The following is a 55,763-nucleotide window of genomic DNA, read 5'->3' on the forward strand; positions in this document are numbered from 1 at the left end:
GAAGACGCGGACGTGACCGGTTCCAGAGAGCGCGTGTTCGACCGGGAGTGAGCGAGTCGTCCGAAGCGACCGCTGGCGAACCGGGAGGTGGCGAACAGACGGCACGGACGGGACGCGAGGAGACTGGCGTACTATCGCCGACTTCCCCGCGGCGAGGCTCAGGTCACGGACAGGGTTGGTCCCGTTCTGGTACTTAAGCCCTCGCGTGAACGGTGGAAGAGTGGTTCTCACCGGCCGTCGGAAACGCCAGTTTCGGCCGCGCGCTGGCGCGGCGTATGGCCGCGCCAGCGCGCGTTGCCACTTCGGAACTAAAAATACTTGCTAAGAAATGAAATTAATACGTTAAAGAAATACATATATTTCTGAGCTGGCCTCTCTCCTTCGTTGCGGACTTCCAGCCTCCGCTTCCCCCAATTTAACTACCTCCACCACCGACCTCGAACCGATGCGCGCTTTCCGAGTCGCGTACGACGGCCAGCCGTTCCACGGCTTCCAGCGTCAGCCGGACGTGCCTACCGTCGAGGACGCGATTCTCGACGCGGTGGCCGCTCTCGGGGTCACCGAGGGCACTCCCGAGGGCTACGCCGCCGCGGGGCGCACCGACGCCGGAGTGTCGGCGGTGGCCCAGACCGTGGCCTTCGAGTGCCCCGACTGGCTGATGCCCGCCGCGCTGAACAGCGAACTCCCCGCGAGCGTCCGTGCGTGGGCGAGCGCCGACGCGCCCGCTGGCTTCCACGCGACTCACCACGCCGAGTCGCGGGCGTACGTCTACCACTGCTACGCGCCCGAGGCCGACCTCTCGCGGGCCGAGGAGGCCCTCTCGCAACTCCGCGGCGAACACGACTTCCACAATCTGACGCCCGACGACGAGAACACCGTCAGGGACCTGCGCGGCGAGGTCCGACGCGAAGGCGACTACTTGATTTTCCGTCTCCGTGCGGGCGGGTTCGTCCGCGAGATGGTTCGCCGCGTGGTCTCGCTGGTCCGAGCAGTCGCAACCGGTGACGCGGAACTGGCGAAAGTCGAGCGCGTGCTTGGGCCGGAACGGGTCGAAGGCCCGGAAGGCGTCCCGCCCGCTCCGGCGTACCCCCTCGTGCTGGTGGACGCGGTGTATCCGACCTTAGAGTTCTCGGTGGACAAGGAGGCCGCCGCGAGCGCCCGCGAGGTGTTCGAGGGGTTGCGCGAGCGACGGGCGACCGGAGCGCGAGTGGCGCGAGAGGTGTCGGAGCGAGTCGAGTCGTCGTACGGAGTGGAGTCGTCGTAGCGAGCGATTTCCGAGGGGAGCCAGATATTTCGGATCGTCACTCCCACTCGTCGGGCCAGATTCCCGCCGCCTTCATCCCCTCCTCGTAGTTCCCCGAGCGCAGGTTCCCGGCTATCGTTTCCGCGGTCGGCCGGGGCACCTCGCCGGTCCTCGCCACCTCCCGAACCAACAGCGCGGTCAGCATCGCGTGTTCGCGCAGGTTTCGGTCGTCCACCTTGTCGCGAGTGTCGGCGTGGGTGTGGCCCCACCCTCGCCCGCGCTCGCGTGCCGCGGCGGTTTGCGCCGCGCGCTCGCTGTGTAACTGCAGTGCGGGTACGCCGCGCTTGAGGAAGGGCCAGTGGTCGCTGAACGGGTGGGCCTGCTCGCGCACCGCGATCGGCTGGTTCGTCTCGTCGGCGACCGACGCCACGATTTCCGCCATCGTCTCGGAGCCGTGAGTGTGGGCGCGCAGGTCGCGGAACCGACCCGCGCCGTCGACATTCACCACCGCGCGGACCGAGTCGAGGTCCAACCGCTCGGCGAGTGCGTCGGCACCGAGCAAGCCGACCTCCTCGCAGCCGACGCCCGCGACCCGGACCCTCACGTCGAGGTCCATCTCCGCGAGCAGGGTGGCCGCGGCGACGACCACGGTGATGCCGCACCCGTTGTCGAGCGCGCCCTCCGCGATGTCGTGGGCGTCGTGGTGGCCGACGACGAGGACCTCATCGTCGGTGTCGGGACCGAACTGTCCGTGGGCGTTGTGACTCGTTCCGGGCTCGGTCCCGGCGTCCACGCGGAGGGCCGCCCGCGCGCCGCGGTCGGCGTAGTCGGTCAACCAGTCGCCGGTCTCCTTGCTGACGCCGACGCCCGGAATCGCTGCCTCGCGGTCGAATCGGAGTGACCCGGTCGGCGGCAGTTGGCCGGGCTTGTGGTTCCGGAAGACGAACGCCTCCGCGCCCGCCGCCGCTGCGTGGCCGAACTTCTCCATCCGGTGGATGAATCTGGAGCCTTCGGGCGTGGTCGTGGACGCGACGACGATTTTCCCCTCTACGTCGACTTCGTCGAGCTCGTCGGGAGTGCCGTAGCCCGCGTCCACGAGTTCGCCGTGAACCTCGCCGGGCGGCGAGTACGGGAGCGCGATGGTCTCGAACGAGCGCTCGACGGGGTCGGTGACTGCGAGTTCGGCCTCCCCGCGCGACCACCTGTTCATCTCGAACGACGCTATTTCGACCTCGCGCGCGCCAGCGCGCTCGAACCCCTCGGCGACGAGTTCGGCCGCCCGGCGCTCGCCGGGGGAGCCACCCATCCGGTCGCCGATTTCGGTCAGTTTCGTGAGGAACTCCCACGGGTAGTCGTCGATCCACGCCGCTCCCAGCGCGGCCGTAGCCTCCGGGTTCATGGCCGGATTTGGGTTGCGGACCGCCAAAAATCCACGCCCGCAGGTCGGCCTCCTGCAAGTTAGCGTCGTCGTCGCGCTCGTCAGTTTTCGGAACCCCCTTCCGAATGACAAAGGCTTACAACCGGTCTTTCCTAACCAAACGATATGAGTTCAGTTCCCGAACGGTCGGAGATAGACACCGAGTACAAGTGGGACTTGGAGAGCATCTACGCGACCGACGACGAGTGGGAGCAAGCGTACGAAGAGGTCGAGCAGCGACTCGAAGAGTTGTCGGCCTACGAGGGCCAGGCCACCGAGGACGGCGATACCCTTCTAGAGGTCCTCGAACTCCGCGACGAGATACTGCGGCAGGTCTCGATGGTGGTCAACTACGCCCGGATGCGGAAAGACGAGAACACGGCGAACCAGCAGTATCAGGCGTTGGCGTCTCGCGCGATGGCGCTGGCCTCGCAGGCCAACAGCGCGAGTAGCTTCGTCGAACCCGAGATTCAGGACCTCGACCGCGACGAACTCGACGCGATGATGGAGAACACCGACGGACTGGAGACCTACGACCACTACCTCTACGACGTTCTCCGTACGGCCGACCACACCCGGTCGACCGAAGTCGAGAACGTACTGGCGGAACTCGGCGAAGTGACGAGCGCGTCGGGCGACATCTACAACATGCTGATGAACTCCGACGTGGAATTCCCGACCGTCGAGAAACCCGACGGCGACTCGGTCGAGATAACCCAGAGCAACCTCACGAAACTTCTGAAGAATCCCGACCGCGAGTTCCGCCAGACGGTCCACGAGGAGTTCTTCGACACGCTCGGTAACTTCCACAACACCATCGGCACCGCCTTCAAGAAGGGCGTGAAGGCCGACGTGCGCCTCGCCCAGATACACGACTACGACACCGCCCGCGAGGCCGCACTCGACGGACCCAACGTTCCGGTCGAGGTGTACGACAACCTCGTGGAGACGGTCCGGGACAACCTGGACAAACTCCACCGTCACGCCGAACTCAAGCGCGAGAGCCTCGGCGTCGACGAACTCCAGATGTGGGACCTCTACATGCCCATGACCCAGACCGAGACGCCAGAGGTCGAGTACGAGCAGGCCCGCGAACACGTCGTGGAGGCGCTCGGTGCGCTCGGCGAGGACTACCAGAACCGGGTGCAGGAGGGCCTCGACTCCCGGTGGGTCGACGTCTACGAGACCGAGAACAAGCGGTCGGGCGCGTACAGTAGCGGCACGTACGACACCCAACCGTTCATCCTGATGAACTACCAGGACGACATCTCCTCGATGTTCACGCTGGCCCACGAACTCGGCCACTCTCTCCACTCCCAGCTCTCCAGTAAGACCCAACCCTACGTTTACAGCGACTACGAAATCTTCGTGGCCGAAGTCGCCAGCACCGTCAACGAGGCACTGCTGACCCGCCACCTGCTCGACACCGTCGAGGACCCCGAGTTCCGACGACACGTCCTCAACGAGTATCTCGAACGCTTCCGCTCGACCCTCTACCGCCAGACCCTGTTCGCCGACTTCGAACACCAGACCCACCGACTGGTCGAGGAAGGCGAGGCGCTCACCCCCGAGGCCGCCGACGAAATCTACGGCGACCTCAAGTCGGAGTTCTACGAACCGGCGGTCGTGGACGACTACATCACCCGCGAGTGGGCTCGGATTCCGCACTTCTTCAACTACACGTACTACGTCTACCAGTACAGCACCGGCATCAGCGCGGCGGTCGCGCTGGCCGACGAGATTCTCGAATCCGACGGCACTGCCGCCGACGACTACCTCGAGTTCCTCCGGAGCGGGTCCAAGGAGTACCCGCTCGAACTCCTCCAGACCGCCGGAGTGGACATGTCCTCGCCCGAACCCATCCAGCGGGCGCTCGACGTGTACGACGACCACCTCGACGAGATGGAATCGCTCGTCTGAACCGGCGGTCCGTCGGATTTTCCCGCCTCTCGATCGGGCGCGGGCCGACTGCGGCGAAAGGCTTTTTTGCGGGAAAACGTCCGAGACCCAAAGGCACTTTTAAGCTGGTAGCCTAAGAGTGAGTAACAACGATGTCGCGTAGCCCACCTCTCCCCGACCAACCGACACTCGAACTCGACCCCGAAATGACAGACAGGGAGCGGCTTGCGGCGCTCCAGGAACACTTCGCCGAAATCGTGGACGTGAACGCCACGCTCGAAGAGCGCCTCGACGACGCCCAGGAGCGCCGTGCGAACCTGCACGAACAAGTCGACAAACTCGAACGCGAGAACGAGACGCTGAAGACCACGTCGCTGTACGTCGCCACCGCGGAGGAGTTGACCGACGACGGAATCGTCATCAAACAGCACGGCAACAATCAGGAGGTCCTGACCGAAGTCTCGCCGCAACTCCGCGAAACCATCGACTCGGGCGACCGGGTCGCGGTCAACGACTCGTTCACGGTCCAGACTGTGCTGGAGACCGAAAAGGACGCCCGCGCGCAGGCCATGGAGGTCGACGAGTCGCCCAGCGTGACCTACGACCAAATCGGTGGCCTGGAAGAACAGACCCGCGAGGTCCGCGAAGCGGTCGAGGAACCGCTCGACAACCCCGAGCAGTTCGAGACGGTCGGTATCGACCCGCCGAGCGGCGTCCTGCTCCACGGCCCGCCGGGGACCGGCAAGACGATGCTCGCCAAGGCCGTCGCCAACCAGACCGACGCCACCTTCATCAAGATGGCCGGGTCGGAACTCGTCCAGAAGTTCATCGGCGAGGGCGCGAAACTGGTTCGAGACCTCTTCGAGTTGGCGAGCCAGCGCGAGCCGGCTATCGTCTTCATCGACGAAATCGACGCGGTGGCCTCCAAGCGCACCGACTCGAAGACCTCCGGCGACGCCGAGGTCCAGCGCACGATGATGCAACTCCTCTCGGAGATGGACGGTTTCGAGGACCGCGGCGAGATTCGCATCATGGCCGCGACCAACCGCTTCGACATGCTCGACCGCGCCATCCTGCGGCCCGGCCGGTTCGACCGCCTCATCGAGGTGCCCCACCCCGACGAGGAGGCCCGGCGCAAGATTCTGGACATCCACACCCGCGACATGAAGGTCGACGACAGCGTGGACTTCGACGCGCTCGCTGAGGAGACCGAGGGCAAGAGCGGCGCGGACATCGAGAGCCTGACGACCGAGGCGGGCATGTTCGCCATCCGCGACGGCCGCACCGAGGTCCGTCAGTCCGACTTCGAGGACGCACTCGACAAACTCGAAACCGACGACGACGAACAGACCGGCATCGTCACTCCGGGGTCGCTTCCGAGCTACGCGTACTGAACTCGTTTTTCACTCCTTCTCTCTACGCTCTTCTCGATTTTCTCCAGTCTCCACGAGTCCACGTTCCGACTCTCGCTGGCGCTCGGTGCCGCAAACCACTGGGGCGCGCTTGCCCACGCGAACCACCGAAACGCGCTCGGTGCCGCATAACACGGTCTGGGTGGATGAAAGGGGCCGCCCGGTCGCGCCCGGGCGGGGGCTTTCGAGACGAACATTACCACGTCTTCGACTCTTGCAATGCATAGCGACCGGGCGGGAGCTTTCTACAACGAAAATCCGGCGTTTCTGCTGTCGCCCAAAACTACTGCTCGAAAAACCGGTGTGGTGTATCAGTCGTCGTCTACGATGACTTCGACCGGACCGTCCTCGGCGGCCATCCGCTCGCGTTCGCCCTTGCGCTCCTGCCAGAGAAGCACGCCAGCGACCGCCAGCACGATCCACGACCGCCAGTTGGCGAGGTTGAGGGTATAGCCGATGCCGAAGGGCTTGTCCACCAGCATCCCCTCGTCGGGTTTCCAGTACGCCGAGAGCATCCGCCCGATGCTCGGTCGCTCGAAGTTGTACGGAACGCCGAACAGTTCGCCAGTGCTGGGTCTGTCTGCCATGCGAGAGACGTACGTCGGAAAGGGATAAAGTGCTTTGGCTACGGACCGAAACGAACTGTTGCGGTGTTGACTGTCTCTCGGCGTCGGGATGGCACGAACGGAACGGATTCGGCGGATTGAGGTGATTATTTCGTTCTTTAGGAATTATTTCGTTGTCTTATTCGATTGTGTACATGTCTCTTTGTCGCGGCGACAGCGACCGCGTATCGTTTCCGCCCGGTCGTTTCGTGCGGTGAGACAGTAGAACGGGGAAGCCGAGGGTCGAACGGAAGCTACGTACTCCGTGAATTGTCAGGACCGCGACCGACAAGGAAGGACGACATCACGAGCGCCGCGCCTGCACGCGCCGGACCGAGGGGAGGAGTCAGCGCGCGCCGACCGAAACTCACTGATAGCGTCCGCGACCTTCGACCTCTCGAAGCCGGTCGAGAACCGCGTCGTCGCCGACGTCGGCGTATGTGGCCTCGAACTCGCGGCCGAGCGCCTCGGCGTCGTCCGAGGTTCCGGCGAGGCTCTGGCCGAAGACATGGAGGTCCATCGCGTAGTCCTCGTCGTCGTCGGTGTTGTAGCCCAGTCCGAAGTCGATGAGGTACGTCCGGTCCGAATCGACGCGGACGTTCCGCGTGGTCGGGTCGCCGTGGACGAATCCCGCGCCGTGAATCGCCGCGAGGTGCCGGGCCACGTCGCGCACCCGGTCGGCCGTCAGTCCGTCTCGCAGGTCGGCCTCGCCCACGTGCTCGAAGACCAGCACGCCCTCTCGGGGGTCCGCGTCGTAGACCACCGGCGTCGGCACGCCGTGCCTGCGGGCCTCGCTGGTCAGGCGCGCTTCAAGGACCGTCCGGTCGCGTCGGAGGCGCGCGTCGAGTTCGGGGTGACGGTAGCTCTTTGGCAGGCGTCGCTTCGTGACGCGCTCGTCGCCGATTTCGACGGTGGCCTCCGCTCCCTCGATTTCGTCGCCCTCGTCGCGCCAGACCGCCACCGACTCGTCGTCGCCGCGCCACGTCACGTCCACCTGGTCGGGTCGGAAGTTCGGGTCCACCGCCGACTCCTCGACGTCGATGGTGTCGCCCGCCCGAACCATCTCCGCGCCGAGAACCGCTATCATTCCGGCGTTGTCTCGGAGGAACCGGGGTTCGGGCGCGAAGAAGTCCGCGCCGCGCTGGTCGCACATCTCCTGCAACATTTCCCGGAGGCGGGCGTTCTGGCCGACCCCGCCGCCCAGCACCAGTTCGTCGCTCCCGGTCAGCGAGAGCGCACGCTCGGCGACTTCCGTCAGCATGGCGAAGACGTTCTCCTGTAGGGAGTAACACACGTCTTCGATCGGGGTTCCAGCGTCGTAGGCGTCCTTCGCGGCGCTCATGATGCCCGAAAACGAGAAGTCCATCCCCTTGACGACGTACGGCAGTTCGACGTACTCGCCGTCTTGGGCGGCCTCCTCGACCTTCGGTCCACCGGGGTGAGACCACCCGACGTGGCGGGTGAACTTGTCGATGGCGTTGCCGACGCCGGTGTCCATAGTCTCGCCGAGGACGCGATACCGGCCGTTACGGTAGCCAAGCACGTGGGCGTTCGCGCCCGAGGCGTTCAGACAGACCGGCGAGTCGAACCCCGACTGCTGGCGGCCGATTTCGAGGTGAGCCACCATGTGGTTGACGCCGACGAGAGGTACGTCGAGCGTCCCGGCCAGCGCGCGCGCGGCGGTGCCGACCGTCCGCAGGCAGGGACCGAGTCCCGGCCCGCGCGAGAACGCCACCGCGTCGATTGGACCGTCCGCCTCCCCGAGCGCCGTCTCGATTACTTCGGGGATGGCGTCGCTCATGTGCTCGGCAGCCTCGCGCGGGTGAATGCCGCCGCTCTCGGGTTGGTAGGCGTCGGTTTCGATAAAAACTGAGTCGGTTTCCGTGTCGTAGATCGCGGTACTCGCGGCCCACGCGGTGCCCTCGACGGCGAGGACGCGCATTCGCTACTTCCACTCGGTGTAACCACACCGACCGCAGTGGAGGCGGTCGCCGTGGTCGGCGAGGAACGCGTCGCCACACCGGGTACACTGCTCTTTGTCGGTGGTGCCGTCGTCGTTGTAGAGTTCGTTACGCGCCATTATTCGGCCTCCTCCGCCTCGGCCTCGGCCTCGCTATCGGTATCGGCGGAGATCTTGTTGCGTTCGAGCATGTAGTCCTGCTCGACGTCGCGGGCGTGTTCGGGGCTGTCGTAGACCTTCGCGTAGCCGACGGTCTTTCGCATCCCAAACTTGGTGTTCATCTCGTGGACCACGACTTCACTCGAATCCTTGTCCAACTTGGCCGCGAGACTGTCGCGGACCGAGAGTCGGGAAGGGGTCGCTTCGTCGTGAACTATCTGGAACCGCACTTCGGATCGGTGGAGCATCGGATTCTGCTCCTCGGAGAGGATTTCGACTTCCATGTGTATCGCTCAGTTACTCACTAATTGGCTGTGAACGTTGTAAAAGGATTTCGAAGTGAACACCCCCCGAGTCCACGTTCCGACTTCTCAGTACGCGGTCCCGTCGATACCGCAAATCGTTCGCCGGCTACTTCGGTCCGCCGTTCGTCCTTCTTTCGGTAGTTCCCGAGACGACTGCGGTATCAGTCGGTTTCCAGACTCTCGAACAGCGCCTCGGAATCCCCGTCCATCCGCTTCAGGAGTTCGCGCATCTCGGCCTTCGCCTCCTCGGTCACTCTCGCGTGGACCATCCCCTGGTCGGGTTGACCGTAGACCACGCTCGCGCCGAGCGGTGCGGCCACGATTGCAGGCAGGGTCACGAGGTCTTCTTCGCCCTCGACCACGAGGACGGTCGGCTCCGGGTCCGCGATGGCCGCGCGGAGCGCTTCGACCAGGCCGCGGGAGATCGCTCCCGCGGGGTTCTCGACGTGGACCTCTCGGCTCTCACCGCCGAGACGGGCGACTCCCTCGGCGACTTCGTCTGCGACTTCCTCGCGCTTTGTCAGGCCGTCCACGACGGCCACGTCGGGCACGACCCCGGCGCGTTCGAGGTGGTAGGTCACCACGTCACCGACCGCGACGAGTTGGCCGTCGACCTCGGAGAGTAGCGACTCCGCGTCGGTGAAAACCGGTCCCATCGGCTCCTTGAGTTCCCCCCGCATCTCCGCGGGGAGCGTGACGAGAACGTCGCTCACGCTGTTCCGTCCTATCGGACCTTCAGGGCGTACTTGCCCGGTTTGGTCACTTCCATCTCCTCGGCGATTTCGCTCTCGTCGGGGTGAGCGACGATGACGTAGCCGCTCCAGTCCTCGGTGAGACTGGTCGACCCGCAGATGGGACAGGTGTCCTCGTCGGGTTCGACCACGGCGTGGCATTCGCGGCAGGCGAGGCGGTCACTGGCCATCGTTATTCACTCTCGGTGGTCGCTTGTCGCTTCTCGCGCTCCTCTTTCAACCAGCCGTGCTTGCCGAGACCGACCTGCTTGGCGGTGAGACCGATCTTGCTCTCACGGGGGTTGCGCTCGTCGATGCTCTTGGTGACGATGCGCGCCCGAACCGAGTCGCCGACGCCGAGCGTGCGGTTCGACTCGCGGGACGCGAGCATCTGACCCTCTTCGTCGTAGGCGAGGTACTCGTCGGAGATCTGGGAAACGTGGAGCAGACCGTCGACCGGACCGATGCCGACGAAGGCACCGAAGTTGACGACCTCCACGATTTCGCCGTCGACGACTTCCTGCATCTGCGGGTCGAACGTGACCGCGTCGAACTCCGCTTCGTAGTATACGCCCGGTCGATTCGGTAGGACCGCGCCGTCACCGATGTCGTGAACATTCACGACGCTGACGACGCTTCCGACGTCTTCGTCCATCCGACCCTCCAACTTGTCCTGCAGGAGTTTCTTCACTAGATTCGGCGTCACGTCCGCGAGGTGTTCTGGGGGGACCTCGACTGTGTCCTTGAGTCTGACCCGTTTGTACATGCTAAGGTTTGCTGATTCCGAGTTTGTTCCGGCCCCTTATATGAATTACCGGTGTGCCCGCGTCGAGCAGGCGCTCCTTGAGGGGGCCGTCGTTCGTGACGACGTAGTCGAACTCGGGGGCGAGTTCGACCAACACGTCGTCTGCGTACGATGCTTCGTGTTCGACTGTTCGACATCTGTCGGCCGCCAAGTCCGCGCCGACGCTGGCCGCGACGGCCTCCGCGCTCCCGCCGTTCGAGAGCTTCGAGAGTTCGTCGCGGACCGCGCGCGGCACGACGCATTCGAAATCGCCTACCAGGCGCTCCAACTCCTCGAAGACCCGTACGTCGCATTCGACGGGCATCATGAGCGCGCTGGTATCCATGGCGACCGTGGCGACCATCCTACTCCTTGAGCGTGCCGACCCCGATGAGTCGCCACCGAGCGCCGATGCGGCGGTTGATGGCTATCTGGGCACCTTCGGGCGCACAGACCGGGCGCTTTAGCGTGACCTCGCACTCGCCCTCGCGGGCGCTGGTCACGGACCCGACCGTCGTCGCGGTGCCGATAGTCAGCATCAGGGGCTCGCCGGTCGAGATGTCGTCGATGTCCTGGTCGTCGACTCCGACGAGGCGTTCGAGCAGGTCCACTTCCATCGTGAACTGCTGCCACGTCGGCGGGAGCGTGCCGGGCGTTCCGGCGACCTGCCCCGCGAGCGCGTCACCCTTCGTGAGACTCGGGTCGAGACCGGTGCCGACGCCCAGCAGTCCGCCGGGCGTCACTTCGTCCACCGTGTCGCCGCCCGCCTGAAGCGAGCGCACGTCGGTCTCGACGGGTTCCCACTGGGTCTGTCCGCCTTCGTCGACTTCGCGGCCGGGTCGGAGTTCGAGTTCGTCGCCCTTCGTTAGCTTGCCTTCGACCAGACTGCCGCCGAGGACGCCGCCCATCAGACCGTCCCACGTCGTGCCGGGGCGGTTGATGTCGAAACTCCGGGCGACGTGCATCCGCGGGTCGACGTCGGGGTCGCGGTCGGGCGTCGGAATCTCCTCCTCGATTGCCTGCATCAGGAGGTCGATGTTGACCTCCTGCTGGGCCGAGATGGGGACGACCGGCGCGTCTTCGGCGACGGTCCCCTCCACGAACTCCTGAATCTCCTCGTAGTTGCGCTCGGCCTGCTCGCGGTCCACGAGGTCGATCTTGTTCTGAGCGACGACGATGTTGTCGATGCCGATGATGTCGAGCGCCATCAGGTGCTCCTCGGTCTGGGCCTGCGGGACGGGTTCGCTGGCCGAGACGACCAGCACCGCACCGTCCATGATGGCCGCGCCCGAGAGCATCGTCGCCATCAGCGTTTCGTGACCGGGAGCGTCGACGAACGACACCGTGCGAAGCGGTTCGCTCTCGCTCCCGTCCGGACACGTTTCGTCTACCGTGTACCGTTGTGGCTCGTCGAGACTGGGGCATTCCCGAAACGTGGCGTCTGCGTACCCGAGCCGGATGGAGATGCCACGCTTCATCTCCTCGGAGTGCTGGTCGGTCCATTCGCCGGAAAGCGCCTGCACGAGCGTCGTCTTTCCGTGGTCTACGTGACCGACCAGTCCGATATTCACCTCCGGTTGGGCGTGTTTTCCTGTCAAAGTTGACCTCCTGAAGTAATTCTACTGGAAGATTCGCCCTGAAAGACTGATAAACCTACTGTTCTGGTTCGGCGGTTCGCGCGAGCCCGAAAGTTCCGTCGGCGGCGGTTCGATGCTTTCGTCACCGTCGATTCGTCTGCTCGGCTTCACGTCGCCGCGCGTCGCGTTTGACGCCGGTACACGTCGTAGAGCACCCCTGTCGTTATGACGACGCCCGCGAGGACGACGAACTGGTCTTCCCGACCGCCGAGTCGGCCGGTCGTCTCGGCAAATGCGTTCTCCACAGGGCGACGCGTCCGCTCGCCGAGAGCCATTCTACTCCAGTAGCCGACGACCCGCGTCAGTAAACTAATTTTGGCCGCGTCGGCCCCGTGGTGGTCGCCTCCGTCTTCAGCCTCTCTAAAGGTAGGATTAGTTACAAAAACGAGGTTAAGGCAACGCTTTAGCCGGAGGCGGTCGTGGATCCTCGTATGAGCGAGACGAGCGGGCCGAACCCGACACTCGGCGATTGCGAGGACTGCGTGGCCCCGGCCGAGGCGTTCTCGGTCATCGCCAACGAGACGCGACTGTCGATTCTGGAGGCGCTCTGGCAGGCACCCGACCGGCCGGTGAGTTTCTCGGAGCTTCGACGCGAGGTCGGCATGCGCGACAGCGCGCAGTTCAACTACCACCTCAAGCAACTCACCGACCACTTCGTGGTCCAGACCGACGACGGCTACGACTTCCGGCAGGCCGGCAAGAAGGTCGTCCGAGCGATTCTGGCCGGATCGTTCAACGAACACCCCGAGATGGGCCCCTTCGACGTGGAGGGCACCTGCGCGACCTGCGACGGCGGCCTGCAGGCGTACTATCACGACGAGATGCTGGCCATCGAGTGCAAGGACTGCGGCAAGAACCACGGCCGGTACCCGTTCCCGCCGGGCGGCCTCAACAACCGAACGCGCGAGGAGATTATGGACGCGTTCAACCAGCGCGTGCGGCATCTCCACTGCCTCGCGGCCGACGGCGTCTGCCCCGAATGCAACGGTAAGATGACGACAACCGTCACCCGCGACACCGAGGACTACCTCGGACTCGAAGTCAGGGTGGACCACGAGTGCCAGCAGTGTCGCCACCAACTCTACTCGGCGGTGGGGCTCTCCCTGCTCGACCAGTCCGACGTGGTGACGTTCCACCGCGAACACGGCGTGGACCTGTGTACGACGCCCTACTGGGACCTCGCGTGGTGCGTCAGCGACCAGCACACGACCATCCTCTCGGAGGACCCGTGGAAACTACTGGTCGAAATCCCGCTCGACGACGAGGTGCTCTCGGTGTCGCTCGACGGCGACCTGAACGTCCTCGAACTGGAGCGGACCTGCGCGTCCGCGGCCGATGGCACGCAGGCAATCTCGGACTGAGCGGGACGGGGGCGCTCGAAAGCGGTACGACGCTGAACCTGCCGGTCGCCGTCATAGCCGCTCGGTTCGTAGCGGACGAGTTACTCCCCGACGATGGCGTCGTCGAGAACCAACTCGAAGAAACCGGCGAGCACGAGCAGTCCGACCAGAATCAGACTCTCTACCCGGTCGTACTGGAGCGGGTAGACGGTCAGCGCAAGCCAGAGAACGACACCGAATGCGAGAATTCCGACCGAGAGCCAGCGGTCCGCGTCGGAGTTCACAATCGAATCTCGACACGCATCCGACAAGTATCTTTACTTCATTTTTCGGCCAACCAGTCGGCGAACTTCGCCAGCGCCCGCCCGCGATGCGAAATCGCGTTCTTGCGCTCGGTGCTCATCTCGGCCATCGTCGTTCCTTCGTGTTCGAAGATGGGGTCGTAGCCGAACCCGCCGTCGCCGCGAGGTGCGACGATGCGGCCCGGCACCGCGCCGTCGAACGTCTCGGCCGTCTCGCCGTCGTAGTAGGCCACGATACAGCGGAAGTGCGCGCGGCGGTTCTCCTCCATCTCCACGAGGTTCCAAACGCGCTCGACGCCCACGGTGTCCTCGACGTACGAGGAGTACGGGCCGGGGAATCCGCCGAGCGCGTCCACGAACAGGCCTGCGTCGTCCACGACCACGGGGTCCTCGCCGCCGGTCTCCTCGAAGGCCTCCTTCGCTCCGGCGACCGCGATTTCCGCGAGGTCGTCGCTCTGGATTTCGGTGTAATCGTAGTCGACCTGCTCCACGTCGTCGGTGAGGTACTCGCGGGCCTCCTCGACTTTGCCCTCGTTGCTCGTCACGAATCTGATGGTCATGTGCGTGGGTCTCTCCGGTTGGTTTCCGGTCGGGTTGGCTGGCGGTTATAGGCGACGGTTTGGGAGTACGCGGTCACGGGCTACTGTGGAAGCCACTCGTGACTGTATCGCGACCGTACAGCACCGCGAAACGGAACGAGGAGACGTGACCGCCCGACGGAACGGGCCGGTCCGGAAATCGCAATCCCTTACCTCGTCCACCGACTTCCATCGAACATGAGCACGATTCGGGTCGCGTGGGGCACGGGGACGGGTCCCACCGAGATGTCCTCGTACGACGCCGCCCTCGCGGACGCCAACCTCCACAACTACAACCTCGTCGCGGTCTCGTCGGTCATCCCCGCCGACGCCGAGGTCGAGGCAGTAGGCACGGCCCCGGACCTCGGTCCCGCGGGCGAGCGCCTGACCGTCGTGGAGGCGTCTGCGACCCGCGCCGGACCCGGCCACGTCTCGGCCGCGCTCGGCTGGACGACGACTGAGGAGGGACCGGGCCTGTTCTACGAGGCCGCGGGCGAGACCGACCCCGAGGACGTGGCCGAGCGAGTCCGGTCCGGACTCGCGGCCGGGCGCGACCTGCGCGAGTGGACGTTCACCGACGAGCGCATCCATACCGCCAGCACCGACCCCGACGCCGGAATCTACGCCTCGGCGGTCGTGGTCGCGGTCTACGGCGAGAGCGAACCGATTTGCTGACGCCGATAGGAGTGCGCTCGATTACCGTGACATTCTTTCCCGAAGCCGAGAACTTTTATAACGTCCGGCACTTATCCATTGGCGTTAGATAAATGAACGGAAATACCCCCTACGCGGGCGTCCCCGGCAAGACGCAGGCAGGTCAGCGCGCGAACGCCGACGTTCCGGACCTCTCCCCCGAGCAGAAGCAGTCGCTTCGCGAGAGCATCACCGACATCGCGTCCCGGACCCGCGAGTTCCTCCCAGACGAGTACGTCGTCGGGTCGAAGGTCGCCGACGACGGCAACGGACCGCAGGCGCAGGTGTCCGTCCAACCGCCCGTCGGCCACCCGGTCAGTGCAGGATTCAGCCCCAGCATCGACGACTTCGACGGCAACGACCTCGACACTCACGAGGAAGGCGAAGTCGCTCGCGGCCTCGCGGCCAGCGCCGCCATGCAGGTCAAGCAGATGATGGGCGACAATATCACGCCGACCGCTCGGTAGCGACTCCGCCGCCGACCCGCCTACGTCGCCGACTCGCCGAATCTCCCCCGCGGACCGCGCCGCGTCGGTGGGTCACGGAAGAGGAGATGGCCGAGTGCGATCGCGGATAGCGTCGCACCTGCCGACACGCTAATCTGCGGCGAGACGCCGAACAGTTTTCCGACGAGCAGACCGAGTAGCAACGGAAGCGGCAGGACCGCGAGAGCGAGGTCGTAGTAGGTTACGTTCGGCACTCCGGCGTTACCACTGGGTAGTTGGATTTGCCCGAGCATGAAATCACCTTCCAATACGCCCATACGGTCGCGTCCGACTAAAAATTATTGTTCGGTGGTAGCCGATTCGGTGGGGGGCGGACCTGACGCTCGAGTGCCGAAAGACCGACTCGAACTGCTCAGTTCTCGATGACCGTGCCGCCAGCGCCGACCGCGACGTTCGGACTGCCGCGGACGACCGCCTTGAGGTTCTGGCCGGTGGGGGTAGCGTCCTGCTCCCACTCGCCAGCGGTCAGGTCGTAGACCTTGCCGCCGCCACCGACGGTGAAGCCGTCTCGGTCGTCGTCGGTGACCTCGACGTCGAGGAGACCCGCGTCGCCGAGGCTCTCGGGCGTCCAGTTCGCGCCGTCCCAGTGGAAGACCATGCCACCGCCGCCCGAGACCCACACGTCGTCGCAGGCGTCGCTGTCCACGCCGTAGAAGTTGACGTTGGCGTCGGCGATGCCGATGTTCTCGTAGGAGACGCCGTCGGTCGTCTCGAACACCTTCTGGTTGGTGTCCACGACGTGGCCCGACTTCGCGTCGTGGAAGTCGATGGCCGAGAGCCCGGCCCCGCTACCCGGAGTCACGTAGTCCCACGTCTGGGACGCGCCGTTCTCGAAGCTGTAGAAGATCTTGCCTGAGTCGCCCGCGACGTAGACGTTGGCCTCGTCGGCGGTACCCGTCACGGATACGTCGTTGAAGTTGTTGGTGCTTCCGGTGGGCTTCGAATGGTCGTAGAGTGTGCCCGTCTCGACGTCGTACTCACCGACAGAGCCGGACGCACCGACGAACCAGAGCCGCTTACCGTCGTCGGTCACGTCCGCCCCGTACAGCGAGTTACCGTTACCGCTGACGCCGCCGTCGAAGACCTTCTTCCAGCCTTCGCTCGTTCGCTCGATGGCGACGCCACCAGCGCCGGCGGCGTACGCGCCGTCGTTTGCGTACTCCACGTCGTAGAGGGTGTTTCCGGTGGGGGTCTCGGCGACCGTCCACCCTTCGGCGGCGGTCGCAGTCGCGGGGAGGGCGGCGGTTGCGACCGTCGCGGCCGATGCCTTCAGGAACCGTCGTCGCGTCGTATTGGGTTCGGTCATGACTCCAGTCGGTGGTGAGCGACGGTTGCCTCTTCAAAGCTGGAAGCCGTTTTCGGCCTTCGGACCGTTTAAAACCGCGTAAGAAACTCTGACACGCGGTAAATTTCCTTCTCACGGTATTGCTTCAATTCCACGTAGAAGGGAACTAAAGCGGAGGGATAAACAATGATGAATAAAGGACGATATTTATAAACTACTGCCGCAGATAGCGGTTCCCGCGTAGCTCACTTGCCCCAGAAGGGGTCGCGCTTGCGCTGTTTGTCGAGGTACATCTGGAGCGCCTCCAGTTCGTCCACCGGGATGTCGTCGGTGAGTTCCTGTTCGAGGATCTTGGCGTGCTTCTCGGGAATCTCTATCCAGAGTTCGTCGCCTTCCTCGATTTGGCGGCCGACCGTCGGGCCGTCGATGGCGACGCTCACGCGGTTCCCGCTCCGGGCCTCGTCCACGTCGTCGCCCTGCTCTTGAATCCCTTTGAGTTGGCCGACCCGCGTGGGGTCGTTGCCCTCGAACTTCACGACGTTGCTGTTCTTCTTGATGGTGCCCGAGAGGACCTCCACGCCCACCACCGCGGGGTCGTTCTGGCGGAAGGTGTGGTCCTGCAGGATTTGGAACCGGGCGGGTCGGGTGATGTTGTCGAGGACCGTCTCCTGCTGTGCGCGTTCGAGTTCCTCGACGTACTCCTCGTATTCTTCGATGAGCCGGTAGATGACGCCGCTCTCGAACAGTTTCACCTCACTGTCCTCGGCCTGTCGCTCGGCGTCGGCCAGCACGTCCACGTTGAACGCGAGGATGGTCTTGTGCTTGTCCTCGTTCGCGGTGGACGCCACGCTGATGTCGCGGGGAGCCACGTCGCCGACTTCGGCGCGCATGATTGGAATCTCGGCCTCGCCCATCGCGTTGGCGATGGCTTCCAGACTCCCGAGGGTGTCGGCTTTCACGACGACCCCCTGCTCCTGGGTCTGGACCTCGATTTCGGAGAGTTCGGCCCGGACCTCGGTGATGACTTCCTCGATGTCGCGGTCCCGGACCACCCGGACGGGCGCGCCCGCCATCGCTCTGTCGAGGTCTGGCGCGGCGATTTTGACCCCGGAGGCGGCCGCAATCTCCTCGACCTTCTCGAATCGGTCTTCGGTTCGAATCTCCGCGAGCGGTCGGGGTTTCAGGATAGCCCGCACGTCGGTCACGATGGGTTCGTCGAGGCCACCGACGACGATTGTCTCGTCCTCGCGGATAGTGCCGTCGTACAGCACCACGTCGAGAGTCGTCCCGAAGCCCTTCTCCTCTTTGACTTCGAGGACGGTGCCCGCACCCGGTCCCGTCACGTCGATGGCCATGTCCTCTTTCATGTACCGCTGGGCCAGTCCCATCAGGACGGTGAGCAGGTCGGGAACCCCTTCGCCGGTCTCGGCGCTGACGGGCACCACGCCGATGTTGCCGCGGAAGTCCTGGACGCGCCAGTACATGTCGGCCGAGAACCCCTCGTCGCTCAACTCGCCGATAATCTCGTAGAGTTGCTCGTCGAGCGCCGACTGGACGCGGTCGCTCTGGGCCTCCTTGGTCTGCTGGACCGGCGCGTCCTCGTTGGGCTTCCACCCCGGCACGGTGTCTATCTTGTTCGCGGCGACGACGAACGGGGTCTGGGACTGCTTGAGAATGTTGATGGCTTCGAGCGTCTGCGGCTGGAAGCCGTCGTTCACGTCCACGACGAGGATGGCGATGTCGGCCAGCGCGCCGCCGCGCGAGCGCAGCGTCGTGAACGAGTGGTGGCCCGGCGTGTCGATGAACAGCAGGCCCGGAAGGTCGAAGTCGCTCGGGTCGATGAGGCTCCCGGCGACTTTCGACACCACGTCGAGCGGAATCGCGGTCGCCCCGATGTGCTGGGTAATCGCGCCCGCTTCGCCCTCGATGACGGTCGAACCGCGGATTTTGTCTAAGAGACTGGTCTTGCCGTGGTCTACGTGTCCCAGTACTGCTACGATAGGGGTTCGCAGACCTTGTTCGTTGTCGCGTGCATCAGTGTCAGGCATAGGCTACCACCGGGGAAAGAAGGTTTCTTACTCAAGAGGTACTGCGCGTGGCATTTAACTCCATCGCCATGTTCTTGCGTCGATTTCGGGCGAAATTTTATGCCAGGCAAACGTATACCCGAACGCATGTCGGAGCGGTCGCCGTCGCGCTCTGGTTCGTCGCGTACGTCGGCGTCGTCTCGGTCACGGACTAGACAGATCTCGTCGCGTTAGCCGCACTCGCCACACCCAGCGGCGGTCTTCCTCGTCCTCGCCGGGGTTATCGTCGAGTCCGAGGTTCTGTTCGGTCTCAACCTCGCGGCGACCCTGTTGTTCGCGCCGCCGTGGTTCTTCCTCGTCCTCGTCGGTCTGGCGTACGTCGGGTGGCTGAACCGCCGCTAGCGCGGGGGAGACGGGCGTCTGAGGTCATCTCGTCCCGGCCGAGAGAAACGATATCATTTCCTTTGGACTGTTATACATTTCTTATACGTGGGTGTAGATATTCGTGCCGTCGGACGCCGACGGATACGAGACCGTCCGCGGTCCACCGACCGGCGTCCACTCACCGCGCTCCCCCTATCCTTTATGTAGGAGCGTTCAGTAACCCCCGGTATGTCGGAAATCCTCGCCGAAAACCTCTCGGGGAAGGCCGTCATGGGGTCAGACGGGACAGAACTCGGTATGTTATACAACATCACCATGGACCTCAAGACGGGTGAACTCGCCGACTTGCTCGTCGAACCGGACGAACAGTTGAACAGCGACACGGTGGAATTCGGCTCTGACGAACAGGGTCGGTTTCAGGTCCCCGTGCAACGAGTGCAGGCGGTAAAAGACTACATCGTCGTCCAGCGGTAAATGTACGTTCTAGACTCTTCAGCCTTCATCAACGAGTATCACACCAACGCGGATACGGCGACCATTCCGATGGTCCGCGAGGAATTAGAGGACGAGAGTGCCTACCGTTTCGACGCGATGGAAGGCTCCGGGATGCACATCCACATCCCGCAGGACGGTGCGGTCGAACGAGTTCGACGGGCCGCCGGGGAGACCGGCGACCTCGAGGAACTCTCGACGACCGACATCCGCCTCATCGCGGGCGCCTTCGAACTCGACGCGACGCTCGTCACCGACGACTACGCCATGCAGAACGTCGCCGAACACATGGATGTGAGCGTCGATATCATCGCTCAGGAAGGCATCTCCGAACAGCGCGACTGGCGGTTCCAGTGTCAGGGGTGTGGCCGGGAATTCGACGAGAACAAAGACCGATGCCCCATCTGTGGGAGCGAACTCACGCGCAAGAATCCCTCGAACGCCTGATTACCTCGAACACCTGATTTCACCGACTGCTCGACTCGCGCAGTCGCTCGGCGGACGACGTCGCCCGACGCGGGCCTACTCGTCGGACTGTATCTCTTCGAGACCGACCGCGACGAGTTGGTGGAGGACCTCTTGGGTCGTCAGGTCGTACTCGCGGGCCAGCGTCTCGATGCGCTTGGCGAGGTCCCGCTCGCACGTGAACGAATAGCGACGCTCCATGCAATTTTCGAAAGAAATTGAAGCTGTTAAATCTACGTCAGACGGAAAGCGGACGAGAGACTGACGCACAGCACACGCCCACCGACCCGCTCACGCTCGGCGACTCGAATCGCGCTGGTTCGTCTCCCTACACGCCGCCCGACATCTGGACGTACATCGCTGCGAAGATGATGGCGTCGAACGTGCCGTGAATCACCGCGGAGACCGTGACGTTGTCGGTTTTGAGATACGACGCGCCGAGGACGAGCGAGAGGAAGAAGATGACCACGAGCGTACTCAGTAGCCCGCCCAGGTCGGCCCCGCCCGCGTAGGCCGGGATGTGCGCCAGCGCGAACACGACGCTCCCGACCAGCACCGCTCCCCACTCGCCGAAGGTTCCGTACAGCGACTTCTGGATGATGTTCCGGTAGAGCAACTCCTCGCCGGGACCGATGATGAGCCACGAGGCCGGAATCAACAGCAACAGAACGTCGGCGTTGCCGCCGGATGCGGTCTGCTGGACGCTGTGTTCCGCGGTGCTTATGCCGAGTTGCGAGAAGACGACCGCGACGACCGCCTGTAACCCGAACAGCGCGACGACGCCGGCGACGATGTAGCCGACGTCGCGCGCGTCCGGCAGGCGGAAGTCGAGGTACGCCAGCGTCTTGTCGCTCATCTGGAAGTAGACGAGCGCGACGGTTCCAGTACCGAATCCGAGTGCGATCGCGCCGACGACGAGTTGCGACGCGGTGCCGGGTTCGCCGGGGAGGAACTCCGTGAGGAGACCGAGTAACACGCTCCCCCACGCCGCGATGGCGAACAGGCCCGCGAAACCGACCGTGAGGCTCCACGCTATCTCTTTGGCGGCCTGTCCGAGCGACTCCGGCAGACCCCTTCCGTCGCCGTACGCCGCGATGACGCCGCCGACACCGCCGACGAACGCGAGCGCCACGCCCCACGGCGAGTGGGTCGGTGTCTCGACGACGAGTCTGCTCCCGCCGGCGAGCGTGCCTGCGGTCGCGACGCCCACGTAGCCGACGACGCCGAAACTCGCCACGCCAGCGACGATCGACCCTGAACCGCGAGCGAGCAAATCGTGCCGTCGGAGGGCGAACGCGCCCACCGCCGCGGTGCCCAGAACCGCGAGGACGACGTTTTCGACCGGTCCGACTCCGACGGTCCCCCACGGGAACGCGGCCGCCGCGAGGGCGAACCCGGCCAACACGACGCCAACGCTCGCAGCAGAACGGTCTTCCATGCCTCGAACGAGGGGCGGCCGGGCTAAAGTCCCTGTGTTTGTGCGCGTAAAGGTCGGGGCCCGTCAGTCGGCCGACCGGTGTCAGTCCCGCCGAGCGAGCGCAAACCCGGCGACAAGTGCGAGACGGTCGGTTCCGGCGCTACTCCACCGTCAGCGTCGTCTTCTCGGCGACGGCGTCGGCCTCCTCGAAGTCGCCACCGCCGAGCAGACCGCGGGCCGCCTTCTTACCCCACTCGACCGCCGGTTGCGTGAACGTCTCCACGTCCGCGAGTTCGCCGTAGAGGACGCAGGCGGCCTCCATGCCGTAGAGGAGTTCGCCGAGGCTCCGCTCGTCCACGCGGTCGATTTCGACCCGGACGTTGGGCTGGCCCGCGGCGGCCAGACTGGCCTCGGTGGCCTCGAACTCGGCGTCCAGCAGTTCGCCGAGCGACGACCCGCCTAGGTAGGAGAGGCCGTCGAGGTCGGTCTCGGGAATCCGGCGGTCCGCTCGCTCCTCGGGGCGGACGAGCGTGACCATCTTGTCGCGCGGCCCGGCGCGGTAGAGTTGGAGTTGGGAGTGCTGGTCGGTCGCGCCGAGCGCGCGGGCGGGGGTCTGGCCCCGGCCGTCCTTCCCGAGGCTCTCGGCCCACAACTGGGCGAACCACTCCGCGAAGGTCTCGAGCGACTCGGCGTAGGGCATCATCGCGTTGACCGCCGCGCCGCGCTCTTCGAGGGCGTAGGAGACCGCGCCGTAGGCGTAGCCCGGCGAGTCGTACAGCGACCCCGCGAGGCGGTCGGCCTCGTCGCTCGCGCCCGCCAGAATCGCGTCGAGGTCGTGGCCCTGTATCGCGGCGCAGGCGAGCCCGACCGTCGAGAGGACCGAGAACCGGCCCGGAACGCCGTCTGGCACGGCGAGCGCGGGCAGATCCTCCTTCTCCGCGAGTCGCCGGAGGTTGCCTTGCTGGCCGGTCGTGACGAAGGTCCGGTCGGTCCAATCGACCCCGGCGTCTTCCATCGCCTCGCGCACGACGAGGAAGTTGGCAAGGGTCTCGGCGGTGGTTCCGGAACGCGAGACGACGTTGACTGCCGTCTCGGCGAGCGGCAGAGAGTCGAGCAGGTGCGTGACGTGTTCGGGGTCCACGTTGTCGAGGAAGTAGGCGTCGGTCTCGGAGGGCAGGCCGTTCGCGAGCGTGGCCGCCCCGAGCGCGCTCCCGCCGATACCGACGGTCAGGACCGCCTCGGCGTCGGCGAACGGTTCGACCGCGCGCCGAATCTCGTCGGGATCCGCGGTCTCGGGCAGGTTCAGCGCGGCGTAGCCGTGTTCGGCGTTCGCGCGGCCCCGCCGGATTCGCTCGTGGGCGTCGGCGACTCGCTCGTCGAGTTCGTCGAGTTCGGTGCTGGTGAGTCCGGGGTCGGCGACTTCCGAGAGTGCGTTGCCGAGGTCTACTCGCATGTGTTCGTATCGGCGACGGCGCGTAACTAAATGGTTGCTTCTCGGGCCGTAGATTTCGGCCAGTCCGATGTCAGCGGAGCGACCGAATGCTTCTTTCAGAAATATTTCTGTTTGGGAAACGTGTGGATGTGTTAGAGTAATAGATAAATTGCCACGTTGGTTCGGCTCGTATCGTGAGATGACGGGAGGGAGTTCTCATCTCTACCGCCGAGTGAGTCCGCCCTTCGCCGGACCCCGCGTACCGCACTCCTTTTCACCTCGCCTTCCCAACCTCCGGACGAGATGGGTGACGCCCAGACCGGAACCGAACCAGAGAGCCCCCAGAGCGAGCAGTCCCGGAGCGTCCTGCTCGGCGCGTTCCGCCGGGCGTTCACCGAAACCGACTCCCGACTCCTCCAGTCGTACGTCGCCGTGAGCTTCCTTCTCGGGTCTCTGCTCGCGATTCTACTCCTGCTCGCGCTCCCGGTCTGGGTGTTCAACACGGCAGGCGGGTCGGAGTTCGCAACCTTCTCGCGGGCGTTCCTCGTCGTCGGTGGGGTCCTCTTGCTGGTCGCGCTGATCGCGCCCGTAGTCTCGGCCGGGCGGCAGCACGCCCGCGGAACTGCGACCGTCCGCGCGGACGTGTCGCTCGCGCTCGCGGGCTATCTGTTCATCCTGTCGCTGTACGTCTCGCTTCTGATCTCCGCGCCGCCGGACCAGCGCGAGGCCCCGCCCGCGCTGGTCGCGCCCGTAGTGGACTTTCTCTACTCGCTCCCGCCGGTCTACGCCGTCGCACCGCCGCTACTCGCGGCCGCGCTCGTCGGTGTCGTCCATCGGTTCGTGAGATAGCGGCGCCCACGTGGGTAAACGCAACCGGGAAAAGCACGGCCTCCGTAGGTTGAGGCATGAGCGACTCCGACCCCAGCGAGAAGACGAGTACCTTCCTCGTCACGCACGCCGAGGGCAGTTCGGCAGTCCTGAAGGACGTCCACGACGGACAGGTCCACACCCTCTCGTCGAACCCCGGCGTCGAGGAGACCGACGCCGTGGAGGCGACGGTCGCGCCCGACCCGCCGATGAACCTCACCTGGTCGGTCGTGGAAGTCGACGAGCGCCGGAGCCTCACGACCGAGCGGAGCGAGGAACCCCCGACCGTGCAGGAACGCGAACTCGCAGACGAACAGGACGTGGGCGAAGTCGCCCGCGAAGAACGCGCCGGAGAGGGCGAGATTCACGTCCTCACGGTGCCACCTGAGGACACCGAGGACGCGGTGGCCGACGTGCTGGACGACGAGGCGACCCTCTCGCGGGCGGCCCGACTCGGCATCTCGCGTGTCGAGGTCCGTGCCGAGGATGGCGTCGTCAGCGTGCGATACATGCCGTAGCGAGGCCGTTTCCTCACCCGTAGCAGCGCCTTTTCCCTACACCTCGTTCGGCCCACTTTCGCTCTGGACCTGCCAACCGCCTTCGATTCCGCAGGCCTCCCGGACCGAGAACTCGACTTCGGTGTCCGGGCCGAACGTCTCCCCGCCGTCGATTCGTTCGACACGGAGGGGTACGTCCAAGGTACTGCCACAGCAACCGACGCCGACGAACTCCTCCCACACGTCGCCCTGCCGGACTCGGTCGGTCTTGGTCTTCCGGAGGTACGCCTTGAACGGGCTTCCCTCGACCTGAAACCGGCCCCAGTCGCTCAGGTCTTCGGGGTAGGAGACCACCACGCGGTCGGCGGGCGTGAGGTCTTCGTGTCGCTCACTCAGGTCCTCGTCGCTTCCGGTCGCCGTCTCGTCGGTATCTGTCCCCATATCTTCAACTACGCGCGCGAAGGGTTTGAGCCTTCTTCCCGTGGCTGTCACTCCGCTAGAATACGACTGTATAAGAACACTTATTCACGGCCGCACCCCACACCACCGCATATGGTAGCCTTCGAAGTGCCGGAGGTGGACTACACCCAGTACACCAACCGGCAGTTGGCGGCGATACCCCTCGCGGTTCTCGCCGTCGCACTGTTGGTCATCGTCGGGTGGTACGTCTTCACCGGCGCACCAGTACGACTCGGTATGGAGTTTACTGGCGGAACGGAGCTACGCGTTCAGACTTCGACACCGCCCTCCGAAATCTCTACGGCATTCGACTCGGAAGCGTCGGTCACACCAGTTCAAACGGCCGACAACACCTACATCGTGACGTTCCCGCCCGAAGCCGAAAACATCGGTCAACAGGCGAGAAACAACTTACAGCCAGTCGATGGCCAGTCGGAGTCCGACATGGTGAAGTCCGTGCAGGGCACCTCCGCGAGTTTCGGTGAATCGACCCAGCGACTCGCGCTGATGGGTATCGGACTCGCATTCGTCGGCATGAGCGTCCTCGTATTTCTGATGTTCCGGACGTTCGTCCCCTCCATTGCGGTGGTCATCTCGGCGTTCAGCGACATCGTGATTCCCGTCGCCCTGATGAACCTGCTCGGTATTCCGCTCTCGCTGGGGACGGTCGCTGCCCTGCTGATGCTCATCGGGTACTCGGTGGACTCCGACATCCTGCTGAACAACCACATCCTGCGCCGGTCGGGTGACTTCTACGAGTCGACCCACCGCGCGATGCGGACCGGCGTGACGATGACCGTCACGTCGCTGTCCGCGATGGCAGTGATGTCGGTGGTCGCCTACCTGTTCGGCATCGAACTGCTGGCGTCCATCGGAATCGTCCTCGTCCTCGGACTGGCGACCGACCTCATGAACACCTACATGCTCAATCTCAGCCTGCTTCGGTGGTACAAGTACGAGGGGGTGGCTCGATAGATGGACTTCCGCGACAACTGGCGAGTCATCCTGCTCGTCGTCTTCCTCGTGGTCAGCACGTTCGCGCTGTTCTCCCCCGGCGTCGGCGGTGACGGCGGCGGTGACGGCGCGGCGGTCGAGACGACCAGTGACGGTCCGACCAACCTCCAGTTCGGCCTCGAACTCTCGGGCGGGACTCGAATTCGCGCGCCCATCAACGGACTGACGGCCGAGGACGTGGACGTTCCGCGAGGCACTGGACCGGCGACCGTCGAGGGACGGGTCGCCGGTAATCTCTCCGGCGTGGACGCCTCCGACGTGACCGCGCGCCTCGCGTCCGCCCAGAACGAGACCACGACCGTCGAGGTGTTCGCCGACAACGTCACCGAAGACGAGTTCGAGCGCGCGCTCCAGCAGGCCGGCTACGACTACGAGACCGTCCGGTCGGGCGTCACCGAGCAGACCCGAAACACGGTCGTCCGCATCCTCCGCGACAAGATCTCGAAGGCCGGACTCTCCGGCGGCCGGGTCCAGCAGGTCGAAACCGCGGACGGCGAGAACTTCGTCGTCATCGAGATGCCCAACACCAACCGAACCGAAGTCGAGGACCTCGTGACCGAACGCGGGAAGGTCCAGGTCGTCGCCACGTTCCCGGCCCAGAACCAGAGCGGTAACGACACCAAGTACCGCCGGGAACCCCTGCTCTCGCAGGGCGACTTCAGTAGCATCGGGTCCGCGGAGGAGTCCCAGGGTATCGGTCCGAACGTCCCGGTGGTTCTGAACGACGAGGCGGCCCAGAACTTCTCGAACGCGATGCGGACGTTCGGCTTCGCCACGGAAGGCGTCGGCCAGTGTCGCTGGCGGACGAACCCCGAGGACCCCGGCTACTGCCTGTACACCGTCGTCGACGGTGAAGTCGTCTACGCGGCGAACATGGGCGAGCGACTCGCCCAGACCTTCCGCCAGGAGAAGTTCACGGAGAGCCCGAGTTTCGTCATGAGTACGACGAACATGTCCGAGGCCCGTGAACTCCAGATTCACCTGAACGCGGGTGCGCTTCCCGCCTCGCTCGACATGGAGCAGGGTACGTCTTACTTCCTCGCGCCGAGTCTGGCCGAGGAGTTCAAGCTCTACTCGCTCATCACGGGACTGGTCGCCGTGGCGGCGGTCAGTATCTCGGTCTTCCTCCGATACGGTGACCCGAGGGTCGCCGCCCCGATGCTGGTGACGGCGCTCTCCGAAGTCGTCATCCTGCTCGGGTTCGCCGCGGCCATCCAACTCCCGCTGGACCTCTCACACATCGCCGGGTTCATCGCGGTCATCGGGACCGGGGTGGACGACCTCATCATCATCGCCGACGAGGTGATGTCCGAAGGTGACGTGAACTCCTCACGGGTGTTCCAGAGTCGCTTCCGGAAGGCGTTCTGGGTCATCGGCGCGGCGGCCGCGACGACCATCATCGCCATGAGTCCGCTGGCGGTGCTCTCGCTCGGCGACCTGCAGGGCTTCGCCATCGTCACCATCCTCGGCGTCCTCATCGGCGTGCTGATTACGCGGCCCGCCTACGGTGACATCCTGCGGAGTCTGATGACCAGCAAGTAAGCGACCGACTCGTTCACTCCTCGATTTCTTCGACCGACGCTTCCCGTCTCGATACTCGCCGGGAAGGTTCCGCGGCGCGAACTCCCCGGAGAGCGATTGCCACTTCCGGAGCGACGCGACGACGAGGAGGACCGCGGCGGCGACTTCGAGAACACTCGGGACGGCGACGGCGAGCGGCGCTACCCCGACCGTGCTTCGAAGATGGTTTCCAGTTGTCAAACCCGTTCGGCCGGGGTTCGGGACTCGGCGTACCACGAAGGTAGTACCGGTCTCGACGGGCCGAACTACAGCATCTAGAACTCCCCGAGCCCCGACTGCTCGGCGTCTGCCAGCACGTCGTCGCAGGTGGACCAACTCCGGCGCGCGCAGTCGGGCAGACACCCCTGCTCGGCCACGAACGTCTCCAGAAACTCGCGGGTGTTCGGGTCGCTGGGATAGCCCGACCCGAGGTCACCGAGGTGGTGGCCGTACTCGTCGGCGTACCGCTCGGCGAGCGCGGCGACGTGGGCGTCGCGTTCGACCTTGGCGACGATGCTGGCCGCTCCGACGACCGCGTGGGTCTCGTCAGCGCCGTGTTCTGCAGTGAGATCGATCTCTTCCGAGATGCGGTCGGCGACCCGACGAGCGAAACGCTCCTCGCTAGTGTCCCCGGCGTCCACGACTCCTTCTGCATCGCTGTCCGCTGAGTCGACGACCGCCGAGAGCGCCTCGGCGTGGGCCGCCACGGTGAGCGTGTTCATGTCGGTCTCGCCGTCGATGCGTTCGACCGGAATCTCGGCCACGCCGACTGCGATTCCGTCGTGCTCGCGCAGTTCGGCCGCGATCTCCTCGCGGCGCTCGGGCGCGACGTTCTTCGAGTCGTCGATGCCCGGGGGGAGGTCCGTGGAGTCCGATACTCGGACCGCGGCGGCGAACATCGACCCCAGAACCGGTCCCTTCCCGGCCTCGTCTACTCCGAACACGCTCTCGAAATCCGCGTGTGAGTAATTGGCTCTTACGATGGCGTGGCTTGCGGCGATGCGGTTGGAGTGGGAACTCACTGCGACAGAAGTGAGAGAGCGTGACCGAGGGCCGGAGGTACGAAGAAGCGGCCAGCGCGGAACGAGGCACCAAAACAATTCCCTAACACGGTACATTATATGTTAGGCGAATATGTCTGTATCTGCGATCGAAGCGATTAGCCTCACTTATCAGAGGTGGTTCCGTGGTGGTCGGTATGACTCGGCGGCGAACGTACCCACCCGGAGAGTACGAATACTACCTGAAGCGAGAGACGAACGCTTCCCGAAACGTCGGTTTTCTCCCCCGAGTCGTCCGAGCGGATTACGAGTTTACCCGCGAACCGAAGACTGTCTACCCGCCCTCGGAACAGCGAGAGCGGTCTATCATCGAAAAGAAATACGGGCGAGACGTGGCGGACGAGATGCCGTGGGGGGCCGACGTGCCGACCGAGGAGAAGGTAGAGTGGATGGCCGAACACATACTGAGAGAGGAACACGTCTCGATGCGGTTCGCGGCCCCGGACGCGAATGCCACCACTCCACCGAGTCGCATTCCGGACGCTGTTATCGAGGCCGTCGGTCTCGACGCGAGTAGCAGTGATGGCGACGACTGGCAGACGGGCGCTCGCGCCTTCACCCAGAAGGGCGTGCCGGACCTGTTCGTCTGGCGAAACGTCTACGACTGGTTTTTCTTGGAGGTGAAATCTTGGACCGACGGTCTCAACGCGAATCAGAAGGACTGGTTCGGCGAGTACAACGAAACGCTCCCGGCATTCAGTATGGGTATCAAGTGGCCGGAAGTCGACTGACGAGTCCCTACCCACAGCCGAGACGCTGATACGCGCCGAACACCTACGATTCGCCGATGACGCTCTCGGTCGCCGTAGACGACAGGGAACCCGAGGGAGTGCGCCGGGCGGTCGAGGCCCACGACGACGTGGCCGCGGTCGAGGTGCGCAGACTCCCCGCCGCCGACATCGCTGTCGTCGGTCGGTCCGAGGACCTCGGCAGTCCGGTGGGTGCCGAGGACCTCGACGATTCCGAGGGCCGCGTCCTCGGCGGTGTCGGCATTGAGCGCAAGACGGTCTCGGACTACGTCAACTCCGCCATCGGCACGACGGGCACCGACCTCCGCGAGCAGGTCTCGAAGATGGGCGAGGTCTACGACCGGGCCTACGTCCTGCTGGAGGGCGACCTCTCGGACGTGGGCGCGCGCAGGCCCGGCCTGAGCAGCGCGGCGGTCCACGGCACGATGGCCTCGTTCGCGGCCCGCCACGAAACGCCCGTCATCCCCTGCTCGGACCGCCAGCGTCTGGTGGACGTGGCGATACGCCTGCTCCGCAAACACGGCGAGGAGCCGTCGGCCCGGCCACTGCCCGGCGGAACCGTGACGGGATACGACACGCCGACAACCAAGCGACTGTTCGGCTGTATCGAGGGCGTCGGCCCGCAGACCGCCGACGCGCTCTACGAGCGATTCCCCTCGGTCGATGCCCTGCTGTCGGCGACGCCGGAGGAGTTGCGCGAGGTCGAGGGCGTCGGGGAGAAACGGTCGGAGGAGATTTTCGAGACGCTCCGGGGTGGACGGGATTAGTCCGATTTTGATTACTAGTCTGATTTTGGTTTTGTGACGCGGTTGCAGATGTCGTGTTGTGGTCACGGAACGTCTGAAGAAGGCAAGAAGGTGACGAGAAGCTAGATAGCTACTCCTTGAGCAAAGGAGTCACCGCAACCGCACAGCACCGCGCCGCACCGCAACCGCGAAGGCCTCGTACCTCCCCAACCTCCTCACTCGCGCGGTTGGCGCGACCCAAACCACGGGTCGCGCCAGCGCGCACCGGGTCTGAGGGTGTCACCGAGCGGTCCACGCCCGAGTTACCCCTCGACTCACCTCGTATAGAAAACACTTTAGTTTCGATTCGAAATAGGTCAACCATCGTGGCTCGCTTCCCGAATCCGGTTCGGCTTCTCATCCTCACGGTCGGCCGGGCGCTCGCCCGGGCCGGTCTCGTCGACCCGGAGAGCGTCCGTCGGACCACGGACCTCGCGTGGCCCCGAATCGTCACCGGACTCGCGCGCATGTCGAAGAACGCGGTGGACGTGGCGATGGTCGGACTCGCGGTCGGACCGGTCGCAATCGCGGGCATCGGCTTCGCCAGTCCCTACTGGGGCATCGCCTTCTCGCTCGGCGGCGGCATCGCCGGCGGGACCATCGCACTGGTCTCCCAGCGCTTCGGCGCGGAGGCCTACGACGAACTCGAAGTGGCGGTCCGGGCCAGCGCGGCCGTCGTCCTCGCGATCTCGCTCCCCGTGGCGGCCGCCTTCTGGCTGTTCCCGGCCGAACTCGTCTCGGTCATGACCGACGACGCCCGCGCCATCGAACTCGGCGCGGAGTACCTCCGAATCCTCGCGGTCGGCGTCCCCTTCGCCGGTCTCAACCTCGTGGGAAGCCGCATCTACATCGGCGCGGACGACTCGTGGACGCCCATGCTCGTGCGAGGCGGCGGCGCGCTCTCGAACATCGTGTTCAGCGGCCTCCTCATCTTCGGTCTCGGCTTGGGCGTCACCGGGGCCGCGGTCGGCACCGTGCTGGCGAACGTCCTCGTCACCGCGGCGTTCGTCGGCGGACTCGTCGCCGGTCGGCTCCCGGGCGTCGGCGACCTCCCCGTGCAGGTGAACCCCTTCGGCACGTACCTCGACCGCGAGACCGTCGTGGACGTGGTCCGCATCGGTCTCCCGGTCGTCGGCCGGAACGGCGTCTGGACCGTCGCCAAGTTCCCCATGCTCGCCATCGTCGGCCTGTTCGGCCCGAGCGTCGTGGCCGCCTACGTCATCGCGCGGCGCATCTGGGGTCTGATGAACACGCCCGGTTGGGGTTTCGGACTGGCGTCGAGCAGCCTCGTCGGCCAAGAGCTCGGAGAGGGCGACGAGACGGAGGCCGAGGTGTACGCCCGCGACATCGTCGTCTTCTCGGTCGCCACCTACGTCGTCGCGGCGCTCCTCGTCGGCGCGTTCGCCGAGCCGATCGTCCGCCTGTTCGTCGGCGACTCCGGGGACGCCACGATTCCGGTCGCGGTGGCGCTGGTCTACGCGGCCTGCGTCGCGGTCGTCGGCCAGGGAGTCAAAGCCGGGACCGCCGGGCCGTTAGACGCCAGCGGCGACACCCGGTGGCCCTTCTACAGCCAAATCGTCGGGATGTTCGGGGCCGCCATCCCCATCGCGTATCTCGGAGCCACCACGTCGCTCGGACTGATGGGCCTGTACCTCTCATTCGTCGCCGAGACGACGATTCCGGCAGTCATCAACTACTACCGGTTCTCGACCGGCAAGTGGAAGGCCATCAGCAGGGAGTTCCGGCCGGGCACGCCCGCCGACGACTGAGGTCGGGACTCGCGGTCTGCGGACATCGACCGGCTACTCCTCCCACGGGTCGGACTGCTCGCGCTCGTGGAACTCACCACCGCCGCGCCAGACGAACCCGTAGACCACGGCTGCGGTCGCCGCGAGGTAGAACATGCCGACTCCCGCGACGATGGCCACCCCGGGAATACCGAGGACGCTGGCGGTCACGTACCACGGTTGGTCCGGCTGAAACACCGTGATTCGGGCGAGCCACGCCGCCAACAGCACGAGCAACAGCGGGTAGTAGATGCGCCGGAGTCGCCGCGAGAGCGCCGTGAACGGACGGGTCTTCACCGCCGGGTCCCGGAGGTCGTCGCTGATGAGGCGACGCCACTTATCGTGCGAGAGTTCGGTTTCGGGGTCGAACAGTTCGGCGAACAGGTTCTGCTCCAGCAGGCGAACGCGCTCGCGCCACACGTCGTAGGCCCGGTAACGCCTGGTCTCGACCACGAGGAACACCACCAGCGCACCCATCCCGATGAGCAGGATGTAGTGGGGATTGCCCGGACTGGAGAAGACCCACGTCAACAGCGCGGCGATGATTGTGACCGCCCAGTAGGAGGTCTGGTCGAGGCGACTCCGCCACGAAGTCACGCGGTCCATCTGACCGCGGTAGAAGTGCCCCAACAGCGAGATGGCGTCCGACGGATCCTCCGCGAACTCCCCGCCGAGATTCTCGTCGGGCGTTCGGTCCTCCGAACTCTCGTCGGGCGTCCGGTCCTCCGAACCCTCGTCGGACGCTCGGCCCTCCGAACCCTCCTCGGTCGAGTCGCTCGGACCCCCCATATCCCGGTGCTACGTTTCTCCGTGACCTACGGTTTGTGGCAGGTGCCGACGACCTACGCCGACTCCTTCAGATACTCGGGGTCGTCGAACGCCTCGTCCTCGCCCTCCACGGCCACCACGTCGAGGGCCGTGACCTCCGCGCCGACGCCCAGCAGGCCCGCGAGGCTCGGGGTAGTCCGACCCTCGTCGCCCGAGACGAGTTCCTTGACGTAGAGGCCGCCTTCGCCGTGGACTTCGAGTTCGGCGTGGCGTTCGTCTTCGAGGTGCCCCTCGACGTCGTAGACGGTCCGGGTCCGGGTGATGGACGCCCGGCGGTGGTCCACGCGCTGGGGCGTGTCCTGCTCGACCGTGGTGCCCCGGAGTTCCTCGACGGCCTCTTCGAGGGCCTGTTCGGACACGTCCGCGTCGAACTCGACGTCCATCCGGTAGGTCTTGCTGGCGTCGAGTTCCTTGACGCGCTCGACCATCCCGTGGGTCGCCAGCGTGAGGTCGGTGACTTCGGCCTTGCCGTCGGCGAACTCGTTGATTTCGGCCTCCAGCGCGTCGGTGTCCACGTTCCGGCGTTGGGGACGCTTGACCTCGATGACGAAGGGTCGGCCGGTGTCGAGCATCAGCGCGTCCACGTCTTCGCGGCCCGCGCCGTGGAAGAGCGCCTCCTCGCCGTCCATCGCGTCGAGGACCGGCGGAGTGGTCAACTGCTCGACGCTCTCGTCGTAGAGGTAGCCCGACCCGCCGCAGTGGTCGCACGGCTCCTCGCCGCCGCCCGCTGCGAGCTGTTTGCCCGAGCCACCGCACTCCCGGCAGGGCCACTCGGTCTGGGGAATGTCGCGTTCGAGCTTCCTGTACCGGCCGTAGACGAACGCCGAGTTGATCTGGACCTCGACCGCGTGGTCGGAGATGGCTCCGTCGTCGCTCGCCCGCGGGGCGGCCTCGACGTTGAGCAGGGCCAGCACGTCGGGGCGCTCGAAGTCCACCTCCGTCTCGGTGAGTTGGCCGACGCGCTTGCCGACCTCGCGGTTGAACTCGGACTTGAACGACTCGCCCGCGTCGTCGGGCAGGTCGGCCGACTCGCGGAGCAGGGCTTCGTTCTCCTCGATGAGCGGCGGGGTTCGGGTCCCGACCTGATAGGTGTCGAAGTTCCACCCCTCCAGCGAGTCGGCGACCTTCTCGGCCCACTCGTCGAATCGCTGGCTCTCGTCCTCGCAGACCCAGCACACTTCGTCTTCGGGTTCGTACGGTTCGTCGTCCTCCAGCGCGGCCGCGATTCGGAGCGACCGACCGCGCTCGGCGTTGGTCAGCCCGAAACTCCGGTCGGCGAAGCATCGGCCCAGACAGGCGTCACAGACCGGGCCGTTCTCGGCGACTCGGCGGGCGTCTTCGAGGATGGTCATGTTGGAAGAGTGGCGATGCGGCGGTTTACCGGTTTCTCATTCGGCGCAGGACGGTTAGGCTTTTGACCCCGCCGCAACCCCTCTCGGCCTGCTCTCCGGTCGCCCTGCCGTGCGAACCGTCTTCCACGTTTCGACGCGCGACTCGTTTCGACGCAGGGCCCGACTTTCACCCCCCGGGGCGTGCTGGCGTCATCGCGCCGACGGCGCGATTGCTCGGAAGACGCGGGTCGTCTTCCGGTGTCGTCGGGAACGGACGTGACCGACTGCTCGGCGGACGTTGTTCGTCCTCCGGTGGACGAGTAGCGCAGGCGGTTGGGGAGGTGTGAGGCTGTGGTGCTGTGCTGTCCTCGTAGGCCCGAGAAGTAGCTAACTACTGCCCTCCGTCGTTTCCCTTCGAGCGAGACGGACGAGACGAAACGAGAAACGGTCCCGACACGACGACCCCTACGAATTTGAGGGCGGAAGTCGTGGACGACCTATGGCCTACCGCGCTAACTACGCCCTGGTGAACGTGGGTGCCTACCTCGGTCCGGACGAAGAGGCGCTGGACGTGCCGTGGGCGGAGTACGTCGGCGACGCCACGCCCGAGTTCGAGTTCACAGTTCCGACCGACCGACCGAGCGACCCTTACGTCGGCTTGCAGGCGTTTCGCGTCGATTCGTACGGCCACGAACTCCGGATAAACGGCGAGTCGCTCGGCGGGTTCGACGTGCCGCCCACCGACGGGTGGCAGTATTGGGAGGACGCGATTACCGACGCCGGTCTGAACGAGGGGACGAACACGCTTCGAATCCGGCGCGACGAGACCACCGACGACAGTTTCGCGGTGAACAACGTCACGATTCACTGGCGCGAACCCGTCGAGTAGGCCGACGCCGTCGCTTCGAAGACGGCTGTCGTTCGTCTGCTCGGGAGTTCGAGAAGTAGTAATCGCCCCCTCGTTCGTCGATTCGAGCAACTGCTCTTCTCCGGCCGTCCTCCGAAAGCACGGTCCGACACTCCACGGAATCGCTCCCCGACGCCCTCGGACCGTCCGGTCCGCCCAGCGCCAGCGACCATCTCCCCGTTCACTAAACCCAGTTCTGCACTCCCGATACAAATATCCACGTTGCTCAAACGAGTAGATATATATACTTCGACCCCGAAAATCCGTCCAACCATGCGAAAACACGCTAGTTGGCTGACCCAGACCGACGAGCGAGTCCTCGAATTCATCCGCGAACACGGCAACCATCCGCCGACCGCGATTCGGAACCGTCTCGCCGACATCGGCGACGACCTCGACTACTCGGCCAACCACGTCGGCATGCGCTGCCGCGAACTCGACGACTACGGCATGCTGGAGAACCTCGGCGGTGGCACCTACGCGATTACCGAGCAGGGCGAGCGATTCCTCGACGGCGAGTACGACGCTGGCGACATCGAAAGCCGCGACTAGAGATTCGAATTTCGTTTTTTGCAACTGTCCGGTAGTCGTGATTCCGTTGACGTGGGTAGTTGGTCGCCACGCATCGTCTGAAAACTCGACGTAGCAGACGCAGTGTCGTCCTCGAAAGTCCCTGTCCGCTCGCTACGTATTTGAGTAACCGACAGCGACGACGGAACGATCAGAGAGAAGACTGAGTAGAAAGCCCCCGCCCGGTCGCGGTCGCTGACCGACATATCCGACGGACGTAGTTGCGTCGGATAGAGGTCGGTCAGACGACCACGGGCCTTCGGCCCGCGACCGGGCGGCCCCTTTATCTTCCCACGGCGATTTGTCGAGGCGGGCGTTTGTCGGTGGTTTGGTCAATCGAGTGCATCGTCCGTGGTGACTGTTCAGTCGGGCGCGTCCGCGGCGGTTGGTCGGCCGGGCGCTCGCATCGCCAGACCTCGTAGGAATCTGTCGGGAGTGGGACGAATCGGAGTCCGCGTTCTCGGCGGCGGTCAACTCAGCAGGTAGCCCCACAGCGCCGCCGCGAACAGCGCCGCGGCGAACAGGCCAAGCAAAAGTACGTCGTCGCTTACGCCGCTGAGACCGCCGATTTCCCCCGAATCGCTCGCTCGACGTTCCCCGGCGGATTCGCCGTCGCGGCCGGCGGTTCCATCGTCGTCCGCGTCGTCGCTCGCGCCGGACTGGGTCCCGTCGTCGGCTTGGGCCATCACGTCTTCCGACTCGATAGCGCCGGGTTCGACGCCGACCGCGAACACCGAGAACCCCGGCGAGACGGCCTCGAAGCGGTAGAACCCGCCCTTCGTTTCCACGAGGTTCGCCGCCAGCGTCTGCCACTCGCCGTCGTGATAGCGATAGAGTCGAACCGCGTCGGGAGAGACGCCCGCCGCGTCGAGCGTCTCGACCGCGACGCGGAATCCGAATCGAGCGGACCCGATTTCGGCGTCGGTGAGGTTGCGCTCCGTGACTTCGAGATACGACAGCACCGCCCCCGCTTTCGGCTCCGGCGTCCCCTCGAGCCGGTCCGCGGACGCCGACATCGCCAGCGAGAAGTTCGATACGCCGGCCGAGACGACCGACACCGCCTCGAACGCCGAGCGATTTCCGCCGAACTCGTCGGGGAGGAGAACCTGGGCCGGGTCGTCGGCGGTGGCGTTCTCGACTGCCGCGACCACCCGGTCGCCCTCGTCGCCGACGCGCTCGACGGTCACCGTCGGCGACTCCGGTCGGTTCGCAGTCGTGGTGCGGTCGTCGTCCGCGTCATCGCTCGCCGACTCGCCCGTCGCTATGGCCCCGCCGGTTTGGCCGCCCGCGGCACCGGTCGCGCCGCCACCGCCACCCGCAGCACCGCCACTCGCCGCACTGACGCCTGTACTACCTCCGGCACCACCCGAACTACCCGCACCGCCGCCGGACTCCGAATCGTTCGTGGGCGCGACGGTCACGTTCTCGACGACTTCGCGGCCAGCGGCGTCCACGAGCGTCACGTCGTACTCGCCCGCGTCGTCGAACTCGTGGGTCGCGCTCGCGTCCGTCACGTTCTCGTCGTCGGGCACCGCGTCGGCGATTCCGTCGCCGTCGAAGTCCCATCGATACTCGCCGGTCCGGTTCGCTCGGAACGTGACCGGTTCGCCGACGGTCGGGGTTTCGGGAGCGTGCGAGACGTTCGGGCTGGCGCTTGGGACGACCGTCACGGCCACCGAGTCGGTGTCGTTCGCGCCGTGGTCGTCGGTGGCGGTCAGGTCGAACTGGAGCGTCCGCGTCCGGTTCACGTCGGGCGCGGTGAAACCCGGTGTGACCGCAGACTCGTCCGAGAGGTTAACCTTCGGTCCCGCGGTCCGGTTCCACTCGAAGGTGAAGTTGTCGTGCAGGTCGGTCGTGTAGCGGCCGTCGAGCGTGACCTCGGTCCCGGCGACCACCGACTGGTTCGACCCGGCGTTGGCCTCCGGCGGTTCGTTCGCTACCTCGACGGTCCGCGTCTCCCGGTCGGTCCGGCCCTGTTCGTCGGTCACGGTCAGCGTCACGCCGTAGGGTCCGCTGTCGGGGAACTCCCGTTCGATGTCCCGACCGCCGAGGACGACCGAGTGGGTCGGATACCGAATCTCCCACTCGTACTCCGTGTCGTTGCCGACCGCATCGGTCGAAGTCGCTTCGAACGCGACGGTCTCCCCGATAGCCGGAGAGGGGTTCGAGACGGTGAAGTTCGCGGTCGGTCGCGATTCCATCGCGACGACTCGTCTGGTCGCGTTCGCCCGGTTCCCGGCCTCGTCTACGACGACCACCGTCGCGTCGTAGGTTCCGTTCTCGGCGTACTCGTGGACGACGGTCGAGTCGTCGGTGGTCTCTTCGGTCGTCCCGTCGTCGAAGTCCCAGCGGTACTCGGCGATACCGGTCTCGTCGTCGGACGCTCCGGTCGCGTCGAACTCGACGCGCTCGTTCACCGTGACGTTCGTCGCGTTGGCGTCGAGGACCGCCTCCGGGTCGCGTTGGTCCACGACGCTGACGTCGACGGTCGTCCGGTTCACGTTGCCCGCGTAGTCTTCCACCGTGAGCGTCACCTCGTAGTCCCCGCGCCCGGTGAAGCGATAGCCGATCGACGCTCTGTCTTCGGTGGCGTTCGGGAACTCCCACGTCGTCGCCGCGATGCCCGAGGCGTCGGTCGAGTCGCTCGCGTCGAACTGCACCAGTTCCGAGACGTTCGCGGTTCGCGTGCTCACCTCGTAGTCGAGCGTCGGTCGGTCGGTGTCGTTCAGGGGCAGAACCACTCGCTCGTCGGTCGCGCTCGCCATCGACAGCGAGACCTCGCAGTCCGACAGCGAGGCGTTCGGCGCTTCGACCGCCACGGTGACGTTTCCGGCGAGTTCGACGCCGGTTCGTCCGTCGACCGTCAGTCGGCCCTGCTCGTCGGTCTCCCCCGCGAGCGTGGCGTTCGCACCGCCGCGCGCGTGAGTCAGTCGGACCGTCGCGTTCTCCACCGCGGTCTCGTTCTGGGCGACGACCGTGACGTTCAGCCTCGACGCCGCCGGGAGCGAGACGTTCCGGGTCTGGTCGGTCGAGGCGTTCACCCGACCGACGGCGTAGACTGCGGGTCGGCCGTCCCCGGCGCTCTCGCTCGCGTTCGTCTGCCGGTAGGTCAGGTCGTAGCTCCGGTTCTCCTCGCCGCGCAGGACGTACCGCCCTCGCTCGTCGGTTCGGTTCCGGTCGGCCGACCCGAGTCGAACGGTACCGTCGCCCACCGGGTCGCCGTCGGCGTCTTCGACCCGCCCGCGTATCGTGACCGACTCGTCGTTGGCGGCGGTCGTGGTCGTGCCATCGTCGGTCGTGGCCGTACCATCATCGGCGACGGTCGTGGGTTCGTCGTTGGCGACGGACGTTTCGCCCGCGGTACCCGCGGCCGCGACGACCGAAGCGCGGTCGCCGGGACCGACGGCCGCGGTGGTCGATACCGGTACGAGGACGCTCGCCACGAGGAGAACGGCCGCCAGGACTGCGATTGTCGGGCGAGCGCCGCCGATATCGGAGACGCTGAGGGGTGTTTGCTCGCGTGCCATGTGTGCGTGCCATGCCGACCGGAACGGTCGTTGTCTGTTGCTTTCCCCAGCACCTTATTAAAATACTGGAACTCAACTTGAAAGTTAAAATTCTAGTTAATCTTGCGTATCCGTCGGCCGACCCGCCGCGACGGATTTCCGCGTCGTTTTTACCGTGCGCCTTCCCCAATCGACTATGAACCGGTCTGCGCTCGTCGCCGTCGCCGCCGGAGCGTTACAGGGCGTCTTCGAGTGGTTGCCAATCTCCAGCGAGGGCAACATCACCGTCTTCCTGACCGCGCTCGGGTCGTCGCCCGAGGCCGCGGTCCAGTTCTCGCTGTTCCTCCACGCCGGAACCGCGCTCTCGGCGACCGTCTACTACCGCGACGAGTTGGGCGACGTGCTGGCCGCGCTCCCCGACTGGCGGCCGGGCGAGGCGTTCGCTGACGACGGGAATCGCGCGACCCTCTCGTTTCTGGGCGTCGCCACGCTGGCGTCCGGAATCGTCGGCATCGCGGCCTACGCCACGCTGGAGACGGTCGTCTCGGCGCTGACGGGCGGCGCGTTCGTCGCGCTGGTCGGCGTCCTGCTCGTGCTGACGGGCGTCCTCCAGCGGGTCGCCGACGACTTCGAGTCGGGCGGGCGGGCGTCTTCGGTCCTCCCCGCCGCCTTCGAGTTCGGCGGTAGAGAGTCGCCGGACCTCACCGACGCCGTGCTGGTCGGCGCGTTGCAGGGCCTCGCCATCCTACCGGGCGTCTCCCGGTCTGGCACCACGGCGTCGGCACTCCTCTTCCGAGGCCACGACGGGCCGTCGTCGTTCCGCCTCTCGTTCCTGCTGTCGATTCCGGCCGCGCTCGGTGCCGGGGTCCTCGTCCTCTTGGACACGGGCGTCCCGGGAGTCGCGCCCGTCGAGGCCGTCCTGGCGCTCGTGACCGCCGCGGTCATCGGCTACCTGACCATCGACGCGCTGATGCGCGTGGTCGAGCGGGTTCCGTTCTGGGGCGTCTGCGTCGGTCTGGGCGCGCTGGCGATTCTGGGCGGCGCGGCGCTGTTGGCGTGAGCGTCCCGATTCGAGTGGCGGGACGAACGTCGAATCGAATCGTTGTCGACCGTGCTCCGGAGGTTCGGTCAGGATGGGGGTCCGAGAGTTCGGAATCGCGTGTAGAGGATAGCCGTCGAAACCGCCGTCTCGGTCGTCGACCAACCGGTGATTCCGACCCGACCAGTCGAGTGGAATACTCTCGTTTACAGTCTAGTTTACCGGTCTGACGCGGCGAACTGCCTTCGGGCCACCTCCGAGCCACTCGGCCTGCGCTTCTTCTCGAACGCCGCGACGGAGAACCGGGTTTTGCACCCGTTTCCGGCATAATTCAATTCCGTCGTGCGGTGTTTGGTATCTCATACCAAAGATATATACATAAATCGATAGAATAGCATTGAGGGGGAGAGTACACATGTCAAACGACACGAATCGAGGGGCGGCGAACGGTGTTACACGAGTACGACGGCGGACCCTGCTCCGGGCCGCGGGAGCGGTCGGCCTCGCCGGGAGCATCGCGGGGTACGCGGGCGACGCGAGCGCGGCACGACAGGAGGGCGAACTGGAACTCGTCCACTGGTGGACCGCCGGCGGCGAACAGGAGGCCCTCCAGGCGCTCATCGAGGGGTTCCAGGAACAGAATCCTGACATCGAGGTCGTGAACAACCCCGCGCCGGGCGGAGCGGGGAGCGCGCTCGACACGGTCATCAAGAACCGGATCCTGAACCAGGACCCACCCAGCACGTTCCAGATCTGGCCGGGACAGTCGCTCAACGAGTTCATCGAGGGCGACGTCCTCAGAGATATCGGCGACAGCGTCTGGACCGACGAGATGCGCGAGGCCTACCTCGACGACGTCCAAGAACTCGCCAGACCGCAGGGGAACTTCGTGTCGGTCCCGCTCAACATCCACCGACTCAACAACCTCTTCTTCAACACGCAGGTCCTCGAGGACGCCGGGGTCGACCTCTCGAACGTCGATTCGCCGAGCGCGCTGTTGGAGGCGATGGAGACCGTCGATTCGGAGACCGACGCCGTGCCGATGGCCCAGCAGACGCAGTCGCCGTGGTCGACGCTCCAACTCTGGGAGGACGTCCTGGTCGGTGAGGCTGGCGTGGACGTGTATCGCGACGTCCTCGACGGAAACGTGGGGGACCACGAGGACGCAGTCCGGAGTTCGCTCGACCTCGTCACCCAGTACAAGGACCTGTTCAACCAGGACGCCGGGTCGATCACGTGGGACCAGGCCAACGCGAAGGTGATCCAGGGCGACGCGGCCATGATACATCAGGGCGACTGGGCCGCCGGCCAGTACAAGGCCACCGAGGACTTCGAGTTCGAGAGTGACTGGGACGCCGTCCCGTTCCCGGGGACGACGGGCATCTACCACATCGTGAGCGACTCGTTCACATTCCCGAAGCCAAACCCCTCGCCGGACGCGACGACGAAGTGGCTCCAGTGGGTCGGCAGCGTCGAGGGCCAGGAGACCTTCAACCCGATCAAGGGGTCGATTCCGCCCCGGACCGACGTACCGACCGACGACTTCGGGCCGTTCCTCACCCGTCAGTTCGAGGACTTCAGCGGTTCCGACAGCCAGCCCCCGACCATCGCGCACGGGACGGGGGTCGTTCCCGAGGTCAAGAGCAACATCGATGGAGTGTTCGCTAGCTTCATCGAGAACTGGAACGTCGATCGAGCGTTCAACGGCCTCTCGAACGCGTTCGACGTCCAATAGCCCGAGCGCGGTCGTCTAACCGCCTCCTACACGTTTCATGCGAGAACTCATCCGTCGCATCCGGGCCGCCAGCCGCCGTCGCACCGCCGGGTGGGGAGACGGCGACGACGACGCGACCGCTCGAACCGACGGCGGCGAGACCCGGGAACTGCCGCGGACAGCGGTCGGGCCGCGGATTCGGTCGCTGCGGGACAGCGAGTTCGTCCGGTCGCTCCCGTTCTGGCTGCTACCGGGGCTGTACATGGGGCTGTTCGTCTACGGGGCCATCGGGTGGAACGTCGTCATCTCGCTGACCGACTGGTCGGGGTTCGGGACTCCCTCGTACGCCAATCTGGACCTCTCGACCTACAGCCGGATGCTCTCGGACCCGAACTTCTGGACGGCGACCCGCAACACGGTCGTCCTACTTTTGGTGTTCACCGGGCTCTCGCTGGTGGTCGGACTCGTGTTAGCGATCCTGATAGATCGGGGCGTGCGGTTCGAGAACACCTTCCGGACGATCTACCTGCTGCCGATGAGCCTCTCGTTCGTCGTCACGGCCATCTTCTGGGCGTGGATGTACAACTTCGAGATCGGGCTGGTCAACGAACTGCTCCGCGCCGCCGGGCTGAACTTCCTGACCCAGCAGTGGATCAGCGACCCGCGATTCAAACTGCTCGCCGTCATCTTCGCGCTGATGTGGCAGTTCAGCGGCTACTGCATGGTGGTGTATCTCGCCGGTCTCCGGGCGATTCCCACCGACCTCTACGAGGCCGCGAAGGTGGACGGCGCGAGCACCGCCCGGATGTACTGGCGGGTCATCCTGCCCCAACTGCGAGCCTCGACGACCAGCGCCGCGGTGGTGTTGATGGTGTTCGCGCTGAAGGCCTTCGACTTCCTGTTCGTGCTGTTCGGGACCAACCCCGGCCCGTCAGCCGACATCCTGGCGATGATGATGTTCCGGCAGGCGTTCACCGTCACCAACTGGGCCTACGGCGCGGCGATCGCGACGATCCTGTTCGTGCTGGCGCTCGGCGTCATCTCCCCGTACCTCTACCTCCAGTACAAGCGAGGTGAACTGTAATCGTGAGCTCACGTTCCGAAGACGACTCGGCGTTCCCGTTCCCGTCGGCGAACCGCATCGCGCTGTACGCCGCCCTCGTCGTGATGGCGGCGTTCTACCTCGGGCCGCTCGAGAGCGGCCTGATGACGGCGCTCAAGTCTCAGGAGGCCTTCTACGAGACGAGCCCGTTCGTCCCGCCGTTCGGGGGTGCGGTCACGTTCCGGCCGTGGATTGAGGCGTTCGGCCAACTCGAGCACGCGCTGGTCAACAGCCTGCTGTTCACGGTGCCGGCGACCCTCCTGTCGGCGGTCATCGGCAGTCTCGCGGCCTACGGGCTGACCGGGGTGAACTGGCGGGGGCAGGTCGCGGTGCTGCTGCTGTTCGTCGCGGGCATCTTCATCCCCTACCAGTCGGTGCTCGTCCCGCTGACCCGGTTCTGGACGATCGTGGACGTCTCGGAGCTGCTCGCGGCGATTCCGCCGCTGGCGGAGCGCCCAGGCATCATAGAGCTGATCTTCACGCACACCGCCTACGGCATCCCCATCACGACGCTGCTGTTCCGGGCGCACTACAAGTCGCTGAGCGAGTCGATGCTGGAGGCCGCCCGGCTCGACGGGGCGAGCGTCTCGCGCATCTACCTGCGCATCGTCCTGCCGCTGTCGGTGCCGATGTTCATCGTCGCGCTCATATACCAGTTCACGAACATCTGGAACGACCTGCTATTCGCGCTGGTGCTCGTCTCGAACCCGGGCAACGAGGCGGTGACGATCGCGCTGAGCAAGCTCAAGGGGTCGATGGTCCAGCAGTTCAACCTCCAGATGGCGGGCGCGTTCATCACCGCGTTCCCCACGCTGGTGGTGTACATCCTCTTCGGCGAGCAGTTCGCCGAAGGGGTCGAGGGAGGCGGGACCTGAATGGCGTCGCTCGAACTCGACGGCGTGACAAAGACCTTCCGCGACGACGGCGACCGCATCGTCGCCGTCGACGACTTCTCGCTCGACATCGCCGACGGGGAGTTTCTGGTGCTGGTCGGGCCCTCGGGGTGTGGCAAGTCCACGACCCTCCGGATCGTCGCGGGACTGGAATCCGCCACGGCGGGCGACGTGCGACTCGACGGGGAGTCCATCGCCGATCGACGACCGCAGGACAGGGACGTCGCGATGGTGTTCCAGGACTACGCGCTGTACCCCCACATGACCGTCCGGGGCAACATGCGGTTCGGGCTGGAGGAGTCGACCGGCATGTCCGACGCCGAGATAGACGACCGGGTTGAGGAGGCCGCCGCGCTGATGGACATCACCGAACTGCTCGAGCGCAAGCCCGCGGAGCTGTCGGGCGGCCAGCAACAGCGGGTCGCCCTCGGCCGGGCCATCGTCCGGGATCCCGCGGCGTTCCTGATGGACGAACCGCTGGCGAACCTCGACGCCAAACTCCGGGCCCAGATGCGGACCGAACTCCAGCGCCTCCAGGAGGACCTCGACGCGACGACGATGTACGTCACTCACGACCAGACCGAGGCGATGACCATGGGCGACCGCATCGCCATCCTGAACGACGGGAAACTCCAGCAGGTCGGCACGCCCCTTGAGTGCTACCACGAACCGGCGAATCTCTTCGTCGCGGGGTTCATCGGCGAGCCATCGATGAACTTCTTCGAGCTCTCGCTCGGGGACGAAGGGCTCACGAGCGAGGCGTTCACCTACCCGCTCTCCGAGGAGACGCGGGCCGCCGTCGCGGGCGCGGACCGCGTCGTGCTGGGCGTCCGACCGGAGGACGTCGACCTCGTCCCCGAGCGAACCGACGCCCACGACTACGAGGTCGTGGTGGACGTGGTCGAACCGATGGGCGACCGCCAGAACGTCTATCTCACGTTCGAGCCCGACGCCGACGAGCCCGAGACGTTCGTCGCCGCGGTCGGGGGGATGGCGTCGGTCCGGGCGGGCGACCGCGTCGTCGCACGGCTCCCGGAGGAGGCGATCCACCTCTTCGACGCCAGCGACGGTACTGTGCTGCGCAATCGCTCGCTCGACGCGGTCGAAGAGACCGAACTGCGCACCGAACCCGAGTGATGTTCCGAGACGCGCTCCGGTATCCGTTCAGAACCGACGGCGACCGGTCGGCGCTCGACGTGGTGCTGATCGGCGGCGGACTCCACCTGCTGGCGGCCTTCGTCCCGGTCGTACCGCTGGTTCCGGTCGCGGGCTATCTGGTGCGGGTGCTCGATCACGCCGCCCGAACCGACCGGCCCACGTTCCGGGACGACGCCAGCCCGCCGTCGTTCGGCGGTGTGAGAAGCCTGTTCGCGGACGGCCTCGCGGCCGCGGCCATCGTCGTCGCGTACCTGTCGGTGCCGCTGGTGGTCCTGGTCGTGACGGCTCGCGGGGTCGGTCTCGCGGCGGTCGGAGCGGGCGGGCCGAACCCCGCCGTCGGCGTCGGCTTCCTCGCGGGCTCGACGGTGACGATTCTGCTGGCGCTGGCGTTCGCGTACCCCCTGCCGGCCGCGCTGACCGCGTACGCCCGCACCCGGTCGCTCCGGGCGGCCTTCGAGGCCGACCGGCTGCGGGCCGCGCTGACCGACGCCCGGTACTTCGTCGCGGTAGGCGCGGGTCTCCTCTGGCTGGGAATCGCCGTCGTGCTCGCCGGCCCACTGAACCGGCTCGCGCTCGGGTTCTTCGTCGTCTTCTACGCCGAGGTGGTCGCGGCGGTCCTCTGGGGCCGTGCGGTCAATGACCGGTCCGGCGGGTGAGCACGCTCGGGCGATCTGTGCGATTAACTGTCGCTTTGCCCGTTGCCGCCCCCGGTGGCTTCCTCGAAGTAGACCTCGGCGATGCGCGTGAAGTAGGGGTCGCGTTCGTCCTCTTCGACGGGGATGTCGATGTCGGGTGAGTACTGGCTCACGGTCCAGAATCGGCCGGACGCGGGGTCGACCGAGACGCCGTTGTAGTCGCCCCAGCGCTCGACGGGACCCGAGAGCGCGTTGTATTTGGACTCGCCCGACTCGACCACGATGCCGTCTTCGAGCCGGCCCGGCGTGAAGTCCGCGGTCCGACCGGCGACGTCCATCCGCGGGAAGGTGTCGGGACCGCTCACGTTGTGCGCGATGACCGTCGCGTCGCCGCCAGAGCCGACCGTCGGCATGAAGTACGAAGTTCCGGGTTCGCCGTAGGTGCCGCTCTGGACGACCGACCGGCTGCGGGCGTCAATCTCGTACCACCGGATGGCCGCCACGGGTCGGCCGTCGCCGTTCCAATCGACCGCCGTCGAGTGGGCGGCCCACACCGACCCGTCGTTGAAGTCGACGTTCATCAGGCGCGTCCCGAGCGTGTCGACGAGGGAGTCGGTTTCCGGTTGGCGCGCGGGCGACGGATAGACGTACGGGTCGACGTCGAGCGTGAAACACTCCAGCGTCGGTTCGTCCACCGGGTCGGTGAGTTCCCAGAGAGTGAGGGTCTCAGCCGGTCCGGGGAACGGAACCGGGAAGTCGCTGTTCGCGAGGTAGAACGTCCCGTCGCTCCCGCCCGAGAAGGGCTGTTGGCCCGGATGAACGGTGAACGTGATCCCGTCGGAGTCGGGGTCGTTCATCCGGTCGAAGTGGTAGGCGGTGACGGTCTCGCCCGCGTACATCGCCGCCTTGTCCATCGTCACCATCGTCACCTCGAACTTGGTGGTGCCGAAGAAGTTCTGGGTCATGTAGACCGCGTCCCGGTCGAAGCCCAGCGTCGGATAGTCCACGAGACCCTCGTTGTCGACGCCGCTCGCGTCCTCGGGCGGGACCCGGTAGACGTACCACTCGCCGTTGGGATTGCTGGTGGCCGACACCGCGACGAGGAACCAGCCCTTCGGCGGCCGCGAGATGTCCGACGTGTCGAGTTCGCCGTCCTCCCGGGCGGCCTCCTCCAGGTCCTCCCGGTCGATCCGCTCGCCGTCGGTCGTCAGCCCGAACTGGAACTGGGTCGCACAGAGGACGAACCGGTCGGCGTTCCGGTCATAGCGCGCCCTCGGGTCGAAGACGAACGGCGTTCCGAAGACGAATCCGCCCTCCGGTTCCTCGATGACCGGCTCCCAGAGGCTTTCGAGCCGGAAGAACTGCTCGCGGCGCCCCGACTGCTTGTTGTAAATGGCGACGTTCCGGTTGAGCGCGTGGACGAGCTGGCCGTTGCCCGCCGCGACCTGCGAGTCCGAGGGCACGCCGCCGCGGGTCTCCAGCGAGTTCACCCCGTCGTACTCGGTGCGAATCGTCAGCGGTCCCTCCTCGCCGACGTTCGACTCCTGGGCAGCCAGTCGCGGCGGCTGTTCGCCCTCGCCGTCGGCCGCGCCGCTCCGCGGACTCGCGGGGTCGATGCTCGGACTCGGGGCGTCCTCGCGGGCCTGTCCGGCGCGAATCTGACCGACGTTGACTGTGCCCGGCTCGTACGTCCGCTCGAAGGGCCCGCGCGCGCATCCCGTCTTCGCGGTCGCGACCTCACCGGCGAAACCGCTGACCGCCAATCCTCCGATACCCACTCCGACCGTTTGGAGCATTCGGCGACGCGTCACGCCTCGGTCGTCGGTGTTACGCTCGTTACTGTCAGGATTTCCATCCGACATATGGCATCATTGAAGTCTATTTGAATTTGTTATTTTCAACGTGAGGTATTACATGCATATCCTGAAAACGTTCAGATGAAGCCTGAAATCGGTTCAATCATCGCTGACCCGATTGCAGTTTCGACTCGGCCGTCCGTGGGAGTCCGTCCGGCGAGTCCCCGCGACAAGCCGAAAGTTGATACGCCCGCTGACCGATGCTTTACCTATGACAGTTCGCGCCGCCGTCGTGCTGGCCGCAGGCGAAGGGACACGCCTGCGACCGCTGACTCGAAATCGTCCGAAACCGATGCTCCCGGCCGCCGACCGGCCGATTCTCGAACACGTCTTCGACGCGCTCATCGGCGCGGGCGTCGAGCGCCTCCACGTCGTCGTCGGCTACAAGCGCGACCGCGTGCAGGACCACTTCGGCCCGACCTACCGGAACGTCCCCGTCAACTACGTCGCGCAGGACAAGCAGTTGGGGAGCGGCCACGCGCTCTTGCAGGCCCGCGAGGCCGTCGACGACGAGGACGGCTTCCTCGTGGTCAACGGCGACCAGGTCATCGAGCGCCAGATGGTCGCCGACGTACTCGACGCCTTCGAGGAGACCGACGGGAGCGCGACCCTCGCGGTCACCGAACAGGCCGACGTGTCCCACTACGGCGCGGTCGTGATGGACGACGACCACGTGGTCGAACTGATCGAGAAGCCCGAGACCGACGAGTATCGCCTGCTCAACGCCGGAGTGTACGCCTTCGCCCCGTCCATCTTCGAGGCCATCGAGGAGACCCCGCGCGTTCATGGCGAACTCGCGCTGACCGACACGCTGGTTCGACTCATCGACCGCGAGGCGACGGTCCGCGGCGTCGTCACCGAGGAACTCTGGGAGGACGCCACCTACCCGTGGGACCTGCTCGACGTGTCCCGTGACCTCCTGCTCCACGGCCGGGTCACCGAACCCGAGCGCGAGGAGTCGATCTGGGTCGCCGACAGCGCGACGGTCCACGACGACGCCACCCTCCAAGGCCCGGTCGTGGTCGGCCCGGACACCGAGGTCCGGCCCGGCGCAGTCGTCGGTCCCTACACCGCACTCGGCCGGAACGCCACCGTCGGCGCGAACGCGGTCGTCTCCCGGTCAGTACTGGATACCGACACCCGCGTCGGCCCGAACTCGACCCTGCTCGACTGCGTGACCGGGCAGGGCGTCTCGCTCGGCGCGACTGCGACGGTCCCCGGCGGGCCGGGCGACGTGCGCGTGGGCGACACCGTCTTCGAGGGCCAGCGACTCGGCGCGCTACTTGCCGACCGCGTACGCGCCGAGGGCGACGTGAGTTTCGCACCCGGGACGCTGGTCGGACCGAGCGCCCACCTTCGAACGGGGACCACCGTTTCCGAAAATATAAGCGAACACGCCGACGTGTTCCGGTGAGTGACTGTGACATCTGCTGACGAAACCGAGGTGGCCGGCTGATGTGTGGTATCATCGGCTGTTCGGGCCGGAGCGACGAGACGCTCGACGTTCTCCTGTCGGGCCTCGAAGGGCTCGAATACCGGGGCTACGACTCGGCGGGAGTCGCGCTCTCGAACGGCACCCTCTCGGTCTGCAAGCGCGAGGGCGAGATACACCGCCTCCAGCAGGCGGTCGACGGCGACCTCGGCGGGCCGGTCGGCATCGGCCACACCCGCTGGAGCACCCACGGCCCGCCGAGCGACGCCAACGCCCACCCGCACACCGACTGCTCGGGCGGCGTCGCGGTCGTCCACAACGGCATCGTGGAGAACTACGCCGACCTCCGGGCGGAACTGACCGATCGCGGCCACGAGTTTGACAGCGACACCGACACCGAGGTCGTCCCGCACCTCGTAGAGGAGGAACTCGCCGACGGCGCGACCTTCGAGGAGGCCTTCCGCGCGGCGGTCACGCGACTGGAGGGCAGTTACGCGCTGGCCGCGGTCGCCGAGGACTCGGCGGCTATCCTCGCCACCCGACACGACTCGCCGCTGGTCGTCGGCGTCGGCGACGACGCGGCCTACCTCGCCAGCGACGTGCCCGCGTTCCTCGACTACACCGACCGCGTGGTGTATCTGGAGGACGACGAGTTCGCCCGACTGGAGACGGGGTCGTGGACCGTCACCGACGCCGATGGCGGCCTAATCGACAAGTCGGTCTCCCGCGTCGAGTGGGACGCCGAGGAGACCGCCAAGAGCGGTTACGACCACTACATGCTCAAGGAGATCCACGAGCAACCGCGCGCGCTCCGGAAGTGTCTCCGCGGTCGCGTGGACGAACGTACGGGGTCGGTCGCAGTCGAGGCGCTGGAGGGCCTGAATCCCGGTTCGGTCCAGTTCGTCGCCTGCGGCACCTCGTACCACGCCGCGCTCTTCGGTGCTCAGACCCTGCGGGAGGCGGGCGTGCCCGCCCAGGCGTTCCTCGCAAGCGAGTACGCCACGTCGCCCGCCCCGGTCACCGACGACACGTTGGTGGTGGGTATCACCCAGAGCGGCGAGACCGCAGACACCCTGTCTGCGCTCCGCGAGGCCCAGCACCGCGGCGTCGAAACGCTAGCGATGACCAACGTGGTCGGTTCGACCGCGGCCCGCGAGTGCGACCGGACGCTGACGATTCGTGCGGGGCCGGAGATAGGCGTCGCGGCGACCAAGACCTTCTCCTCGCAGGTCGTCGCCTGCAATCTGCTCTCGGCCGCGGTGGCCGAGCGCGGCGACGCCCGCGAAGTGGTCGAGGCGTTGCGCGACCTGCCGGGCCAGGTCCAGAAGATTCTGGATTCCTCGCGGGCCGAGCGGGTCGCCGAGGAGTACGTCGATAGCGAGGCCTACTTCTTCGTCGGCAGAGGGCACCACCATCCGGTCGCGCTGGAGGGGGCGCTGAAGTTGAAGGAGATTTCGTACGAGCACGCCGAGGGGTTCCCGGCGGGCGAACTCAAGCACGGCCCGCTGGCGCTCGTGACCGCCGAGACGCCCGTCTTCGCGGTCGCAACGGGGAGCGGAGAGAAAGCGACGAAGACCGTCGGGAACGTCAAGGAGGTCGAAGCGCGGGACGCGCCAGTGGTGGCCGTGACCGATGGGGCGTCGGACGTCGGACGGTACGCCGACGTGGTCCTGGAAATCCCCGAGACGCACGCTCGCGTGGCTCCCGTGTTGGCAAACGTCCAGTTGCAGTTGGTCGCTTATTATATTGCGAAGAAGCTCGGGCGGTCTATCGACAAGCCACGGAATCTGGCCAAGAGCGTCACCGTGGAGTGACGAATCGAATATTGGACTTCTGTAACTGTACGTACTTTCGTTCGTCTCTCAGTCTCCAGTCGGCTTCTCGGCGTCGGCGGTTTCCCCACCGACCACGTAGACGCTGTCGCTGAGCAACAGCACGATGGGTATCGCCGAGAGCAGTACGAGGCCCGCGAGGGCGAGGAAGACGGTCCGGAGGCCGGTGAGATCGGCTAGATACCCGACGATCGCCGGCGACGCGGAACTCGCGAGCAGCGCTCCGGTCCAGACGTAGCCGAACGCTCGCCCCTCCAGTTCCGGAGGCGCGATGTCGCTGACGAGCGAGTCGCGGGCGGGGTTCATCCCGTAGAGACTCACGCCGAGCAGCACCAGCACGACCAGGAGGCCTGTCGGCGAGAACGTGCCGACCGCGAGCACGCCGAGTACGCTCGCGGCGACCACTAGATACCCCACGAGCACCTTGCGGCTGTCGGACGCGTCGACTAGTCGGCCCGTGCCGAGCTGTCCGACGCCGGCGACGATCAGCAGCGCGGAGTAGTAGAAGCTCGCGGTCGATTCCGGGGTCAGTTCGACGCCGAGTGCCGTGAACGAGTAGCCGTAGACGCTCGTCAGGAACTCCGGCAGGAACACCGTCACGCCGGTGGCGGCCGTGATCTGGACGGCGAAGTACACGAACACGGCGAGCAGCGGGTAGACGTACAGTCGGCGGTCGTGCTCCCAGAGTGCCCGGAGGCCGTTGACGCCCTCGTCCGTGTCGTCCCGTCGCCCTGCAGGTCGGGTCTCGAACGAACCGAGCGCGACGAAGAGAAGGACGGCGTAGGCGACCCCGAGAGCGCCGAAACCGAGGAGGATGCGGTCCCAAGCGACCACGACCAGCAGGCCGCCGACCAGTGCGGGGGCGAGGCCGTCGCCGAACTTCGAGGCGCTGCCCCACATCCCGAGCACGGTTCCCTTTGTCGACGCGTCGACGTTCGCGGAGATGAGCGGATAGCCGGTCGGGTGCACCGTGCTCGAACCGACGCCGACCGCGAACATCGCCGCGAACAGGACGAGAAACTGCTCGTCGAGGGTGACGCCTGCAACCGTCAGCACCTCCGTCCCGCCGGTGAAGCCGGGTGCGAGAGCGAACGTGACGACTCCAAGCCCGGTGATAGCGAACCCGAGCGGCAGGAGGTACCGTCTGTCGTACCGGTCCGAGAGCACGCCCATCGGTGCCTGCCCGACCGCAGAGCCGAAGGTCCGCACCCCCATCAACAGCCCGAGCTTCCAGAGCGGGTAGCCGAACGCGACCACCCAAATCGGAATCAGCGGCGGAAAGAGGCGCTTGAGCAGGTGGTCCATGCCGTGGACACCGCTGATGAGAACCGCGAACGCTCGCTGTCGTCCGTCCCCCTCAGAGAGCATCGTCCAGACGCGTACTCTATTCCCGGCGACGACTTAACCGTTGGTCCTCAAGGGGTACGCTCGACGCAGTTTGGGGCTCAGGCTCGGTCACGAATCCAGACGCTGTCCAGCAATACGGCCGTTCGAGAGTGAACTGCTTCGGGGTCAAGCCCTGAGGCACTCGCCCTGTTCAGCCTGTAGACCTACCGAGGCGAAAACTCCGTTGACGTCGTCTTCGGTACGGAACAATCGTAACGCGATAGCTCGTTTCGATGAACTCTTTCACCGCCTCGAATCCTCTCGATTTGGGGCTCCGTGCTGGACGGCGAGCGTGGATAGAGCAATCCGAAACGCTGTTCCTCTCTTCGGTTAGCCGTTCTCGGACGCGAGGAACTCGCCGACGACGGCGTTGAGTCCGCGTCGCAATCGCTGGGAAGCCGCGTTGTCACTAATCCCCGTGAGGTTCGCTAGTTCCCCGAGAGTGACTCCACGAGGAACGCTCCAGTAGCCGTGGGTGTAGGCCGTCGAAATGATGTCGTACTGCTCGTCTGTCAGCGTCGATTCCTCGGCGGGGAGGTTCGGATTGTAGAGGCGACGTAACTCGATTTGGATGTCGTTCTCGAGACACTGTTCTCGAAAGTCGGTCAGGTGATTGCGGTCGTTGAACTGTAAGCGGAACTCCCACGCATCGATGGTGCCTTCGGCGCGGAGGACGTCGGCGTGGGTATCGATCAACGGTTGGATGATCGAATCGATCTCTTGGCTCCATCGAATCTCGAACAGGTAGCGCCCGTCGGTCTGCGTGAGACACTTCGCGCTCTCGGTGAGCGGGTCGGCTCGAAGCGTCTCTTCGACGACGGCCCGGTCGTCGTGGTCGACCCAGAACAACGGAATTACCCCCGTCTGAAGCGGAACGATGCGTTCGAGTTCGATCTCGATCTCGGGGTACTCGTCGAAGAGTCGTCCGAGAGCGAACTGATCTGCTGGGACTGTGATGTCTGTGATGACTACCATGGCCGATCCCGTTCGACTGGTCTGTGGATGGCATTTCCACGCGGCCGTATCCTAACGACGACGTTCGAATTCGATCTTCTGACTTAAAGCGATAACGGGTATTTGGGCTACGACGCACCCATCGAACGTAAGGGTCGATTTTATAGGTAGTTAGCCATCTTCCAATATCATTCCTACAATTCAAAATACTTATTTATAGACGAATGGTTGTCAGTTACAATGGGTTCGTACGAGGAGCAAATTCGGTCAAATGACGACCGTGAACAACAATTTGCAACAAAATTATCTCTTCTGAAAGAGCGGGGTTCCGCACTTCTTGTTGTTGGAAACCTTCCTGTTGATGCATATCAAACAGCTTGTCGGTGGATGCTCGGAGACGAAGCAGTAGGTCCGCGCCGCCGGATTCTCGTCGTCACCGACAATCAGTCCCCCACTGTAGAATCTCGCCTTCCAAAAAACGCTGATGCCTCGAATTTGAAGGTTGTTTCTAGTACCCCAAATACTCGTGCAGCGGCTACTAATATAGTCGATAACTCTCAAATTGACTCCAAGATCGAACAAAGCTATATCGACCTTACCAATCTTGGGAAACTCGGAAGCACGGTTTCTGAGATGATTACCGAATTTAACAACGAAGTTGACGAACTTGATCCCGCTGAATTACGACTATGTTTTGACTCTCTCCGGCCCGTTCTCACTGAACACAGTACCAGCAAGGTCTTCAAATTCGTCGATCTCCTCGCCTCCCGTGTCCGAAAAGAAAACGGGATGAGTCATTTTCACTTACCACTTGCCCGTAACAATGAAACAGTCCGAACTTTTGCACCGCTCTTTGATGCAGTTATCCAACTCCACGAACATGACGGTCAGATTGAACAGCGTTGGGAGCTTTGTGAAAGTGGTCTCTCGTCGAATTGGCTCCCTCTATAGCTGATTTTGGCTCGTAAATCGATATAATCTGTTACCATAACCATCCGATACCTTTTTTCCCTAACAATGACTGGAATCGGATACCATGAAAGAACAGGATCGCATCGAGCAGCAAAACATCGGGGGTGACCACGCAGGGACAATCTCGTTTGAACCCACAGCCGACGAGACAGGACTGAATATTATCGACCCAATCGAACGCCACCGATACTCATTAGCGACTCCGACCAGAGTGTCACCCACGCCGATTAACTCTGATACATTCCTATTTCCAGTTGACGCTAGCGTTTCAGTGACGACTAAGTCAATCACCCTACCAACCGTCGTTGCCGTCTATGTACGTGACGCAAGCGGCCGCATGCTCACTGAAGCTGAGCACTTTGCTACTGAGGAATTTCCCGAGGATACCTATAGCCTCGAAATTTGTGCCCCCATCAAGTGTTATTTACGAGTAAATAGTCAGGTTTCTATTTCCGCCAATGCGACGCAGACCCAGATCTCATTTGAGACGCCAACTGATGTGTTCGTTGGCGCACGGTCTCATCACGACCATCCTGCTGCCACGGTCACAACCACAACGGACCCTAAAGATATGATGGCTGCCGTCTCAACATTCGGGTCTGCACTGAAAACGACCAGCGTTGAACGCTCGTACCCAACATTGCGAGGTCATCCACCAACGATCGAACGTGGAGACGAGCTCCAGATTCCAGACTGTCTAGAAGTACCCGAGACTGGAGTTCGGATTGAAGTACCACCGGACTACGAGTCCATCTACGTTGTTACTCCACTTGTCTATTATCTCGGTGCACAACTAGAGCCCGGTTCCGAACCTCGAATAGTCACTGAGACCGGTTTCGAATACACGTTAGGAGCGACTCGTGGGTTTGAGGCAGATGTTGAACGTGTACTAAAGCAAGTATTTTTCCTCGATTGTATAACTCGAACAGAAGGATACTATCAAGTAGACCTTCATGAACGGGAAGAAATCGAACAAGTAGTCGATCTGGACTTCTCAACGTTGTACGACAAATCCTTACCAGAACAACTTGAGGCATATCTTGAGGTACCATTCGACGTCATCGAAGATCAGATTCCAGAGTGGAAGCAGACGACCCATGTAAGACCCACAGCTGACAGTATTGATTTCCTACCGTTTGTTGTAGATGATCTAGCTATCATACGGACACCAGTTTCCAACACGGTTTCTGAATCGACTGTCCAGACGAGCGCAGTGAGTGAATTCCTACGAGCGGAGTCTGGAGAGTTCACACGTAGTACATCACAATCAGAATCTCTGGACAGTTCGTATATTCAGCCTGAAAATACGGACTCGCTCGAGCAGACGTGGATTGGAGATGGAACGCCAGTTGGTGCAAGTAAAGCGACCACAGACGCATTCGAGCATCGATTGGATCGAACACCCACTGATGGCGATATCGATATTACGGTGATCTGTAACGACATGGAAATGCACGCAGAACGGGATGTTGTGGAGGAAAGCTATGGAGAGCGGGCGAAGTTACCCTTCGATGTTTCGGTCAAGCGTGACTTGACGACTGAGGAATTACGAGAGACGTTAGCTTCGGAACAGGATTTCCTTCACTATATTGGCCATATTGACGAAGAGGGATTCAACTGCGCTGATGGAAAATTAGATGCAACAACACTTGAGACAGTTGCTGTTGATGCATTTTTGCTCAATGCCTGTCAGTCCTACAAACAGGGAATGCATCTACTTGAGGCAGGGAGTATTGGAGGAGTCGTGACACTTAGTGAGGTCATCAATAGTGGCGCAGTTCGGATTGGTCGTGCGA

The 55,763-nt window shown here is 64.8% G+C and carries 56 protein-coding genes (2 of these 56 only partly in view); 29 read left to right on the forward strand and 27 right to left on the reverse strand.

Annotation, left to right across the window (positions count from 1 at the left end; all coding sequences use genetic code 11):
* Together E2484_RS06780 and truA are read left to right on the forward strand one after the other, a co-directional pair.
* Positions 1-51: the 3' portion of an SHOCT domain-containing protein gene (locus E2484_RS06780; protein ID WP_137284460.1), read on the forward strand. It extends 333 nt beyond the left edge of the window; only the last 51 of its 384 coding nucleotides appear in the window; its start codon lies off the left edge, out of view; the stop codon is at positions 49-51.
* 394 nt (positions 52-445) lie between these two features.
* Positions 446-1,264, forward strand: coding sequence for a tRNA pseudouridine(38-40) synthase TruA (truA, locus tag E2484_RS06785; protein ID WP_137284461.1), 819 nt, complete (start codon positions 446-448; stop codon positions 1,262-1,264).
* Positions 1,265-1,301: 37 nt separating this feature from the next.
* On the opposite strand, the gene E2484_RS06790 is transcribed toward truA, so the two are convergent.
* Positions 1,302-2,642: a M28 family peptidase gene (locus E2484_RS06790; protein WP_137284462.1), complete on the reverse strand. Its 1,341-nt coding sequence runs from the start codon at positions 2,640-2,642 to the stop codon at positions 1,302-1,304.
* Positions 2,643-2,786: 144 nt separating this feature from the next.
* Between E2484_RS06790 and pepF the strand changes: the two genes are divergently transcribed.
* Together pepF and pan2 are read left to right on the forward strand one after the other, a co-directional pair.
* Positions 2,787-4,580 (forward strand): oligoendopeptidase F, encoded by a 1,794-nt coding sequence (gene pepF, locus E2484_RS06795; protein ID WP_137284463.1) that lies wholly within the window; start codon positions 2,787-2,789, stop codon positions 4,578-4,580.
* A gap of 131 nt (positions 4,581-4,711) precedes the next feature.
* A complete protein-coding gene (gene pan2 / locus E2484_RS06800; RefSeq protein WP_137284464.1) occupies positions 4,712-5,953 on the forward strand; it encodes a proteasome-activating nucleotidase Pan2 in 1,242 nt (413 codons plus the stop codon).
* 329 nt (positions 5,954-6,282) lie between these two features.
* Here the strand turns inward: pan2 and E2484_RS06805 are convergent, their stop codons facing one another.
* The 10 genes from E2484_RS06805 to E2484_RS24815 all read right to left on the reverse strand — a co-directional run bounded on the left by E2484_RS06805 (position 6,283) and on the right by E2484_RS24815 (position 12,397).
* Complete coding sequence (locus E2484_RS06805) at positions 6,283-6,558, reverse strand: DUF5808 domain-containing protein (RefSeq protein ID WP_137284465.1); 276 nt, start codon at positions 6,556-6,558, stop codon at positions 6,283-6,285.
* A gap of 385 nt (positions 6,559-6,943) precedes the next feature.
* Complete coding sequence (locus E2484_RS06810; RefSeq protein WP_137284466.1) at positions 6,944-8,518, reverse strand: bifunctional N(6)-L-threonylcarbamoyladenine synthase/serine/threonine protein kinase; 1,575 nt, start codon at positions 8,516-8,518, stop codon at positions 6,944-6,946.
* A 3-nt stretch (positions 8,519-8,521) separates the two neighbouring features.
* Positions 8,522-8,656: a 30S ribosomal protein S27ae gene (locus tag E2484_RS06815; protein WP_137284467.1), complete on the reverse strand. Its 135-nt coding sequence runs from the start codon at positions 8,654-8,656 to the stop codon at positions 8,522-8,524.
* Positions 8,656-8,979, reverse strand: a complete 324-nt coding sequence (locus E2484_RS06820; RefSeq protein ID WP_137284468.1) for a 30S ribosomal protein S24e — start codon at positions 8,977-8,979, stop codon at positions 8,656-8,658. The genes E2484_RS06815 and E2484_RS06820 overlap by 1 nt, the downstream gene beginning before the upstream one ends.
* A 182-nt stretch (positions 8,980-9,161) precedes the next feature.
* Positions 9,162-9,713: a GTP-dependent dephospho-CoA kinase family protein gene (locus E2484_RS06825; protein WP_321112012.1), complete on the reverse strand. Its 552-nt coding sequence runs from the start codon at positions 9,711-9,713 to the stop codon at positions 9,162-9,164.
* Between the two features lie 11 nt (positions 9,714-9,724).
* Positions 9,725-9,922 carry a transcription elongation factor subunit Spt4 gene (gene spt4 / locus E2484_RS06830; RefSeq protein WP_137284469.1) on the reverse strand — a complete coding sequence of 66 codons (198 nt, stop codon included), beginning with the start codon at positions 9,920-9,922 and terminating at the stop codon, positions 9,725-9,727.
* Positions 9,923-9,924: 2 nt separating this feature from the next.
* Entirely contained in the window at positions 9,925-10,497 is a 573-nt protein-coding gene (locus E2484_RS06835; protein ID WP_137284470.1) for a DNA-directed RNA polymerase, read from the reverse strand.
* Position 10,498: 1 nt separating this feature from the next.
* Entirely contained in the window at positions 10,499-10,879 is a 381-nt protein-coding gene (locus E2484_RS06840; RefSeq protein WP_137284471.1) for a DUF188 domain-containing protein, read from the reverse strand.
* A 1-nt stretch (position 10,880) separates the two neighbouring features.
* Positions 10,881-12,113 carry a translation initiation factor IF-2 subunit gamma gene (locus E2484_RS06845; protein WP_137284472.1) on the reverse strand — a complete coding sequence of 411 codons (1,233 nt, stop codon included), beginning with the start codon at positions 12,111-12,113 and terminating at the stop codon, positions 10,881-10,883.
* A gap of 146 nt (positions 12,114-12,259) precedes the next feature.
* Positions 12,260-12,397 (reverse strand): hypothetical protein, encoded by a 138-nt coding sequence (locus tag E2484_RS24815; protein WP_170977259.1) that lies wholly within the window; start codon positions 12,395-12,397, stop codon positions 12,260-12,262.
* 186 nt (positions 12,398-12,583) lie between these two features.
* On the opposite strand from E2484_RS24815, the gene E2484_RS06850 reads away from it, so the two are divergent.
* Positions 12,584-13,513, forward strand: a complete 930-nt coding sequence (locus E2484_RS06850; RefSeq protein ID WP_137284473.1) for a winged helix-turn-helix domain-containing protein — start codon at positions 12,584-12,586, stop codon at positions 13,511-13,513.
* Between the two features lie 80 nt (positions 13,514-13,593).
* On the opposite strand, the gene E2484_RS06855 is transcribed toward E2484_RS06850, so the two are convergent.
* Entirely contained in the window at positions 13,594-13,776 is a 183-nt protein-coding gene (locus E2484_RS06855) for a hypothetical protein (protein WP_137284474.1), read from the reverse strand.
* Positions 13,777-13,814: 38 nt separating this feature from the next.
* Positions 13,815-14,354: an XTP/dITP diphosphatase gene (locus E2484_RS06860; RefSeq protein WP_137284475.1), complete on the reverse strand. Its 540-nt coding sequence runs from the start codon at positions 14,352-14,354 to the stop codon at positions 13,815-13,817.
* Positions 14,355-14,570: 216 nt separating this feature from the next.
* Between E2484_RS06860 and E2484_RS06865 the strand changes: the two genes are divergently transcribed.
* Together E2484_RS06865 and E2484_RS06870 are read left to right on the forward strand one after the other, a co-directional pair.
* Positions 14,571-15,047 carry a pyruvoyl-dependent arginine decarboxylase gene (locus E2484_RS06865; RefSeq protein WP_137284476.1) on the forward strand — a complete coding sequence of 159 codons (477 nt, stop codon included), beginning with the start codon at positions 14,571-14,573 and terminating at the stop codon, positions 15,045-15,047.
* Between the two features lie 92 nt (positions 15,048-15,139).
* Positions 15,140-15,532 carry a DUF5811 family protein gene (locus E2484_RS06870; protein ID WP_137284477.1) on the forward strand — a complete coding sequence of 131 codons (393 nt, stop codon included), beginning with the start codon at positions 15,140-15,142 and terminating at the stop codon, positions 15,530-15,532.
* Positions 15,533-15,552: 20 nt separating this feature from the next.
* On the opposite strand, the gene E2484_RS06875 is transcribed toward E2484_RS06870, so the two are convergent.
* The 3 genes from E2484_RS06875 to infB form a co-directional block, all read right to left on the reverse strand.
* Positions 15,553-15,828 carry a hypothetical protein gene (locus E2484_RS06875; RefSeq protein WP_137284478.1) on the reverse strand — a complete coding sequence of 92 codons (276 nt, stop codon included), beginning with the start codon at positions 15,826-15,828 and terminating at the stop codon, positions 15,553-15,555.
* A 95-nt stretch (positions 15,829-15,923) separates the two neighbouring features.
* Positions 15,924-16,877, reverse strand: coding sequence for a WD40/YVTN/BNR-like repeat-containing protein (locus E2484_RS06880; RefSeq protein WP_137284479.1), 954 nt, complete (start codon positions 16,875-16,877; stop codon positions 15,924-15,926).
* Positions 16,878-17,101: 224 nt separating this feature from the next.
* Positions 17,102-18,904, reverse strand: coding sequence for a translation initiation factor IF-2 (gene infB / locus E2484_RS06885; RefSeq protein ID WP_137284480.1), 1,803 nt, complete (start codon positions 18,902-18,904; stop codon positions 17,102-17,104).
* A gap of 591 nt (positions 18,905-19,495) precedes the next feature.
* On the opposite strand from infB, the gene E2484_RS06890 reads away from it, so the two are divergent.
* Both E2484_RS06890 and E2484_RS06895 read left to right on the forward strand, forming a co-directional pair.
* Entirely contained in the window at positions 19,496-19,741 is a 246-nt protein-coding gene (locus E2484_RS06890) for a PRC-barrel domain-containing protein (protein ID WP_137284481.1), read from the forward strand.
* Entirely contained in the window at positions 19,742-20,206 is a 465-nt protein-coding gene (locus E2484_RS06895) for an NOB1 family endonuclease (protein ID WP_137284482.1), read from the forward strand. It begins immediately after the preceding gene.
* Positions 20,207-20,281: 75 nt separating this feature from the next.
* On the opposite strand, the gene E2484_RS06900 is transcribed toward E2484_RS06895, so the two are convergent.
* The 3 genes from E2484_RS06900 to E2484_RS06910 all read right to left on the reverse strand — a co-directional run bounded on the left by E2484_RS06900 (position 20,282) and on the right by E2484_RS06910 (position 23,094).
* Positions 20,282-20,425, reverse strand: a complete 144-nt coding sequence (locus tag E2484_RS06900; protein ID WP_137284483.1) for a CopG family transcriptional regulator — start codon at positions 20,423-20,425, stop codon at positions 20,282-20,284.
* A gap of 127 nt (positions 20,426-20,552) precedes the next feature.
* Complete coding sequence (locus tag E2484_RS06905) at positions 20,553-21,662, reverse strand: CPBP family intramembrane glutamic endopeptidase (protein ID WP_137284484.1); 1,110 nt, start codon at positions 21,660-21,662, stop codon at positions 20,553-20,555.
* A 139-nt stretch (positions 21,663-21,801) separates the two neighbouring features.
* Positions 21,802-23,094, reverse strand: a complete 1,293-nt coding sequence (locus E2484_RS06910; RefSeq protein ID WP_137284485.1) for a glucose-6-phosphate isomerase — start codon at positions 23,092-23,094, stop codon at positions 21,802-21,804.
* Positions 23,095-23,376: 282 nt separating this feature from the next.
* Between E2484_RS06910 and E2484_RS06915 the strand changes: the two genes are divergently transcribed.
* Together E2484_RS06915 and E2484_RS06920 are read left to right on the forward strand one after the other, a co-directional pair.
* Entirely contained in the window at positions 23,377-23,922 is a 546-nt protein-coding gene (locus tag E2484_RS06915; RefSeq protein WP_321112019.1) for a hypothetical protein, read from the forward strand.
* Between the two features lie 56 nt (positions 23,923-23,978).
* Positions 23,979-24,458 carry a DUF5812 family protein gene (locus tag E2484_RS06920; RefSeq protein ID WP_137284486.1) on the forward strand — a complete coding sequence of 160 codons (480 nt, stop codon included), beginning with the start codon at positions 23,979-23,981 and terminating at the stop codon, positions 24,456-24,458.
* Positions 24,459-24,494: 36 nt separating this feature from the next.
* Here the strand turns inward: E2484_RS06920 and E2484_RS06925 are convergent, their stop codons facing one another.
* On the reverse strand, positions 24,495-24,878 hold the full coding sequence (locus tag E2484_RS06925) for a hypothetical protein (protein ID WP_321112020.1): 384 nt from the start codon (positions 24,876-24,878) through the stop codon (positions 24,495-24,497).
* Between the two features lie 111 nt (positions 24,879-24,989).
* Between E2484_RS06925 and secF the strand changes: the two genes are divergently transcribed.
* The 3 genes from secF (at position 24,990) to E2484_RS06940 (ending at position 27,749) form a co-directional block, all read left to right on the forward strand.
* Positions 24,990-25,871 (forward strand): protein translocase subunit SecF, encoded by an 882-nt coding sequence (gene secF, locus E2484_RS06930; protein ID WP_137284487.1) that lies wholly within the window; start codon positions 24,990-24,992, stop codon positions 25,869-25,871.
* Complete coding sequence (locus E2484_RS06935) at positions 25,872-27,452, forward strand: preprotein translocase subunit SecD (protein ID WP_137284488.1); 1,581 nt, start codon at positions 25,872-25,874, stop codon at positions 27,450-27,452.
* A 96-nt stretch (positions 27,453-27,548) separates the two neighbouring features.
* Positions 27,549-27,749: a hypothetical protein gene (locus E2484_RS06940; protein ID WP_137284489.1), complete on the forward strand. Its 201-nt coding sequence runs from the start codon at positions 27,549-27,551 to the stop codon at positions 27,747-27,749.
* Here E2484_RS06940 and rnhB read toward each other — a convergent pair.
* Positions 27,746-28,414: a ribonuclease HII gene (gene rnhB / locus E2484_RS06945; RefSeq protein WP_321112022.1), complete on the reverse strand. Its 669-nt coding sequence runs from the start codon at positions 28,412-28,414 to the stop codon at positions 27,746-27,748. The genes E2484_RS06940 and rnhB overlap by 4 nt on opposite strands.
* Before the next feature lie 254 nt (positions 28,415-28,668).
* On the opposite strand from rnhB, the gene E2484_RS06950 reads away from it, so the two are divergent.
* From E2484_RS06950 to E2484_RS06960, 3 genes are all read left to right on the forward strand, one after another.
* Positions 28,669-29,262: a VRR-NUC domain-containing protein gene (locus tag E2484_RS06950; protein WP_137284491.1), complete on the forward strand. Its 594-nt coding sequence runs from the start codon at positions 28,669-28,671 to the stop codon at positions 29,260-29,262.
* 56 nt (positions 29,263-29,318) lie between these two features.
* Positions 29,319-30,047 (forward strand): ERCC4 domain-containing protein, encoded by a 729-nt coding sequence (locus E2484_RS06955; protein WP_137284492.1) that lies wholly within the window; start codon positions 29,319-29,321, stop codon positions 30,045-30,047.
* A gap of 344 nt (positions 30,048-30,391) precedes the next feature.
* Positions 30,392-31,834 carry an MATE family efflux transporter gene (locus E2484_RS06960; RefSeq protein WP_137284493.1) on the forward strand — a complete coding sequence of 481 codons (1,443 nt, stop codon included), beginning with the start codon at positions 30,392-30,394 and terminating at the stop codon, positions 31,832-31,834.
* 33 nt (positions 31,835-31,867) lie between these two features.
* On the opposite strand, the gene E2484_RS06965 is transcribed toward E2484_RS06960, so the two are convergent.
* A complete protein-coding gene (locus E2484_RS06965) occupies positions 31,868-32,641 on the reverse strand; it encodes a DUF2270 domain-containing protein (protein WP_137284494.1) in 774 nt (257 codons plus the stop codon).
* 53 nt (positions 32,642-32,694) lie between these two features.
* A complete protein-coding gene (locus E2484_RS06970; protein WP_137284495.1) occupies positions 32,695-34,032 on the reverse strand; it encodes a tRNA pseudouridine(54/55) synthase Pus10 in 1,338 nt (445 codons plus the stop codon).
* Between the two features lie 478 nt (positions 34,033-34,510).
* Between E2484_RS06970 and E2484_RS06975 the strand changes: the two genes are divergently transcribed.
* Complete coding sequence (locus E2484_RS06975; RefSeq protein ID WP_137284496.1) at positions 34,511-34,900, forward strand: DUF7383 domain-containing protein; 390 nt, start codon at positions 34,511-34,513, stop codon at positions 34,898-34,900.
* A gap of 291 nt (positions 34,901-35,191) precedes the next feature.
* On the forward strand, positions 35,192-35,470 hold the full coding sequence (locus tag E2484_RS06980; protein WP_137284497.1) for a phage repressor protein: 279 nt from the start codon (positions 35,192-35,194) through the stop codon (positions 35,468-35,470).
* 488 nt (positions 35,471-35,958) lie between these two features.
* On the opposite strand, the gene E2484_RS06985 is transcribed toward E2484_RS06980, so the two are convergent.
* On the reverse strand, positions 35,959-39,015 hold the full coding sequence (locus E2484_RS06985) for a PKD domain-containing protein (protein ID WP_137284498.1): 3,057 nt from the start codon (positions 39,013-39,015) through the stop codon (positions 35,959-35,961).
* Between the two features lie 175 nt (positions 39,016-39,190).
* Here E2484_RS06985 and E2484_RS06990 point away from each other — a divergent pair, with 175 nt between their 5' ends.
* The 6 genes from E2484_RS06990 to E2484_RS07015 all read left to right on the forward strand — a co-directional run bounded on the left by E2484_RS06990 (position 39,191) and on the right by E2484_RS07015 (position 45,556).
* On the forward strand, positions 39,191-40,054 hold the full coding sequence (locus E2484_RS06990; protein ID WP_137284499.1) for an undecaprenyl-diphosphate phosphatase: 864 nt from the start codon (positions 39,191-39,193) through the stop codon (positions 40,052-40,054).
* 394 nt (positions 40,055-40,448) lie between these two features.
* The gene (locus E2484_RS06995; protein ID WP_137284500.1) at positions 40,449-41,768 is read left to right on the forward strand and encodes an ABC transporter substrate-binding protein; all 1,320 of its coding nucleotides are present in this window, start codon (positions 40,449-40,451) and stop codon (positions 41,766-41,768) included.
* A 37-nt stretch (positions 41,769-41,805) separates the two neighbouring features.
* On the forward strand, positions 41,806-42,831 hold the full coding sequence (locus E2484_RS07000) for a carbohydrate ABC transporter permease (protein ID WP_137284501.1): 1,026 nt from the start codon (positions 41,806-41,808) through the stop codon (positions 42,829-42,831).
* A gap of 2 nt (positions 42,832-42,833) precedes the next feature.
* Positions 42,834-43,724, forward strand: a complete 891-nt coding sequence (locus tag E2484_RS07005; protein WP_321112025.1) for a carbohydrate ABC transporter permease — start codon at positions 42,834-42,836, stop codon at positions 43,722-43,724.
* Entirely contained in the window at positions 43,725-44,879 is a 1,155-nt protein-coding gene (locus E2484_RS07010; RefSeq protein ID WP_137284502.1) for an ABC transporter ATP-binding protein, read from the forward strand.
* The gene (locus E2484_RS07015; protein ID WP_137284503.1) at positions 44,879-45,556 is read left to right on the forward strand and encodes a DUF4013 domain-containing protein; all 678 of its coding nucleotides are present in this window, start codon (positions 44,879-44,881) and stop codon (positions 45,554-45,556) included. Before E2484_RS07010 ends, E2484_RS07015 begins: the two co-directional genes overlap by 1 nt.
* Before the next feature lie 23 nt (positions 45,557-45,579).
* Here the strand turns inward: E2484_RS07015 and E2484_RS07020 are convergent, their stop codons facing one another.
* Positions 45,580-47,331, reverse strand: a complete 1,752-nt coding sequence (locus E2484_RS07020; RefSeq protein WP_321112027.1) for a hypothetical protein — start codon at positions 47,329-47,331, stop codon at positions 45,580-45,582.
* Between the two features lie 271 nt (positions 47,332-47,602).
* Here E2484_RS07020 and E2484_RS07025 point away from each other — a divergent pair, with 271 nt between their 5' ends.
* Positions 47,603-48,805 carry a sugar phosphate nucleotidyltransferase gene (locus tag E2484_RS07025; protein ID WP_137284504.1) on the forward strand — a complete coding sequence of 401 codons (1,203 nt, stop codon included), beginning with the start codon at positions 47,603-47,605 and terminating at the stop codon, positions 48,803-48,805.
* 41 nt (positions 48,806-48,846) lie between these two features.
* A complete protein-coding gene (glmS, locus tag E2484_RS07030) occupies positions 48,847-50,637 on the forward strand; it encodes a glutamine--fructose-6-phosphate transaminase (isomerizing) (protein WP_137284505.1) in 1,791 nt (596 codons plus the stop codon).
* 48 nt (positions 50,638-50,685) lie between these two features.
* Here the strand turns inward: glmS and E2484_RS07035 are convergent, their stop codons facing one another.
* Complete coding sequence (locus E2484_RS07035; protein ID WP_137284506.1) at positions 50,686-52,023, reverse strand: MFS transporter; 1,338 nt, start codon at positions 52,021-52,023, stop codon at positions 50,686-50,688.
* Between the two features lie 348 nt (positions 52,024-52,371).
* Positions 52,372-53,016 carry a helix-turn-helix domain-containing protein gene (locus E2484_RS07040; RefSeq protein ID WP_137284507.1) on the reverse strand — a complete coding sequence of 215 codons (645 nt, stop codon included), beginning with the start codon at positions 53,014-53,016 and terminating at the stop codon, positions 52,372-52,374.
* 219 nt (positions 53,017-53,235) lie between these two features.
* Between E2484_RS07040 and E2484_RS07045 the strand changes: the two genes are divergently transcribed.
* Positions 53,236-53,946, forward strand: coding sequence for a DUF7504 family protein (locus E2484_RS07045; RefSeq protein ID WP_137284508.1), 711 nt, complete (start codon positions 53,236-53,238; stop codon positions 53,944-53,946).
* An 85-nt stretch (positions 53,947-54,031) separates the two neighbouring features.
* A protein-coding gene (locus E2484_RS07050) for a CHAT domain-containing protein (protein ID WP_321112030.1) crosses the window boundary here: on the forward strand, positions 54,032-55,763 show its 5' portion. It continues 395 nt past the right edge of the window; only the first 1,732 of its 2,127 coding nucleotides appear in the window; the start codon lies at positions 54,032-54,034; its stop codon lies off the right edge, out of view.

The sequence above is a fragment of the Halorussus salinisoli genome (assembly GCA_005239435.1).
GTDB classification, from domain to species: domain Archaea; phylum Halobacteriota; class Halobacteria; order Halobacteriales; family Haladaptataceae; genus Halorussus; species Halorussus salinisoli.

Excerpts from the sequence above, each read along its gene's own strand:
- E2484_RS06805 (WP_137284465.1), bottom strand. The coding sequence starts at position 6,558 with ATGGCAGACAGACCCAGCACTGGCGAACTGTTCGGCGTTCCGTACAAC.
- E2484_RS07000 (WP_137284501.1), top strand. The coding sequence starts at position 41,806 with ATGCGAGAACTCATCCGTCGCATCCGGGCCGCCAGCCGCCGTCGCACC.
- E2484_RS06990 (WP_137284499.1), top strand. The coding sequence starts at position 39,191 with ATGAACCGGTCTGCGCTCGTCGCCGTCGCCGCCGGAGCGTTACAGGGC.
- E2484_RS07035 (WP_137284506.1), bottom strand. The coding sequence starts at position 52,023 with ATGCTCTCTGAGGGGGACGGACGACAGCGAGCGTTCGCGGTTCTCATC.
- E2484_RS06920 (WP_137284486.1), top strand. The coding sequence starts at position 23,979 with ATGAGCGACTCCGACCCCAGCGAGAAGACGAGTACCTTCCTCGTCACG.
- infB (WP_137284480.1), bottom strand. The coding sequence starts at position 18,904 with ATGCCTGACACTGATGCACGCGACAACGAACAAGGTCTGCGAACCCCT.
- E2484_RS06875 (WP_137284478.1), bottom strand. The coding sequence starts at position 15,828 with ATGGGCGTATTGGAAGGTGATTTCATGCTCGGGCAAATCCAACTACCC.
- spt4 (WP_137284469.1), bottom strand. The coding sequence starts at position 9,922 with ATGGCCAGTGACCGCCTCGCCTGCCGCGAATGCCACGCCGTGGTCGAA.
- E2484_RS07025 (WP_137284504.1), top strand. The coding sequence starts at position 47,603 with ATGACAGTTCGCGCCGCCGTCGTGCTGGCCGCAGGCGAAGGGACACGC.
- E2484_RS06895 (WP_137284482.1), top strand. The coding sequence starts at position 19,742 with ATGTACGTTCTAGACTCTTCAGCCTTCATCAACGAGTATCACACCAAC.
- E2484_RS06955 (WP_137284492.1), top strand. The coding sequence starts at position 29,319 with ATGACGCTCTCGGTCGCCGTAGACGACAGGGAACCCGAGGGAGTGCGC.
- E2484_RS06995 (WP_137284500.1), top strand. The coding sequence starts at position 40,449 with ATGTCAAACGACACGAATCGAGGGGCGGCGAACGGTGTTACACGAGTA.
- E2484_RS06980 (WP_137284497.1), top strand. The coding sequence starts at position 35,192 with ATGCGAAAACACGCTAGTTGGCTGACCCAGACCGACGAGCGAGTCCTC.
- E2484_RS06840 (WP_137284471.1), bottom strand. The coding sequence starts at position 10,879 with ATGGTCGCCACGGTCGCCATGGATACCAGCGCGCTCATGATGCCCGTC.
- E2484_RS06890 (WP_137284481.1), top strand. The coding sequence starts at position 19,496 with ATGTCGGAAATCCTCGCCGAAAACCTCTCGGGGAAGGCCGTCATGGGG.
- glmS (WP_137284505.1), top strand. The coding sequence starts at position 48,847 with ATGTGTGGTATCATCGGCTGTTCGGGCCGGAGCGACGAGACGCTCGAC.
- E2484_RS07020 (WP_321112027.1), bottom strand. The coding sequence starts at position 47,331 with ATGCTCCAAACGGTCGGAGTGGGTATCGGAGGATTGGCGGTCAGCGGT.
- E2484_RS06965 (WP_137284494.1), bottom strand. The coding sequence starts at position 32,641 with ATGGGGGGTCCGAGCGACTCGACCGAGGAGGGTTCGGAGGGCCGAGCG.
- E2484_RS06820 (WP_137284468.1), bottom strand. The coding sequence starts at position 8,979 with ATGGAAGTCGAAATCCTCTCCGAGGAGCAGAATCCGATGCTCCACCGA.
- E2484_RS06900 (WP_137284483.1), bottom strand. The coding sequence starts at position 20,425 with ATGGAGCGTCGCTATTCGTTCACGTGCGAGCGGGACCTCGCCAAGCGC.
- E2484_RS06850 (WP_137284473.1), top strand. The coding sequence starts at position 12,584 with ATGAGCGAGACGAGCGGGCCGAACCCGACACTCGGCGATTGCGAGGAC.
- E2484_RS06950 (WP_137284491.1), top strand. The coding sequence starts at position 28,669 with ATGACTCGGCGGCGAACGTACCCACCCGGAGAGTACGAATACTACCTG.
- pepF (WP_137284463.1), top strand. The coding sequence starts at position 2,787 with ATGAGTTCAGTTCCCGAACGGTCGGAGATAGACACCGAGTACAAGTGG.
- truA (WP_137284461.1), top strand. The coding sequence starts at position 446 with ATGCGCGCTTTCCGAGTCGCGTACGACGGCCAGCCGTTCCACGGCTTC.
- E2484_RS07010 (WP_137284502.1), top strand. The coding sequence starts at position 43,725 with ATGGCGTCGCTCGAACTCGACGGCGTGACAAAGACCTTCCGCGACGAC.
- E2484_RS06905 (WP_137284484.1), bottom strand. The coding sequence starts at position 21,662 with ATGGAAGACCGTTCTGCTGCGAGCGTTGGCGTCGTGTTGGCCGGGTTC.
- E2484_RS06925 (WP_321112020.1), bottom strand. The coding sequence starts at position 24,878 with ATGGGGACAGATACCGACGAGACGGCGACCGGAAGCGACGAGGACCTG.
- E2484_RS07015 (WP_137284503.1), top strand. The coding sequence starts at position 44,879 with ATGTTCCGAGACGCGCTCCGGTATCCGTTCAGAACCGACGGCGACCGG.
- E2484_RS06910 (WP_137284485.1), bottom strand. The coding sequence starts at position 23,094 with ATGCGAGTAGACCTCGGCAACGCACTCTCGGAAGTCGCCGACCCCGGA.
- E2484_RS06810 (WP_137284466.1), bottom strand. The coding sequence starts at position 8,518 with ATGCGCGTCCTCGCCGTCGAGGGCACCGCGTGGGCCGCGAGTACCGCG.
- E2484_RS06815 (WP_137284467.1), bottom strand. The coding sequence starts at position 8,656 with ATGGCGCGTAACGAACTCTACAACGACGACGGCACCACCGACAAAGAG.
- E2484_RS06860 (WP_137284475.1), bottom strand. The coding sequence starts at position 14,354 with ATGACCATCAGATTCGTGACGAGCAACGAGGGCAAAGTCGAGGAGGCC.
- E2484_RS06870 (WP_137284477.1), top strand. The coding sequence starts at position 15,140 with ATGAACGGAAATACCCCCTACGCGGGCGTCCCCGGCAAGACGCAGGCA.
- E2484_RS06985 (WP_137284498.1), bottom strand. The coding sequence starts at position 39,015 with ATGGCACGCGAGCAAACACCCCTCAGCGTCTCCGATATCGGCGGCGCT.
- E2484_RS06790 (WP_137284462.1), bottom strand. The coding sequence starts at position 2,642 with ATGAACCCGGAGGCTACGGCCGCGCTGGGAGCGGCGTGGATCGACGAC.
- E2484_RS06865 (WP_137284476.1), top strand. The coding sequence starts at position 14,571 with ATGAGCACGATTCGGGTCGCGTGGGGCACGGGGACGGGTCCCACCGAG.
- E2484_RS07040 (WP_137284507.1), bottom strand. The coding sequence starts at position 53,016 with ATGGTAGTCATCACAGACATCACAGTCCCAGCAGATCAGTTCGCTCTC.
- E2484_RS06835 (WP_137284470.1), bottom strand. The coding sequence starts at position 10,497 with ATGTACAAACGGGTCAGACTCAAGGACACAGTCGAGGTCCCCCCAGAA.
- E2484_RS06880 (WP_137284479.1), bottom strand. The coding sequence starts at position 16,877 with ATGACCGAACCCAATACGACGCGACGACGGTTCCTGAAGGCATCGGCC.
- secF (WP_137284487.1), top strand. The coding sequence starts at position 24,990 with ATGGTAGCCTTCGAAGTGCCGGAGGTGGACTACACCCAGTACACCAAC.
- E2484_RS06975 (WP_137284496.1), top strand. The coding sequence starts at position 34,511 with ATGGCCTACCGCGCTAACTACGCCCTGGTGAACGTGGGTGCCTACCTC.
- E2484_RS06970 (WP_137284495.1), bottom strand. The coding sequence starts at position 34,032 with ATGACCATCCTCGAAGACGCCCGCCGAGTCGCCGAGAACGGCCCGGTC.
- E2484_RS06915 (WP_321112019.1), top strand. The coding sequence starts at position 23,377 with ATGGGTGACGCCCAGACCGGAACCGAACCAGAGAGCCCCCAGAGCGAG.
- E2484_RS07045 (WP_137284508.1), top strand. The coding sequence starts at position 53,236 with ATGGGTTCGTACGAGGAGCAAATTCGGTCAAATGACGACCGTGAACAA.
- pan2 (WP_137284464.1), top strand. The coding sequence starts at position 4,712 with ATGTCGCGTAGCCCACCTCTCCCCGACCAACCGACACTCGAACTCGAC.
- E2484_RS06935 (WP_137284488.1), top strand. The coding sequence starts at position 25,872 with ATGGACTTCCGCGACAACTGGCGAGTCATCCTGCTCGTCGTCTTCCTC.